The 56213-nt window shown below is 59.3% G+C and carries 56 protein-coding genes and 1 riboswitch (2 of these 57 cut by a window edge); of the genes, 12 read left to right on the top strand and 44 right to left on the bottom strand.

The features are described 5' to 3' along the window. The 9 genes from rsfS to rplU all read right to left on the bottom strand — a co-directional run. Positions 1-164, bottom strand: partial view of a ribosome silencing factor gene (gene rsfS, locus O8B93_RS03960; RefSeq protein WP_169539101.1) — the 5' portion only. It extends 283 nt beyond the left edge of the window; the window shows 164 of its 447 coding nt (coding positions 1-164); the start codon lies at positions 162-164; its stop codon lies beyond the left edge, outside the window. A gap of 112 nt (positions 165-276) precedes the next feature. Continuing rightward, positions 277-861, bottom strand: a complete 585-nt coding sequence (locus tag O8B93_RS03955) for a nicotinate-nucleotide adenylyltransferase (protein WP_077987177.1) — start codon at positions 859-861, stop codon at positions 277-279. A gap of 42 nt (positions 862-903) precedes the next feature. Beyond that, entirely contained in the window at positions 904-2190 is a 1287-nt protein-coding gene (locus O8B93_RS03950) for a glutamate-5-semialdehyde dehydrogenase (RefSeq protein ID WP_269708477.1), read from the bottom strand. Beyond that, positions 2183-3352, bottom strand: a complete 1170-nt coding sequence (gene proB, locus O8B93_RS03945; protein ID WP_269708476.1) for a glutamate 5-kinase — start codon at positions 3350-3352, stop codon at positions 2183-2185. The genes O8B93_RS03950 and proB overlap by 8 nt, the downstream gene beginning before the upstream one ends. Beyond that, positions 3349-4416, bottom strand: coding sequence for a GTPase ObgE (obgE, locus tag O8B93_RS03940; RefSeq protein WP_269708475.1), 1068 nt, complete (start codon positions 4414-4416; stop codon positions 3349-3351). Before obgE ends, proB begins: the two co-directional genes overlap by 4 nt. Before the next feature lie 214 nt (positions 4417-4630). Continuing rightward, the gene (locus O8B93_RS03935; RefSeq protein WP_269708474.1) at positions 4631-5221 is read right to left on the bottom strand and encodes a GNAT family N-acetyltransferase; all 591 of its coding nucleotides are present in this window, start codon (positions 5219-5221) and stop codon (positions 4631-4633) included. Next, a complete protein-coding gene (locus O8B93_RS03930; protein ID WP_003505256.1) occupies positions 5218-5850 on the bottom strand; it encodes a GNAT family N-acetyltransferase in 633 nt (210 codons plus the stop codon). The genes O8B93_RS03935 and O8B93_RS03930 overlap by 4 nt, the downstream gene beginning before the upstream one ends. 131 nt (positions 5851-5981) lie before the next feature. Beyond that, positions 5982-6251, bottom strand: coding sequence for a 50S ribosomal protein L27 (rpmA, locus tag O8B93_RS03925; RefSeq protein ID WP_003492686.1), 270 nt, complete (start codon positions 6249-6251; stop codon positions 5982-5984). Positions 6252-6291: 40 nt separating this feature from the next. Beyond that, positions 6292-6606 (bottom strand): 50S ribosomal protein L21, encoded by a 315-nt coding sequence (rplU, locus tag O8B93_RS03920; RefSeq protein WP_003492690.1) that lies wholly within the window; start codon positions 6604-6606, stop codon positions 6292-6294. A gap of 332 nt (positions 6607-6938) precedes the next feature. Here rplU and O8B93_RS03915 point away from each other — a divergent pair, with 332 nt between their 5' ends. Beyond that, positions 6939-7379: a metallopeptidase family protein gene (locus O8B93_RS03915; RefSeq protein ID WP_006310993.1), complete on the top strand. Its 441-nt coding sequence runs from the start codon at positions 6939-6941 to the stop codon at positions 7377-7379. Positions 7380-7397: 18 nt separating this feature from the next. Here O8B93_RS03915 and O8B93_RS03910 read toward each other — a convergent pair whose 3' ends face one another. Both O8B93_RS03910 and O8B93_RS03905 read right to left on the bottom strand, forming a co-directional pair. Continuing rightward, positions 7398-7604, bottom strand: coding sequence for a DUF1737 domain-containing protein (locus tag O8B93_RS03910; protein ID WP_003492695.1), 207 nt, complete (start codon positions 7602-7604; stop codon positions 7398-7400). Then, positions 7601-8512 (bottom strand): HpcH/HpaI aldolase/citrate lyase family protein, encoded by a 912-nt coding sequence (locus tag O8B93_RS03905; RefSeq protein ID WP_269708652.1) that lies wholly within the window; start codon positions 8510-8512, stop codon positions 7601-7603. The genes O8B93_RS03910 and O8B93_RS03905 overlap by 4 nt, the downstream gene beginning before the upstream one ends. Before the next feature lie 110 nt (positions 8513-8622). On the opposite strand from O8B93_RS03905, the gene O8B93_RS03900 reads away from it, so the two are divergent. The 3 genes from O8B93_RS03900 (at position 8623) to leuB (ending at position 10958) form a co-directional block, all read left to right on the top strand. Beyond that, positions 8623-8853 (top strand): hypothetical protein, encoded by a 231-nt coding sequence (locus O8B93_RS03900; RefSeq protein WP_020809819.1) that lies wholly within the window; start codon positions 8623-8625, stop codon positions 8851-8853. Positions 8854-9018: 165 nt separating this feature from the next. Beyond that, a complete protein-coding gene (leuD, locus tag O8B93_RS03895) occupies positions 9019-9624 on the top strand; it encodes a 3-isopropylmalate dehydratase small subunit (RefSeq protein WP_065114390.1) in 606 nt (201 codons plus the stop codon). Positions 9625-9845: 221 nt separating this feature from the next. Beyond that, the gene (gene leuB, locus O8B93_RS03890; protein ID WP_269708473.1) at positions 9846-10958 is read left to right on the top strand and encodes a 3-isopropylmalate dehydrogenase; all 1113 of its coding nucleotides are present in this window, start codon (positions 9846-9848) and stop codon (positions 10956-10958) included. Here leuB and O8B93_RS03885 read toward each other — a convergent pair. From O8B93_RS03885 to cobA, 3 genes are all read right to left on the bottom strand, one after another. Further along, positions 10939-12186: a cytochrome-c peroxidase gene (locus O8B93_RS03885; protein WP_269708472.1), complete on the bottom strand. Its 1248-nt coding sequence runs from the start codon at positions 12184-12186 to the stop codon at positions 10939-10941. The two genes, leuB and O8B93_RS03885, sit on opposite strands and share 20 nt — an antisense overlap. A gap of 223 nt (positions 12187-12409) precedes the next feature. After that, positions 12410-13726, bottom strand: coding sequence for a cobyrinic acid a,c-diamide synthase CobB (locus O8B93_RS03880; RefSeq protein ID WP_269708471.1), 1317 nt, complete (start codon positions 13724-13726; stop codon positions 12410-12412). Further along, a complete protein-coding gene (cobA, locus tag O8B93_RS03875; RefSeq protein WP_269708470.1) occupies positions 13723-14511 on the bottom strand; it encodes a uroporphyrinogen-III C-methyltransferase in 789 nt (262 codons plus the stop codon). The genes O8B93_RS03880 and cobA overlap by 4 nt, the downstream gene beginning before the upstream one ends. Before the next feature lie 58 nt (positions 14512-14569). On the opposite strand from cobA, the gene O8B93_RS03870 reads away from it, so the two are divergent. After that, positions 14570-15700, top strand: a complete 1131-nt coding sequence (locus O8B93_RS03870; protein ID WP_269708469.1) for a cobalt-precorrin-5B (C(1))-methyltransferase — start codon at positions 14570-14572, stop codon at positions 15698-15700. On the opposite strand, the gene cobM is transcribed toward O8B93_RS03870, so the two are convergent. The 3 genes from cobM to cbiE are packed head-to-tail and all read right to left on the bottom strand — an operon-like array spanning position 15655 to position 18097. Continuing rightward, positions 15655-16428 carry a precorrin-4 C(11)-methyltransferase gene (cobM, locus tag O8B93_RS03865; protein WP_269708468.1) on the bottom strand — a complete coding sequence of 258 codons (774 nt, stop codon included), beginning with the start codon at positions 16426-16428 and terminating at the stop codon, positions 15655-15657. The genes O8B93_RS03870 and cobM overlap by 46 nt on opposite strands. After that, positions 16425-16844, bottom strand: coding sequence for a cobalamin biosynthesis protein (locus O8B93_RS03860; RefSeq protein WP_269708651.1), 420 nt, complete (start codon positions 16842-16844; stop codon positions 16425-16427). Before O8B93_RS03860 ends, cobM begins: the two co-directional genes overlap by 4 nt. Next, the gene (gene cbiE, locus O8B93_RS03855) at positions 16838-18097 is read right to left on the bottom strand and encodes a precorrin-6y C5,15-methyltransferase (decarboxylating) subunit CbiE (RefSeq protein WP_269708467.1); all 1260 of its coding nucleotides are present in this window, start codon (positions 18095-18097) and stop codon (positions 16838-16840) included. The genes O8B93_RS03860 and cbiE overlap by 7 nt, the downstream gene beginning before the upstream one ends. On the opposite strand from cbiE, the gene O8B93_RS03850 reads away from it, so the two are divergent. Next, complete coding sequence (locus O8B93_RS03850; RefSeq protein WP_269708466.1) at positions 18096-18878, top strand: cobalt-precorrin-6A reductase; 783 nt, start codon at positions 18096-18098, stop codon at positions 18876-18878. The two genes, cbiE and O8B93_RS03850, sit on opposite strands and share 2 nt — an antisense overlap. On the opposite strand, the gene O8B93_RS03845 is transcribed toward O8B93_RS03850, so the two are convergent. The 7 genes from O8B93_RS03845 to O8B93_RS03815 all read right to left on the bottom strand — a co-directional run bounded on the left by O8B93_RS03845 (position 18845) and on the right by O8B93_RS03815 (position 27225). Beyond that, on the bottom strand, positions 18845-19606 hold the full coding sequence (locus O8B93_RS03845) for a precorrin-3B C(17)-methyltransferase (protein ID WP_269708465.1): 762 nt from the start codon (positions 19604-19606) through the stop codon (positions 18845-18847). The genes O8B93_RS03850 and O8B93_RS03845 overlap by 34 nt on opposite strands. Beyond that, positions 19603-20370, bottom strand: a complete 768-nt coding sequence (locus O8B93_RS03840; RefSeq protein ID WP_269708464.1) for a precorrin-2 C(20)-methyltransferase — start codon at positions 20368-20370, stop codon at positions 19603-19605. Before O8B93_RS03840 ends, O8B93_RS03845 begins: the two co-directional genes overlap by 4 nt. Continuing rightward, positions 20367-20999, bottom strand: coding sequence for a precorrin-8X methylmutase (locus O8B93_RS03835; protein WP_174009506.1), 633 nt, complete (start codon positions 20997-20999; stop codon positions 20367-20369). Before O8B93_RS03835 ends, O8B93_RS03840 begins: the two co-directional genes overlap by 4 nt. Beyond that, complete coding sequence (cobG, locus tag O8B93_RS03830; RefSeq protein WP_269708650.1) at positions 20996-22351, bottom strand: precorrin-3B synthase; 1356 nt, start codon at positions 22349-22351, stop codon at positions 20996-20998. The genes O8B93_RS03835 and cobG overlap by 4 nt, the downstream gene beginning before the upstream one ends. Beyond that, positions 22351-25701 carry a cobaltochelatase subunit CobN gene (gene cobN, locus O8B93_RS03825; protein WP_269708462.1) on the bottom strand — a complete coding sequence of 1117 codons (3351 nt, stop codon included), beginning with the start codon at positions 25699-25701 and terminating at the stop codon, positions 22351-22353. Before cobN ends, cobG begins: the two co-directional genes overlap by 1 nt. Before the next feature lie 64 nt (positions 25702-25765). Beyond that, complete coding sequence (gene cobW / locus O8B93_RS03820) at positions 25766-26803, bottom strand: cobalamin biosynthesis protein CobW (RefSeq protein ID WP_269708461.1); 1038 nt, start codon at positions 26801-26803, stop codon at positions 25766-25768. Then, entirely contained in the window at positions 26800-27225 is a 426-nt protein-coding gene (locus O8B93_RS03815; RefSeq protein ID WP_269708460.1) for a DUF1636 family protein, read from the bottom strand. The genes cobW and O8B93_RS03815 overlap by 4 nt, the downstream gene beginning before the upstream one ends. Positions 27226-27344: 119 nt before the next feature. Continuing rightward, positions 27345-27561, bottom strand: a riboswitch (cobalamin riboswitch). 135 nt (positions 27562-27696) lie between these two features. Between O8B93_RS03815 and cobO the strand changes: the two genes are divergently transcribed. Beyond that, positions 27697-28314 (top strand): cob(I)yrinic acid a,c-diamide adenosyltransferase, encoded by a 618-nt coding sequence (cobO, locus tag O8B93_RS03810; RefSeq protein ID WP_269708459.1) that lies wholly within the window; start codon positions 27697-27699, stop codon positions 28312-28314. Position 28315: 1 nt separating this feature from the next. Then, on the top strand, positions 28316-29773 hold the full coding sequence (locus tag O8B93_RS03805) for a cobyric acid synthase (RefSeq protein ID WP_269708458.1): 1458 nt from the start codon (positions 28316-28318) through the stop codon (positions 29771-29773). Here O8B93_RS03805 and cbiB read toward each other — a convergent pair. After that, the gene (gene cbiB / locus O8B93_RS03800) at positions 29760-30725 is read right to left on the bottom strand and encodes an adenosylcobinamide-phosphate synthase CbiB (protein ID WP_269708457.1); all 966 of its coding nucleotides are present in this window, start codon (positions 30723-30725) and stop codon (positions 29760-29762) included. The two genes, O8B93_RS03805 and cbiB, sit on opposite strands and share 14 nt — an antisense overlap. Between cbiB and cobD the strand changes: the two genes are divergently transcribed. Continuing rightward, a complete protein-coding gene (cobD, locus tag O8B93_RS03795) occupies positions 30724-31770 on the top strand; it encodes a threonine-phosphate decarboxylase CobD (protein WP_269708456.1) in 1047 nt (348 codons plus the stop codon). The two genes, cbiB and cobD, sit on opposite strands and share 2 nt — an antisense overlap. Here cobD and O8B93_RS03790 read toward each other — a convergent pair. The 9 genes from O8B93_RS03790 to O8B93_RS03750 form a co-directional block, all read right to left on the bottom strand. Then, entirely contained in the window at positions 31752-33029 is a 1278-nt protein-coding gene (locus O8B93_RS03790; RefSeq protein WP_269708455.1) for an L-fuconate dehydratase, read from the bottom strand. The two genes, cobD and O8B93_RS03790, sit on opposite strands and share 19 nt — an antisense overlap. A gap of 36 nt (positions 33030-33065) precedes the next feature. Continuing rightward, complete coding sequence (locus tag O8B93_RS03785) at positions 33066-33395, bottom strand: L-rhamnose mutarotase (RefSeq protein ID WP_010972585.1); 330 nt, start codon at positions 33393-33395, stop codon at positions 33066-33068. An 11-nt stretch (positions 33396-33406) separates the two neighbouring features. Continuing rightward, positions 33407-34540: a mannitol dehydrogenase family protein gene (locus O8B93_RS03780; protein WP_269708454.1), complete on the bottom strand. Its 1134-nt coding sequence runs from the start codon at positions 34538-34540 to the stop codon at positions 33407-33409. Further along, positions 34537-35547 (bottom strand): zinc-binding alcohol dehydrogenase family protein, encoded by a 1011-nt coding sequence (locus O8B93_RS03775; RefSeq protein WP_269708453.1) that lies wholly within the window; start codon positions 35545-35547, stop codon positions 34537-34539. The genes O8B93_RS03780 and O8B93_RS03775 overlap by 4 nt, the downstream gene beginning before the upstream one ends. A gap of 3 nt (positions 35548-35550) precedes the next feature. Next, positions 35551-36372, bottom strand: coding sequence for an amidohydrolase family protein (locus O8B93_RS03770; protein WP_269708452.1), 822 nt, complete (start codon positions 36370-36372; stop codon positions 35551-35553). 4 nt (positions 36373-36376) lie between these two features. Beyond that, on the bottom strand, positions 36377-37390 hold the full coding sequence (locus O8B93_RS03765) for an aldo/keto reductase (RefSeq protein WP_269708451.1): 1014 nt from the start codon (positions 37388-37390) through the stop codon (positions 36377-36379). Between the two features lie 97 nt (positions 37391-37487). Further along, complete coding sequence (locus O8B93_RS03760; RefSeq protein ID WP_269708450.1) at positions 37488-38429, bottom strand: ABC transporter substrate-binding protein; 942 nt, start codon at positions 38427-38429, stop codon at positions 37488-37490. A gap of 76 nt (positions 38430-38505) precedes the next feature. Then, positions 38506-39528, bottom strand: coding sequence for an ABC transporter permease (locus O8B93_RS03755; protein ID WP_006311044.1), 1023 nt, complete (start codon positions 39526-39528; stop codon positions 38506-38508). Positions 39529-39536: 8 nt separating this feature from the next. Beyond that, positions 39537-41102 (bottom strand): sugar ABC transporter ATP-binding protein, encoded by a 1566-nt coding sequence (locus O8B93_RS03750; protein ID WP_269708449.1) that lies wholly within the window; start codon positions 41100-41102, stop codon positions 39537-39539. 252 nt (positions 41103-41354) lie between these two features. Here O8B93_RS03750 and O8B93_RS03745 point away from each other — a divergent pair, with 252 nt between their 5' ends. Together O8B93_RS03745 and O8B93_RS03740 are read left to right on the top strand one after the other, a co-directional pair. Then, positions 41355-42047 (top strand): FadR/GntR family transcriptional regulator, encoded by a 693-nt coding sequence (locus O8B93_RS03745; protein ID WP_269708448.1) that lies wholly within the window; start codon positions 41355-41357, stop codon positions 42045-42047. Between the two features lie 42 nt (positions 42048-42089). Beyond that, the gene (locus O8B93_RS03740) at positions 42090-43622 is read left to right on the top strand and encodes a UxaA family hydrolase (RefSeq protein ID WP_269708447.1); all 1533 of its coding nucleotides are present in this window, start codon (positions 42090-42092) and stop codon (positions 43620-43622) included. 87 nt (positions 43623-43709) lie between these two features. Here the strand turns inward: O8B93_RS03740 and purH are convergent, their stop codons facing one another. The 4 genes from purH to htpX form a co-directional block, all read right to left on the bottom strand. Further along, complete coding sequence (gene purH / locus O8B93_RS03735; RefSeq protein WP_269708446.1) at positions 43710-45326, bottom strand: bifunctional phosphoribosylaminoimidazolecarboxamide formyltransferase/IMP cyclohydrolase; 1617 nt, start codon at positions 45324-45326, stop codon at positions 43710-43712. A 152-nt stretch (positions 45327-45478) separates the two neighbouring features. Then, positions 45479-47146: a heparinase II/III family protein gene (locus O8B93_RS03730; RefSeq protein WP_269708649.1), complete on the bottom strand. Its 1668-nt coding sequence runs from the start codon at positions 47144-47146 to the stop codon at positions 45479-45481. A 125-nt stretch (positions 47147-47271) separates the two neighbouring features. Next, complete coding sequence (locus O8B93_RS03725) at positions 47272-48657, bottom strand: RsmB/NOP family class I SAM-dependent RNA methyltransferase (RefSeq protein WP_269708445.1); 1386 nt, start codon at positions 48655-48657, stop codon at positions 47272-47274. Beyond that, the gene (htpX, locus tag O8B93_RS03720; RefSeq protein WP_269708444.1) at positions 48654-49619 is read right to left on the bottom strand and encodes a zinc metalloprotease HtpX; all 966 of its coding nucleotides are present in this window, start codon (positions 49617-49619) and stop codon (positions 48654-48656) included. Before htpX ends, O8B93_RS03725 begins: the two co-directional genes overlap by 4 nt. Before the next feature lie 116 nt (positions 49620-49735). Between htpX and O8B93_RS03715 the strand changes: the two genes are divergently transcribed. Further along, the gene (locus tag O8B93_RS03715; protein ID WP_269708443.1) at positions 49736-49948 is read left to right on the top strand and encodes a DUF1674 domain-containing protein; all 213 of its coding nucleotides are present in this window, start codon (positions 49736-49738) and stop codon (positions 49946-49948) included. A 61-nt stretch (positions 49949-50009) separates the two neighbouring features. Here the strand turns inward: O8B93_RS03715 and O8B93_RS03710 are convergent, their stop codons facing one another. From O8B93_RS03710 to rho, 6 genes are all read right to left on the bottom strand, one after another. Then, a complete protein-coding gene (locus O8B93_RS03710; RefSeq protein WP_269708442.1) occupies positions 50010-50891 on the bottom strand; it encodes a ParB/RepB/Spo0J family partition protein in 882 nt (293 codons plus the stop codon). Positions 50892-50920: 29 nt separating this feature from the next. After that, a complete protein-coding gene (locus O8B93_RS03705; protein ID WP_269708441.1) occupies positions 50921-51715 on the bottom strand; it encodes a ParA family protein in 795 nt (264 codons plus the stop codon). Between the two features lie 19 nt (positions 51716-51734). Then, positions 51735-52352 (bottom strand): 16S rRNA (guanine(527)-N(7))-methyltransferase RsmG, encoded by a 618-nt coding sequence (rsmG, locus tag O8B93_RS03700; protein WP_269708440.1) that lies wholly within the window; start codon positions 52350-52352, stop codon positions 51735-51737. A 14-nt stretch (positions 52353-52366) separates the two neighbouring features. Then, the gene (gene mnmG, locus O8B93_RS03695) at positions 52367-54247 is read right to left on the bottom strand and encodes a tRNA uridine-5-carboxymethylaminomethyl(34) synthesis enzyme MnmG (RefSeq protein WP_269708439.1); all 1881 of its coding nucleotides are present in this window, start codon (positions 54245-54247) and stop codon (positions 52367-52369) included. Positions 54248-54309: 62 nt separating this feature from the next. Beyond that, entirely contained in the window at positions 54310-55638 is a 1329-nt protein-coding gene (gene mnmE, locus O8B93_RS03690; protein WP_269708438.1) for a tRNA uridine-5-carboxymethylaminomethyl(34) synthesis GTPase MnmE, read from the bottom strand. Between the two features lie 89 nt (positions 55639-55727). Beyond that, on the bottom strand, positions 55728-56213 hold the 3' portion of the coding sequence (gene rho / locus O8B93_RS03685) for a transcription termination factor Rho (RefSeq protein ID WP_080826998.1). It continues 780 nt past the right edge of the window; the window shows 486 of its 1266 coding nt (coding positions 781-1266); its start codon lies off the right edge, out of view — the gene reads right to left on this strand; it ends in the stop codon at positions 55728-55730.

Raw genomic sequence — 56213 nt, 5'->3', positions numbered from 1 at the left:
ATATCTTCAGCCTTGGAGTCCTCGAGGCTCGCGAGGACGGTTTCGAGGGCATGATCGGCGGCATCGTCGCCACTGTCCTGACCCTTCGGGATAGCAACAAATGCTTTTCCCTTGGTGTGTACTGTTGTCAGAGGTTTTCCCTTTCCAAGAATGACAAAACAGATACTGAGCAACGCGATTCTCTGCGTTACCCTATGAAGGTGGCATCAAAGTATTAACTTTTCAAGATATGGAGCCTTCGACGGCTACCCCATACATCATTTGTGATCGACCGTGTTATTTCCGGCCGTTACGCAGCGCCGTGGAGCTGAGCGTCGAACGCGGTCCGTGGATGAAAACCCATGCGGGCGCTGGTTTTTTCCACAAGACACCGGCATCGTCCTCATCGATCCGCGCCTGGCTGAAGGCCTGCGCCATGGTGGAGGAAAGATAGGAGAGCGTCGAGCCCGGCCGGTCGATCACCGCAATCGGGAAAGTCTCCGCGATGGTGCGCCATTTCTGCCAGTGGTGAAAACTCTTCAGATTGTCCGCCCCCATGATCCAGATGAAGCGCACATGCGGATTTTTTGCCTTCACCTTGGCGAGCGTATTGGCCGTATAGCTTATGCCCAGCGATTTTTCGAAAGCCGTCACCTTGATGCGGGGATCATGGACAAGCTTTTCGCAAGCGGCAATGCGGTCCTCAAGGGACGCCAGTTCGGAGCGGCTTTTCAACGGGTTGCCCGGCGTGACCATCCACCAGAGCTGGTCGAGACCCAGCCTGCGCAGAGCGATTTCAGCGACGAGCGCATGACCTGCATGCGGTGGATTGAAGGAGCCGCCGAAAAGCCCGACGACCATGCCGCGCTCCACATGCGGCATGGTGAGATAACGTCTGTCGAGGCGCTTATCGGCCGGCAAATATCACGTCCGTGTCTGGCCGGTGCCATGCACACGGTATTTGAACGAAGTGAGCTGCTCGACGCCAACAGGGCCGCGCGCATGCATCTTGCCGGTGGCGATGCCGATTTCCGCACCCATGCCGAATTCGCCGCCGTCGGCAAATTGTGTCGAGGCATTGTGCAGCAGAATGGCTGAATCCAGTTCGTTGAAGAATCGCTCGACCACGGATGGGTCCTCGGCGATCACCGCCTCTGTGTGGTTGGACGAATAGGTGCCGATATGATCGATCGCACCGGAAATGCCATCCACCACGGCCACCGAAATGATCGCATCGAGATATTCGGTGCGCCAGTCCTCCTCCGTAGCGGCCTTCAGCCCCTCAACCACATTAAGAACCGCCTGCGAACCGCGTACTTCACAACCCGCGTCAAGCAGGGTTTTGACGACTGGCTCCAGATGCGTGGAAACGGCAGCGATATCCACTAGCAAGGTTTCGGCCGCCCCGCAAACGCCGGTGCGGCGCATCTTTGCATTCACGACGATGCGCTTTGCCATGTCGAGATCGGCGGATTTGTCGACATAGATATGGCAGATACCTTCCAGATGCGCAAAGACTGGCACACGGGCTTCCGACTGGACCCGCGCCACTAGGCTCTTGCCGCCCCGCGGCACGATCACGTCAACCGTGCCGTTCAAGCCGCTGAGAAGCGCACCGACAGCCGCGCGGTCGGTTACCGGCACGAGTTGAATGGCATGCTCCGGAAGACCGGCGATCTTCAGACCCTCCACGAGGCAGGCATGGATAGCACGCGATGAATGTTGTGAATCCGAACCGCCGCGCAGGATCACGGCATTGCCGGCCTTGAGGCACAGTGCGCCGGCATCCGCCGTCACATTCGGGCGGCTTTCGTAGATCACGCCGATAACACCGAGCGGCGTGCGGACACGCTCGATTTTCAGCCCATTGGGCCGATCCCACGCCGCGATGACTTCACCGACCGGATCGGGCAGCGCGGCAACCGAGCGGATGCCTTCGGCAATGCCGGCGATGCGCGCATCGTTAAGCGTCAGCCTGTCGACGAACGAAGCGGCAAGGCCCGCGCTTTCCGCAGCCGCCAGATCCTTGCGGTTGGCGGCAAGGATCACCTCCTTCGAAGCCTCGATGGCAGAGGCCATGGCAAGCAGCGCACGGTTCTTCTGGTCCGTGCCGGCGATGGACAACGGTCGCGAAGCAGCTTTCGCCTGAGCGCCGATGGTCATCATCAGCGCATCGATATCATGGCTCTGCTTCACGGCCTGTTCAGGCATGGACCTCATCCTTCTTTGCATTCTTAACTTTGACGGCAGCACCGGTCATGACAAGATCGTCGCGATGGATCATCGCCGCCCGTCCGACATAACCCAGGATCGCCTCGATCTCATTGGACTTGTGGCCGATGATGAGACGCGCCTCTTCGGCGTCGTAACCCGCAAGACCACGCGCGACCTCACGGCCTTCCGAACCGATAATGGCAACAGCATCGCCGCGTCCGAAATTACCCTTCACCTGCCGCACGCCGGCAGGAAGCAGGCTTTTACCGGCATAAAGCGCCTTTTCGGCCCCGGCATCCACATGGATTTCACCGGCCGGTTGCAATTGCCCGGCAATCCAGGTCTTGCGCGCCGTCACCGGCGTTCCCGATGGCGCGAACCATGAGGAGCGCGCGCCGTTTTCGATGGCCTTCAGCGGATTGAGCGTCTTGCCCGAAGCGATGATCATGCCGCATCCGGCAGCGGTCGCGATCTTACCCGCATCGATCTTGGTGCGCATGCCGCCGCGCGAAAGCTCGGAGGCTGCGCCACCCGCCATGGCTTCGATCTCTGGTGTGATATCGGCAATCGTCTCGAGAAATTTCGCATCCGGATCGAGGTGCGGCGGGGCGGTATAAAGCCCATCAATATCCGACAATAGTACCAGGAGATCGGCACCCGTCATGGTGGCCACGCGCGCTGCCAGACGGTCATTGTCGCCATAACGGATTTCGGTGGTCGCGACCGTGTCGTTTTCATTGATGATCGGAATGGCGCCGATCTTCAGAAGCTGATTGATGGTGGCGCGCGCATTGAGATAACGGCGGCGCTCTTCAGTATCGGAGAGCGTCAGCAGAATCTGACCGGCAACGATCTCATGCCGCGACAGGCTTTCCGACCAGGCCCGCGCCAGCGCGATCTGGCCGACAGCCGCCGCCGCCTGGCTTTCCTCCAGCTTCAAGGCGCCGGAAGGCAGGCCGAGCACGGTGCGGCCAAGCGCAATGGCGCCCGAAGACACGACCTGGACATCCGCGCCGTTTTTCTTGAGCGCCGCGATATCCTCGCAGATGGCATCTAGCCAGTCTTTCTTCAGGCCGCTTTTCCGGTCCACCAGAAGCGCCGAACCGATCTTGATGACGATCCGGTGGTGGCTCGCCAGCGGCTTGCGCGTCAGGCTCATAGGCGGTCGTCCTCTTCCTCGACCTCGCTCTCATGCGGCATCGACCGATCTGGAAGGGCGGTATCGCCGCCATTGCTTGCCGAAACGATGATGTCACGAAGGGCGCGCAGTGCTTCCGTCATGCCGATATGGGCGGCAGCGGATAGCAGGAGCGGAGGACGGCCGCAGGCCTTTTCCAGTTCCTTGGCTTTTTTCTTCAGTTCTTTCTCGTCCAGCACGTCGATCTGTGACAGCGCCACGATTTCCGGCTTGTCGGTCAACCCACCACCATAGGCATCCAGCTCGGCCTTGACGGTCTTATAGGCCTTGCCGACTTTTTCTTCCTGGGCGGAGACGAGGTGCAGCAGCACACGCGTGCGCTCCACGTGGCCGAGGAAGCGGTCGCCGATGCCGACACCCTCATGCGCGCCTTCGATAAGACCGGGAATGTCGGCCAGCACGAATTCACGGCCGTCGATGGTCGCAACGCCGAGGTTGGGATGAAGGGTGGTAAAGGGATAATTGGCGATCTTCGGCCGCGCGCGCGTCACCGTCGCAAGAAATGTTGATTTACCCGCATTCGGCAGACCGACGAGACCGGCATCGGCAATCAGCTTGAGCCGCAGCCAGATCGTCTTTTCTTCGCCAGCCAGACCCGGATTGGCGTGGGTGGGCGCCTGATTGGTAGACGACTTGAAGTAGGCATTGCCGAAACCGCCATTGCCGCCGGCGGCAAGACGAAAACGCTGACCTTCCTTGGTGAGGTCTATGATCAGCGTTTCGTTGTCTTCTTCGAAAATCTGGGTGCCGACAGGCACTTTCAGCACCACGTCCGAGCCCTTGGCACCGGTGCGGGTCTTGCCCATGCCGTGCTGTCCGATCGAGGCCTTGAAATGTTGCTGGAAACGGAAGTCGATTAGCGTGTTGAGACCATTGACCACTTCGACCCAGACATCGCCGCCGCGTCCGCCGTCGCCACCGTCAGGGCCGCCGAACTCGATGAATTTTTCACGCCGGAACGACACGGCGCCCGCGCCGCCATCACCGGACTTGATATAGACTTTTGCTTCATCGAGAAATTTCATCGGACTGCCGTTCTATCGGTTTGCGGGCGCACCAACCAATCGTGCCGCGCCAAACAAAAATATCGTCGTTTCGAATACAAGCGCTTCTCCGCAACGTCAAAGACTATCGTGCGGCAAGCCCCTGCGCGGAACAAGGCCGGTTTGCTTCAAACCGGCTTCGTTTAACGCTTCGGGCCGAAAACTCCCTCTGTTTTCGGCCCGATGCTCCTCAGTGTCAGCGGTGCGGCCAGATGAAATCCTGAGCCGCGATCACCGTATCGATATGCGCCACCATGGCGGCCCGCGCCGTGGCGTAGATCTGGTGGCAACCGGTCACCCGGAAGCCGAGTTTCTCCTGCACACGCAGCGAAGCGGGGTTATCCGCAAACACACCGGAATGAAGGGTCACCCCCGGCATGCGGCGGAAGAACCGCTCCACCACGCCGGCCACTGCCTCGGTCATGTAACCCTTGCCCCAATAGAAGCGGTTCAGCCAGTAGCCGAGATGCCACTCGCCATGCCGCAATTCCACCGAAACCACACCGATTAGGGTATCGTCACCGCTGGTGATGGCGAAATCCCAGTCGGGCAGGGTGCCGGATGTACGCAAGACCAGCCATTCCAGCGCATCCTGCTTGTGATAGGGGGCGGGAACGCGGGCCAGCATCTTCGTCACGGCGAAATCGCCAAGCGATTCCGCAATGCTGCCGGCATCGGAAAGTCGCTGCGGCCGCAACACCAGGCGCCGTGTCTCGATGACGGGGCAGGGGCCGGGCGGCGCTGTCGTAGCGCCAGTCCGGCGACGGGTCAGTTCGAGCGCACTCATCCCATGTCCCCCCAGCTCTTCAGCGAAACCCAGGTCTTGCGGTCCAGCCTGTACCATTCCACCGGCACCATACCGCCAAGCGCCAGCGAACCGACCATTCCGGAGCCCTGGAACTGGAAACCGCATTTCTGGATGACGCGGCGCGACGCGATGTTGGTAACCCGGCAACGGGCATCGATCTGGTCGATTTCACGCGTGCGGAAGGCCATATCGATCAGCGCATGCGCCGCTTCCGTCATGTAGCCGCGGTTCCAGTAGGGTTCCCCCAGCCAGTAACCGATCTCAAGCGTCTTTTCGTCTTCCTGGGGTTCGAGCGCGCAGCAGCCTAAAAACTCGCCATTGTCCATGCGGGTAATCGCATAGACGCACTTGCCAATCTCGCCAGCTTTAGAGCGTCGCACAAAATCCGCGGCGTCTTTCGCCGTGTACGGGTGCGGCATACGCGACACCATGGTCGCGATATTGGCATTGTTGGCAAGATGGGCAAGGGCGTCGATGTCTTCTTCGTGAGGCTTGCGTAAAACCAGCCTCTGCGACAGTAAAACGGGGCAATCGCTCCTCGACCGATCGGGCCTCGGCCGCTCTTCGGGTGACCGTGATTGGTCGACCCTTAACAATTCAGCTTGCATGGTTCAGTCCCTCCATGAGGTTAAAGAAAAAGGGGAGTTGGGTGGTGCCCCATCTCCCCTGTTTTCTTGACTGAACCTGATACGTCTCAGCCGGGTCGATGGGACACCGGCTGCATATGACGCTTACCGGCTTATTCTGCGGCTTCCGCTTTCGGAGCCACGGATACGAATACGCGGCCATTGGCCTTCGTACGGAAGTTCACGTTACCTGCGGTCAGTGCGAAAATCGTGTGGTCCTTGCCGATGCCAACATTGGCGCCCGGATGCCACTGCGTGCCGCGCTGACGCAGAATAATGTTGCCTGGAATGACAGCTTCGCCGCCGAACTTCTTTACGCCAAGGCGCTTGGATTCGGAATCGCGACCGTTACGCGAGGAACCGCCAGCTTTTTTGTGTGCCATTGGAGTTCTCCTTTAAACCTTGTTTCCGGTGTCGCGCCGATCAGGCAGCAACGATGTCCGTGATGCGGACGACAGTGTGATGCTGACGATGGCCGCGCGAACGCTTGGAGTTCTGACGACGACGCTTCTTGAAGGCGATGACCTTCTTGCCGCGATTGTGCTCGACAACTTCAGCCTTGACGATGGCGCCCTTGACGAAGGGTGCACCGAACTTGGCGTCAGCGCCTTCGCCAACAACGAGAACTTCGGTGAATTCTACAGTTGCGCCTGCCTCTGCTTCCAGCTTTTCGATGGTCAGCACGGCGTCGGCCGCTACGCGGTACTGCTTACCGCCGGTCTTGATGACTGCGAACATTGTTTATCCTTTCATGTTCGTTCCGGCTCTGCCCGCAAATGCAAGCTGGCCGTCTTTTTATCAGTCGGAATTTGGTAGAAACCCGTCGGGACCGAATGTCCCTTTGAATATCTGCCGGTGAAGCCGCCTTTTAAAGGGCGGAATAAACGGAAGGCGCACTACGCCATCAATTTGGGTGCCGATTACGCGAGACGCCTGTTTATGTCAAGATGACGACGGCTTGAAAAGTAACTGTAACGCCAAGAATTTCATGCTTTTTCGGCGGGTGAAGCAGACGGGTCTCGAAATTTGCCCCGCAAGTGTTTATATGGGCCTTCCAACAAGGAGCAGAAATGGCCCGCATAGACCAGACCGACGATTGGCGGGACCGCCACGCGCCGACACTTTCCGCCTTCGAGTCGCTTGCGATCGAGGCATATGGCCACCTGCCGGAAGAATTTCGCGCACTGACCAAGGATCTCATCATCGAGATCGCCGATTTTCCGACCGATGACGTCTTCGAAGACATGGCGCTCGAAACACCCTTCGATCTTCTCGGCCTCTTTGAAGGGCGCGGCATTTCCGAACGTTTCACCATGGAAACGGGCGAAATGATAAACCGCATCACGCTCTATCGCCGTCCCATTCTCGACTATTGGGCCGAGAACGAGGAAACGCTTGGCGACATCATCACCCACGTCCTCATCCACGAAATCGGCCACCATTTCGGCCTGTCGGATGACGACATGGAGCGAATCGAGGAAAGCGCCGACGAAGCCGCAGCGGAGCGATAGCCCCGCCGGCGGTGCGTCTTATTGCTCGCCGAGCTTCATGTCCGGATGGTATTCCTTGCCTTCGACCACTTTGGTCACGGCCTGACCACAATGCATGACGCCGCTTGCGGCGTTGAAGGCATAGCTCGGTGAACCCGCAAGTTCCCAGCCCTTGTTCAACGCTTCGGTGACCCGGTGACAGAATTTCGAGTCATCAGGACCGGTTATGAAACGATAGACCTTCACGTCTTTTTTGCCTTTCTTTGTGCGATGATATCGGCCATGGCGACCAGCCTTTCGGCCTGCCCTACATGCAGTCGTTCGATCATCCGACCGTTCATGTTGATGACGTTCAATTCCACAGATTCCGGTTTTGCGAAAGCCGCAATAATCTCGCGCGCTTCCGCAACTGCCGCCTCATCCGGGCCGAAGTGGCGGTTGGTCGCTTCGATCTGGGCCGGATGGATCAGCATCTTGCCATCGAAGCCCATCGCGCGCGCCTGTTCGCATTCGGCTTCGAAAGCCTCGATGTCGCGAAAATCATTCGAGACGCTGTCGATAACGTCGAGCCCGTAGGCCCGCGCGGCAAGAACCACCTGCATCATCCACGGCACGAGATAGGTGCGGCCGGGAAGGCGCGGAACACGGGTTTCCTTGCGCAGATCGTTGAGTCCGATGACGAAGGCGGCAAGCCGGGCATTCGGCGTATGGGCCGCGTCGGCAATCGAGGCGGCATTCAGGACGCCGAACGGCGTTTCGATCATCGCCCAGATTTTCAGGTGCTCGGGCGCATCAGTTTCAGCCAGAAGATCGGCCAACTCATGAATATCGGAAGGTTGTTCCACCTTCGGCAATAAAACCGCATCCGGCCGGCAGGAAAGCACAAGCTGGAGATCCGCTTTTCCATCCGGTGTCGAAAGCGGATTGATGCGGATAATAGTTTCCCGTCCATCGAAAGACGGGCCTGAGAACAGCTTTTCCAGATTGTCCCGCGCCTTGCCCTTCATATCGGGCGCAACCGAATCCTCGAGATCGAGGATCACGCCATCACAGTCGAGCTCCCGGATTTTTTCGAGTGCCCGGACATTGATGGCCGGAACTGACAGCAAGGAACGACGTGGTCTCACGGAAATATTTTCGGAAAAATTGACGATGCCGCACTTGTGTCAAGCTTTTGTGACATCTGCAAGCCGACAATCCACTGAATCCTCTTGCAAGCCGGAAGAAGAAGGCCCACATTCGTCTGGATAGAAAGGTTTGGATCATGCAAGGCATACGTTCGTTTTTCATCGCCGCATCTGGCATTGCAATTCTGGCGATCGTCGCTCTTTTTACCGCGTCGCTTACGGTGGCTTTCATCGGCGTGCTCGCGGTCCTAAGTGCTGCCCGCCTGCTTTCCGCGCGTCTGAAGCCGGCCCCGATTCCGGTCAAGCCCCGTAACCAGCGCGATATGCGCGTCTGGAACGACGGCAAGGGCACGATTATCGATCTCTGAGATCGCTTAATCCGGTCAGGATGCGAGAACGCCCGAGGAGGCGTACCGAAGAACGTGGGTTTGCGCTTCTAAAGCGCCGAGTTTTGCAGTATTTCCCGAGAGAGAACATCCGGCAGGCTTTTGTCAGTGCCGGATTTTGTTCAAGGGAAACACGGGAAGCGACAGATGGAAAAATTCACCAAGCTGACGGGCGTCGCCGCGCCCATGCCGGTCGTCAATATCGACACCGATATGATCATTCCGAAAGATTATCTGAAAACCATCAAGCGCACCGGTCTCGGCAAGGGTCTTTTCGCCGAATCCCGTTATCTCGAAGACGGTTCGCCCAATCCCGACTTCGTGCTGAACAAGCCAGCCTACCAGAATGCCCAGATTCTCGTCGCCGGCGACAATTTCGGCTGCGGCTCCTCGCGCGAACATGCACCATGGGCACTGCTCGATTTCGGCATCCGCTGCGTCATCTCCACCAGCTTCGCCGATATCTTCTACAATAACTGTTTCAAGAACGGCATCCTGCCGGTCGTCGTCAGCCCCGAGAATCTCGAAAAGCTGCTGGACGACGCCTCGCGCGGCTCGAACGCCGTTCTCTCCATCGATCTGGAGCGCCAGGAAATCAGCGGCCCCGATGGCGGCACGATCACTTTCGAGATCGACGAATTCAAGCGGCATTGCATGCTGAACGGTCTCGACGATATCGGCCTGACGCTGGAACATTCCGGTGCCATCGATACGTTTGAAAAGGCGAACGCCTCGGTCCGCCCCTGGGCCTGACCACATTTCTGCTCTTCAAAAAAGCCGATCCTGTACCAAACCGTACCGGATCGGCTTTTGCTTTGCTTGAAAAGCCCCTGAGGCGGAGATAAGAAGCCCTCGATCCCGTCCGGCTGCGATACGACTTGGCATGCGCAGGACGGAACGAGTTTGACGCCGCGCTCGCCGCCATCGAAAACCCTTCGTGATGTTTTCCGGCGCGCCGCCCAAGGAGGGTTCTCATGACAGTCCGTTCGCTTTTCCTGCTGCCCGGTGACGGTATCGGCCCCGAAGCCATGACTGAGGTCCGCAAGCTGATCGATTATATGAACAGCGCGCAAAATGCCGGCTTCACCGTTTCGGAAGGCCTCGTTGGCGGTTCCGCCTATGACGCCCACGGAGTCGCGATTTCCGATGCGGACATGGAAAAGGCGCTTGCCGCCGATGCTATCCTGTTCGGCGCCGTCGGCGGTCCGAAATGGGATGGCGTTCCCTACGAGCATCGCCCGGAAGCGGGTCTGCTGCGCCTGCGCAAGGACCTCGAACTTTTCGCCAATCTGCGCCCGGCCATCTGCTATCCAGCACTTGCCGCCGCCTCCTCGCTGAAGCCAGAACTGGTCGAAGGCTTGGATATCCTCATCGTTCGCGAACTGACCGGCGGCGTTTATTTCGGTGAACCGAAGCAGATCATCGATCTCGGCAACGGCCAGAAGCGTGGCATCGACACGCAGATCTACGACACTTTCGAGATCGAACGTATCGCCAGCGTCGCTTTCGAACTGGCCCGCACCCGCGATAACCGCGTCTGCTCGATGGAAAAGCGCAACGTCATGAAATCGGGCGTGTTGTGGAACCAGGTGGTCACCGAAACCCACGCTGCGAAATACAAGGATGTTCAGCTGGAACATATGCTGGCGGATGCCGGCGGCATGCAGCTTGTGCGCAAACCCAAGCAGTTCGACGTCATCGTGACCGACAATCTGTTCGGCGATATGCTGTCTGACGTCGCCGCCATGCTCACCGGCTCGCTCGGCATGTTGCCTTCCGCCTCGCTTGGCGCACCTGATGCCAAGACCGGCAAACGCAAGGCCATGTATGAGCCGGTGCACGGTTCGGCCCCTGATATCGCCGGCAAGGGCATTGCCAACCCGATCGCCATGATCGCGTCCTTCGCCATGTGCCTGCGCTACTCGTTCAACATGGTGGATGAAGCCACCAAGCTCGAGGCGGCAATCGCCAACGTATTGGACAAGGGCATCCGCACCGCCGACATCATGGCCGACGGTTGCCGTCAGGTCGGCACCTCTGAGATGGGGGATGCGGTTATCGCCGAATTTAAGGCGCTTTCGGCGTAACGCTTGAAACGGGCTGGGCAGGCGGCACCGCCGTCTGCCCGTCCTCTTTTGGCAGAAGATGCTCGTAACGCCGGTCGGTCAGCGTCTTCAGAAAAGCCACGATGGCATCCACCCGCTTGTCATCCAGCGCCGGCGCGGATGTCAGTTCCGTCATGGCGATATTTTCGGGCACCTCGGGCGCATCCCAAGTCTTGCCGGTTTCCGGATTGATCTGACGGCTGGGCTTCTTGCTCTTATATTTCACGTAGAACAGCACCACCGTTCGCAGGTCCTTGAATACGCCATTGTGCATATAAGGACCGGTCACGGCGACGTTGCGCAACGTCGGCACCTTGAACTTGCCGCGCTGGGCAGGATCACCGGCGACGGCCGGATTCTGCGCCAGACCCAGATCGATAGCATCCGGCTTCGAGCCATTCACCGCCCTGACCGCCGTATTGGCGGGAACGCCGATGTTGAAATATTTGTGGTTGGTAAAGAGGCCATCTTCCAGACCCTTGGCTCCACGGATTTCGTGGCAGGTATTGCAATTGGTGAATTGCGTCGAAGAAATCAGAACGCGGCCCAGCTCTTCCTGATCGGTCAGCTTTTCTTCACCGCGCAGGAAGCGGTCATATTTGGAATCGAAGGTGGAAAACTCGTCCGAACGCTCGAAACTCGCCAGCGCCTTGGTCATCGCGGCATAGGCGGTTTCGTCGCTCTGGAACACATCCTTGCCGAACTGCGTGCCGAACGCCGCAACGTATTCGGGGTTCTCTTTCAGCCTTTTAACGACAGCCGCCTTGTCCGGCATGCCCATTTCGACGGGGTTGAGCGGTGGTCCGCCCGCCTGATCTTCCAGCAGGGACGCGCGGCCATCCCAGAATTGCCCGCCGACATACTCTCCCGCGGCGTTCCTGCCGAAAGGCGGCGTGAACTTCGCATAAGCCGCGGTTGGCGCGTTGCGGTCGCCAAGAGAAATCCCGTCATCGCCAAGCGATACATCCCGCCCGACCTTTTCGTTCTCCCTTGCATCGGAAAACCCGGCCGCCTGCATATGGCAGGTGGAACAGGCCATGGTGCGGTTCATCGAGAGATTGGGATCATCGAAGAGGACCGCACCAAGCTTTTCCAGCGTCGCATAATCTTCACCGCCATGGGCGGCGATGCTGTCGAGCCCGGTGCCTAAAGGAACCAGCAGAATGGCTGCAGCGAGAGCGGCAGAGAGAAAAAATCCGGGTTTCATCATCGGTAGGCACGCTCGACATAAAATGCGCGATAACAGCTTCGGACCGGGAAATATGAAGCAGCTTGAGGTCCCGTCTCGCTTCACCGCATATGGACAATCGGAGCTAACCCCGCTTTTCCAAATCCCATAAAGGGAGCTATAGCACTTTCCCGTGATCGGAGCCTAGAAACTTTCGCAGCTTGCTCCACTTTGCCGCAGGTTCCCCGGCCAAAATCGCAAACGATCAACCGCCTCTGGCGATGGCGTGGAAGAACGTGCCCGAGACAAAACCTCTCCTGCCGCCGGATGGCCCGAGCGGGCGACCCTGCCCGTCAGCCATATGAGCGAAGGGCTCATCACGGCCGGGATCGGTGACCCGGGCATAATGAAATTCATGGCCGCGCAGAACGTCCCCCACCATGCCGAGCGGGCTGTCTGCCGCAATCGTGGCCTGCCGATAACCGAGATTCATCTTGCGTGTCGCAAAGCTCGTGGCGTGCGACAGGAGACCAGTCATGGCATGGGTCACGCCCTCCGCATCCTCCAGCCCCTCACCGAGCACCATGTAACCGCCGCACTCGCCATGCACCGGCTTTGTCTCTGCAAAACGGGCAATACCCGCCTTGAAGCCGACGGCAGCGGCAAGTTTTCCGGCAAAAAGCTCGGGATAGCCACCCGGCAGCCAGCAGATATCACAGCTCTCATCGGGTGCCTCATCGGCGAGCGGCGAAAACGGCACGATCTCTGCCCCGGCCGCACGCCAATGCTTCCTGAGATGCGGATAAAGGAAGGTGAAGGCCGCATCTTCCGCCAGCGAGATGCGCTGACCTGGCGGCGCAATCGCCGCCTCCACCGAACCGCAGGGCATTTCCACCGGCGCGGCGAGCGAAAACAAGGCGTCGAGATCGATGGATTTTTCCATCGCATCCGCAAGCCGGTCTATATGGGCGTCAATTTCCGGATGTTCGCTCGCCTGCACCAGCCCCAGGTGCCGTTCCGGCAGGATAAGGGAAGGATCACGCAGAACGCAGCCGACGACGGGCAGGCCGATTTTTTCGATGGCTTCCGTGCACAGCGTCCGGTGCCTTTCGCTGCCAGCACGATTCAGCACCACCGCCCCCATGGTGACATCAGGATCGTAGTGGGCAAAACCATGCGCTACCGCAGCCGCCGTCTGGGACTGACCGGAGACATCCAGCACCAGCAGAACCGGAATGCCGAACAGCCGCGCCAGATCCGCCGCCGAGCCGGTGCGGTTTTCCACGACGGGAATACCATCGAACAGGCCCATTGCACTTTCGATGAGTATGAGTTCCGCACCTTCGGTCTGCTGCGAAAACAGATGTCGCAGCAGGTTCGGCTGCATGGCCCAGCTGTCCAGATTGAGACCTGATGTGCCCGTGGCGAAGGCATGGAAACCGGGATCGATGTAATCCGGCCCCGTCTTGATGCCGCGCACCTTCACCCCGCGGCGCGCAAAGGCCCGGAGCAGGCCGATGGTCACACTGGTCTTGCCGGAGCCCGAGCGCGGCGCGCCGACGATGATTGCCCGCGCCGTCATAACCCGGACACTCCGAGACGATCCCGCATCGAAACAATCTCGCCGATAACGATCAAAGCCGGCGCTTCGAAATTTTCCCGCATTGCATCGTCAGCTATGCTTTCCAATGTACCGATGAAAATTCGCTCCTGCGCGGTGGTTGCCGACATGATGACAGCGACGGGCGTTTTTCCCGAACGCCCACCCTGCATCAGAAGACTGGCAATCGTGCCGATATTCTTCAACCCCATATAAACGACGATGGGTTCTCGCGTTTTCGCCAATGCCAGCCAATCGAGATCCTCTTCGGTGCCCGCCGCATGGCCCGTAGCGAGTGTCACTGCGCGGCTGATTCCACGCATGGTGGCGGGTATGCGCGCTGAAGCAAGCGCGGTAAACGACGAGGTCATGCCCGGCAATATCCGAAACGGAATGCCGGCATCGACAAGCGCCTCCGCCTCTTCGCCGCCACGCCCGAAAATAAAGGGATCGCCGCCCTTCAGCCGCAGCACCTTTTTGCCTTGACCGGCGAAATCGATCAGCGAAGCGGTAATGTCATCCTGCGTCGCGGAGGGCTTGCCGCCACGCTTGCCGGCAAAGACGACTTCCGCCTGCGGACCGAGCGCCACGACATCATCGCTTACCAGCGCATCGCGCACGATGATATCGGCGTGCGACAGCGCGAGCGCCACTTCGAGCGTCAGATAACGCACATCACCCGGCCCCGCGCCCGCGAGCCAGACGTGGCCGGCTTCGAAGACCGGACCCTTTGCGGCGATGCTGTTCAAAATCTGCGGTATCGACATTGTTCTTGGCTGCTTTTTAACGATGACGGAAAAAGCCGTCCCGGCTATAGGAATGCATATGGAAACGGATGGAAAGACCCTTCGCCGCGGCTGGACCACGGGCACCTGCGCGGCAGCCGCCACGAAGGCGGCTTGCGCGGCCCTTCTGACCGGCGAGTTTCCTTACCCTGTCGAAGTGGAACTTCCAAGCGGCGCGAGGCCGGCATTTTCCCTCGCCACCGAGGAAAAAGGTGAAAACTTCGCCCGCGCCGGCGTCGTCAAGGATGCCGGCGACGATCCTGACGTCACCCACGGCGCGCTGATCGAAAGCACGGTCAGACGGGGCGAACCGGGAAGCGGCATCACTTTCAGGGCGGGTAAGGGCGTCGGCACGATCACGAGGCCGGGCCTGCCCCTGCCACCGGGAGAAGCCGCAATAAACCCCGTTCCGCGCAGGATGATCGAGACCGCCATTCGCGAAGTGGCGGGGGAGAATGCCGATTTCGAGGTCGAGATTTCCGTCCGCGACGGCGAGAAGCTGGCAGAAAAAACCCTGAATGGCAGGCTCGGCATCCTTGGCGGCATTTCCATTCTCGGCACCACGGGCGTCGTCATTCCCTTTTCCTGCTCTGCCTGGATTCACTCCATCTGGCGCGGCATCGATGTGGCTCGCGCGACCGGCTGCACCCATGTTCTGGGCGCCACCGGCAATACATCCGAAAAGGCCGGCCAAGCGCTTTACGACCTGCCGGAAACCGCGCTGATCGACATGGGTGACTTCATCGGCGGCATGCTGAAATATCTGCGCAGCCACCCGGTCGAGCGGGTAACGATCGCTGGCGGCGTTGCCAAGATGACCAAGCTCGCCCAGGGCATGCTCGACGTGCATTCCAAGAAAGGCCTTGCCGACCTTGAAGCACTGGCGGCATTGGCCACGGAGGCGGGAGGCGATGACAATCTCGCCATTGCCATCCGCGAGGCCAACATGGTCGCGCACGCCTTTCAGCTGGCCGAAAGCGCAGGCGTAGACCTTGGCGCGATCGTTGCGGAAAAAGCCTGGGTGACCGCCGCCGCGGCGCTGAAGTCGCCGGCGATCGCGCTCGATATTCTGGTGTTTGACCGTCAGGGTGCACTCAAGGGGCGCACCGCCTCCACGCCGTCGCATCAGCCTGCCGCATCCTCCTTCGGGGACCGGAACCGGCGTACATAGTCGGCGCTATAAAGCGCACTTTCGCGGAAATCCGTTGAGGCCAGACCACGCCCAATAAAGATCAGCGCCGTTCGCTCCACCGGCTCGGCTGCAAGCTTGCCCTCAATATCGAAAAGCGTGCCTCTAATAACCCGCTCATCCGGCCACGAGGCCCGAACGACAATGGCAACCGGGCAATCGGAGCCATAAAGCGGCGTCAGCTCCTCCACCACCTTGCCGATCGCATGGATGGCGAGATGAATGGCGAGTGTCGCACCCGTCGCGCCGAAAGCCTTCAGCGTCTCACCATCAGGCATCTTCGAGGCGCGGCCGGAGATACGGGTCAGCACCAGGCTCTGCGCCACTTCCGGCACCGTCAGCTCTCGCTGCAGGGTGGCAGCGGCGGCGGCGAAGGAGGGGACGCCGGGGGTGACGGTATAATCGAGACCCAGGCGCTCCAGCCGGCGAATCTGCTCGCCCATGGCGCTCCAGACCGAAAGATCGCCGGAATGCAGGCGCGCCACATCCTTGCCGTCCTTGGCGGCCGCCACGAACTCCGCCTCGATCTCGTCAAGCGAAAGTGCTGCGGTATCGACAATGCGTGCACCCGGCGGGCAATAATCGATGAGGGCCTTCGGAACCAGCGAACCGGCGTAAAGGCAGACCGGGCAGGCGGCGATAAGATCGCGCCCGCGCACCGTGATGAGATCGGCGGCGCCCGGACCGGCGCCGATGAAATGAACCGTCATTCTTGTTCTCCGTATTCAATGGCGCTGCGGCTACCATGCGGCGCGTCACTCGTCATTGCGATAGCCACAGTGACGTGACCGACCACGAGGCGTGGTGCGACCAGCCTTGCACCCGCACCTGCCGCCGCAAGTGCTGCTGCTTCACTCACGCTTGGCGAACCAGCGTGATCGAGGCTGGCCTGTGAAAATGTCATCGTCTCGACGGCAACCGCTTCAAGACGTTCCTGCGCCACTATTTCAAGCGACAGAGACAGACACTTCACCGCCTCGGCGAGGCCGGCCTCCTCCGCCTTGAGCGGCGCAGTCGCCAGATAGTCAACTGTCACGCCAAAAGCACGCTCGGCCGCCCGCACAGCCGCAATGATCGCGTCCGACTTGGCACCTTTGCGACAGCCTATGCCAGCCACGGTCACCATGGCTTGACCCAGCTCCATTGTGTCACCGGCATGGCCGAACGCCAACCGGACATGGAACCGACAGCAGCAGCCCGCGAGACTTCCAGACGGATCATCGAACCGCCGAATTTCGCTTGGGCAGCCAGTAATACCGCTTCCATTTCCAGCGTCACCGCATTGGCCACCAGCCGCCCGCCCTGTTTCAGGGCGTCCATGGCGGCCTCCAGTACGCCTGTCTCACTGCCGCCACCGCCGATAAAAATCGCATCCGGCAAAGACAAGCCTTCAAAAGCCGCCGGAGCCGTGCCGATCATGACCTCGAGCCCCGGAACGCCAAAAGCATCGGCATTGCGGGCAATCCGCTCTGCCCTTTCCGGATGCTGCTCGATGGCGATGGCGCGCAGCGAGGGATGCGACAACATCCATTCGATGCCAATAGAACCGGACCCCGCACCGATATCCCAAAGCAGTTCTCCCCGGCGGGGGGCGAGTGAGGAAAGCGTCACCGCGCGGATTTCGCGCTTGGTAATCTGCCCGTCATGTTCGAAAAGGCCGTCATCAAGACCATTTGCAAACGGCAGGACACGTGCACCCTCATCCGCCACGACTTCGATCGCCACGACGTTCAGCGGGTCAATATCTTCGAAGTCAAAATCAGCCGCCGGGATTTGCCGGCGCTTTTCACGGTCTCCGCCCAATGCTTCAAGCAGTATGAATTCCGAACGGCCGAATCCGGCATCGGACAGCAGCCGCGCAACCAAGGCCGGGTCGCGCTCATCGGACGTCAGCGCGATGATCCGCGCGCCATGATGCAGATGTGGCCGCACCAGATCGATGGAACGCCCATGCAGCGAAACGCATTCGGCCGATTGCAGGGCCCAGCCAAGCCGCGAGGCGGCCAGCGAAAAGGCGGAAGGCGAGGGATAACAGGCCGTTTCCTCCGCCGGAATCCGCCGCAGAAGCGTGACGCCGACACCATAGAAGAACGGATCGCCGGAGGCCAGCACACACACCCGGCGGCCGCGCAATGCGAGAACATCGCTCATTTCTACGTCGAACGGCACCGGCCAGGCATGCGCTTCGCCGCGAATGGCCGTTGCAGCCAGTTCCAGATGGCGTTTGCCGCCGAAAACCACCTCGGCTGCCTCTATCGCCTGACGCGCATTTTCACCCAGCCCCTGAAGCCCGTCCTCGCCGATACCGACGATGGAAAGCCACGGCTTCTCGTTCTTTTCAGTGGAAGCCCTCGCCGTTCCGGAATATTCAGATGTCATGACACGCTCCATACTCATCCTTGGCGGCACGGCGGATGCCCGCATTCTGGCCGGCCGGCTGGCGGAAGACTCCGGCTACCGAATTTTGCTGTCGATGGCCGGGCGCACGCTCTCGCCGGTGGAACAGCCCGTGCCGATGCGCAGTGGTGGGTTTGGCGGCGCGGCAGGGCTGACGGATTTCATTCGCACAGAGGGTTTCGATATTCTCGTAGACGCCACCCATCCCTATGCGGCCATGATTTCCGCCAATGCCGTCGAGGCGGCAAGGCTTGCCGATGTTCCACTGGTCGTGCTCTCGCGCCCCGTCTGGCCGCGTCAGCCGGGTGATACATGGCGGAGCGTCCATACCGTCGGACAGGCCGTCACAGCGCTTGGTACCGTGGGTAGACGAGTGTTTCTGGCGCTCGGCCGTCAGGAGCTTCTTCCTTTCGAAGCCGCACCTCAGCACAGCTACCTCATCCGCAGCGTCGACCCGGTGGAACCGCCGCTGAAGGCGCCGAATGCGCGTTATATCACAGCACGCGGTCCTTTCGTGACGGAAGATGAAATCCGTATGCTGGAGGTAAACCGCATCGAGGTGGTGATATCTAAAAACTCGGGCGGCAGCGCCAGTTACGGCAAGATCGAAGCGGCGAGACGACTTGGCCTGCCGGTCATCATGATCGAAAGGCCGCAACAATTGAACGATACGCACGGGAATAATGTGACCGTGCCGGATATCGCCATTGCGCTCACCGCTATACGCCATCAGCTTTCCCTTTTCGAAAACCGTGGCGAATAAACGATCGGTTCCTTTCCGGAACGCACGATCAGACGGGTTTCCACCGAACCGACGATGATGCAGGTGGCCATGTCAGCCATGTCGCTCGACGCCTCCGAAAGCGGCACCACCCGAATGCGCTCATCCGCCCGGCCTGCGGCGCGACCGAAGATCACCGGCACCGAGCCGGGCAAATGTTTGCGCAACAGGTCGAAGGCGGTGGAAAGCTGGTGCGGCCGCGCCTTGCTGACGGGATTGTAGAAGGCCATCACAAATCCGGCTTCGGCCGCCGCAATCAGCCGTTTTTCGATGATGCTCCAGGGCTTGAGGTTATCTGAAAGCGAAATGGCGCAGAAATCATGGCCGAGCGGCGCACCGGCTTTAGCGGCGACGGCCAGCATGGCGGTCACACCCGGAACGACGGAAAAATCGATCTCACGCCATTCGGAGGGTCCGTTTTCAATCGCCTCGCAAATCGCCGCCGCCATGGCGAAAACACCGGGATCACCGCCTGACACCACGCAGACCTTGCCACCTTGGGCCGCAAGCGTGAGCGCCCGTTCGGCGCGGGAGATTTCCTCACGATTGTCGGAAGCATGGCGTCGCTGGTGAGGGCCAAGCGACAGGCGGTCGAGATAGGGGATGTACCCGAAAAAATCTTCCGAAGCCTCGACAGCGGTTAGCGCCTCGGGCGTTACCTGATCCACATTGCCGGGACCGAGGCCGACAACAACGAGTTTGCCGGTCATGACCCTTCGCTCCCGGCTGGCCTGGTTTTCCAGCCCGGCACCAGGACAAGCGAGAAGTAGGGCGCTGGCGAGGCATCCCGTTCGATGAGCCGCACCGCGTGGCTGTTTACCATGGTGCCGCGCTCTACATACAGCGCCTCTTCGAGCTTGCCGGCCGCTTCCAGCGCGCGGCGGATTTTCGGCAGATTGCGGCCGACCTTCATGATCACGGCGCCATCCGTGCCGGAAAGTCGCTCCGCGAGCACCTCTTCTGCCAGCGTGCCGGGAAGCACGCTCAGAATATCGTCGCCCTGCACCAGCGGCAAACCGGCCATGGACCAGCAACCGGACATGGCGGTGATGCCGGCAACGACTTCAGCCTCATAGGACGGCGCAAGCCGCAAATGCAGATGCATATAGGAGCCGTAAAACAGCGGATCGCCTTCAGAGAGCACGGCCACATTGCGCCCGGCATCGAGATGCACGGCAATGTCCTTTGCCGACTGATCAAAGAAAGCAGCAATCGCGCCGCGATAATCCTCACCGTTCTTGTCGCTTTCGACGGTGACGGGATAGACCAGCGGCATTTCCAGCGTGCCGGGACGAATAAAGGCTTCGACGATACCTCGGCCATTGCCGGCGCTGCCCTTCTTGCAGAAGAAGGCGAGAACGTCGGCATTTTCAATGGCGCGCACGGCTTTCAGCGTCAGCAGCTCAGGATCACCCGGACCAGTGCCGACGCCGACGAGTTTACCCTTGGCATGTTCAAAAAGAGCAGCACTCACAGGCCCGCCCTCGCAACCGCGTTGATGGCGGCGGCCGTCATGGCCGAGCCGCCCAAACGTCCCTTGACGATAGCATAGGGTATGCCAAGCGCACTTGCCTCCAGCGCATCTTTCGATTCCGCCGCACCAACAAAACCGACCGGCATGCCGATGATGGCAGCCGGACGCGGCCCGCCTTTTTCCAGCATTTCCAGAAGATAAAACAGCGCTGTCGGCGCGTTGCCGATAGCGACCAGAGCACCTTCAAGGTGGTCCGCCCAGAGATCGAGTGCGGCAGCGGATCGGGTGTTGCCGATGTTTTTCGCAAGTTCCGGCGTGCGTGGATCGCGAAGCGTGCAGATGACGGCGTTGTCAGCCGGAAGCCTTGCGTGCGTCACGCCATGGGCAACCATTTGCGCATCACACAGAACGGGTTTGCCGGCGAGCAACGCGCCGCGCGCGGCCGAAACGAAATCCGGCGAGAAGCGGAAATGGCCTGCCGCCTCCACCTGCCCGCAGGCATGGATCATGCGAATGGCGATATCCGCCTGCTCTGCGGTAAAGGCGGATAAATCCGCTTCTTCGCGAATGATGGCGAAAGAGCGCTCATAAATCGCATTGCCGTCGCGAATATAATCATAGTCGGTCATTGGTTATCCTGTCGAAGCGCCGCACCGATTTCCTCCCGGCCCAGACGGGCAAGAAGGTCGGCGGCGTTTTCACCGGGCTTATGTTCTTTTTCGTAAAGACGGGCAAGCCGCGAAAGCGCCGTCTTCTGATGGCCTAAGGGCAAAATCCCGTCTGGCGGGTCACCGGCGCGGCCGGAAATCGAGAATGCCAGGCCATCCGAAGTGCCCGAGAGGGTCAAGAGCGAGGGCGTGGGACGTGCACAGCCCTTGCCGCAGCCGGAAACATGCAGCGTGAACGAACCGTCCAGCAACCCGGCACATTCTTTGGCAGCAAAAGCCGCCAGGTCGTGCGTGGCAAGAAAAGCCGAGGCACAGCCCGGCGCGCCGGGACAGACGGCGATGGAGCACCGCGCATCGCCTGAAGTCGTGACGAAGCCGGATGCCGCCGCAGCCTCAAGCAACGTATCACAGGCAGACGACGACCCAAAAAATAGCAGGCTATGGTTTGGCGCTGGCTGCAGGGCCTTGATACCGAGCGTCTCGGCCCGCTCGCACAGATGCGCCAAGTCGGCACCTCGAACCTGTCCGAAAGCGGCTGCTATACCAACGGCGAAACGGCTATCTCCAGCCCTCATCAAACCCAGCGGCAACGAAGGTGTCCGGGCTTCGCCCCCGCTTTCCCGATCCAGCAAACGCTCACCGCAAACCGCCTTCACGGTCTGCCGATCCAGATCGCGACCGCGGGCAAACGGTCCCTTTTCAGCCAGAAAAACAAGAAGTGACAGAACCACACCGGCCGCCTTAACCGGCTCAACAAGTCCCGCATTCAACGCCGTGCGTTCCGGCCCGCCGACAAGCAGTTGCCAGAAGGTCCGACCTTCCAGCCGGATTGCTTTCAAACGAATATCGGCCAGCAAATCGCCCATGGAGAGGCGTCCGCCGCCATCAATGACAACAGAGGTTTTGGCCGCGAGTTTGTCAGAAATCGCAAGGGCCTCACCCCCTTTTCGAATCTCCTCGGCGAGAAAACGGCCATCCGCGATTTCCGCATCATCCCGGCCGGCAAGAGGTGAAGTCTCGACCGCCAAACCTTCGCGTAGTGGCAGATCGAGCGCCAGAACATCTTTTTCCAGGGCGCAGGCGCTTTGCGGTGTCAAGCCACGAAACTGCAGGCTTCCGCGCGCGGTAATGTCGATTAACCCGTTACCGTAGCGCTCGGCGAGACCGCAAAGCGTCACCATCACATGCGGCGAAATATCCGCCTCGAACGCGACCCGCGACAAAAAACCGTCGCCGGTTTGCATGGGGGCGGACAAGGCCGGGCACAGACCACGGCGGCCAAATGGCTGAACGGGATCGGCAGCGGCGGCCATCATGCACCCACCTTTTCAGATCGGGGCAGGATCAGCATTTCCAGCTCCGCATCCACCGCATTGCGGCGGCTGTGCCAGAGGCCACGGCGGCGGGCGGATAAAAAGCGCGCGGCCATCACCTCGGCCGCCTTCGGATTTTCCCGCAGGATGAAATCGCGCACATCCTCATTGCCAAAATAGGCATCGTAAAGCGCCTCGATCAGCGAGGAGGATACCGTATGGGTGGTTTCGGCAAAGCCGACCAGCCGGTCCACCGTTTCTGCAAATTCCGCTGCCCCGCGTGGGCCGTGCCGCATCTGGCCTGCAATGAAACGCGGATTGACGGCACGTGCGCGCACCACCCGCGTCAGCGCCTGTGTCATCGATCTCGCACGCGGGCGCGCCGGATCGGTCGTATCCAGTGCGACGATATCCGCGATACCGCCAAGTACTGCCTTCGCGGCGGAAAAACCGCCGATAAAGGCGACATCCGAAGAGCCGTCGAGAAGATCGCGACCGGGATCGTCGCCGGTATGAACCAGAAGATCGGCCCGGCGCACCAGTTCCGTAAAGCCGGCATCCTCGAAGATCTCGAGCCCATCCGCACCACCAAAGGCATGGTTCGCCGCATCGAGATAGGCCTGCCCCAGCTCCTCGCGCTCATCCCATGTACCGCTGGCAAGCTTTTCCTCGATACCCGCGCCATAGGTACCCGGCGCAGAACCGAAGATGCGGGCAGGGATATGCCCAAGCGCTGCCGCCTCTTCCGCCAGCGGATTGTCGCCCGGCGCTTCGTCCCGCCGCGCAACCGCCCCGGCGGCGGCATCGAGAAGCGCGATGAGCGCCGGAAACATGTCGCGGAACAGGCCTGAAATGCGAAAGGTCACATCGATCCGCGGCCGTCCGAGGCTCGCCGGCGGCAGAACCTCGATGCCGGTGACCCGGCCGGTGGCAGGATCATGGATCGGCCTTGCCCCCATCAGATGCAGCGCCTGCGCCACATCCTCGCCGCCATTGCGAAGGCTGGCGCTGCCCCAAAGATCGAACACCAGATGTTTCGGCCAATCACCATGGGACTGCAGATGATGGCGCAGCACCTCTTCGCCCGCCATGCGGCCGAGCTCGAAAGCTGTCGGCGTCGGCATGGTGCGGGGATCGGCGGCATAAAGGTTGCGGCCGGTGGGCAGCACATCGAGACGCCCTCGCGCTGGCGCGCCGGAAGGGCCGGGGGCGATGTGTCGGCCATCGAGCGCTGCAAGCAGCGCGGCTTTCTCAGCCTTCCCGCTCTGAAGCCGGAGAGGATCGGCCTCACCTTCGGGGGAACGGCCGAAAACATGCTGGCCGTCCTTGATGGCAAAATCCTTGAGGTCGCAGAGAAAGGCATCGATACGTGACAGGGCCGTATCGGCATCATCCTTCGCGCCAACGCCGGCCTCGGCCGCCAGCCCGGTTTCCAGCGCCTTTTCGACGATCAACTTCGCCAGCCGGTCGCGGCGGCGGCGATCAAGGCCGTCCGCCTGCGCATATTCATCGACCAGTTGTTCCAGCGCCAACTGTTCCGGCGAAAGCCCGGCATTGACAAGCACCGGTGGCACATGGCCGATGGTAACCGCCGCGATGCGCCGCTTGGCAACCGCCGCCTCACCGGGATTGGAGACAATGAACGGATAGACCACCGGCAGCGGGCCGGTGACGATTTCCGGGAAACAATCGCGGGAAAGCGCAACCGTCTTGCCGGGCAACCATTCCAGCGTGCCATGCGCGCCCACATGGACGATGGCATGCGCCGCTGCCACACGCTGCATCCATGCGCCGAAGGCGACGAGCGCGTGGCGCGGCGGCAGGGCAGGGTCGTGATAATCCACCCGCCGATCCTCGTTCCGCCCCCGATCCGGGGCAAGCGCTACGAAGACCTGGCCGAAGCGGGCAACGCGAAAATGGAAAGTGCCGTCGGCGAAAGCGTCGTCCTGTTCCGCAGCTCCCCACGTCGCATTCACCGAGCTGGAGGCGGTCTCAGTCAAACCCGCAAAAAAATCCCGATAGGTGGAAAGATCGACCGTCGCTTCCTGGCTCTCGATGCGATCGAGCAACGCCCGCGCTGTCTCAGGAATCTCCTCCACCGCATAACCCGCATCGGCGAGATCACGCAGCATTTCGAGCACGCTTTGCGGCACATCAAGACCAACGGCATAACCGGTGCGCCCCGGCGCGGCACCGGGATAATCCGGCATCAGGATGACGATACGGCGATCCCGAGGTGCCGCAGATTTCATTCGCAGAAAAGCCGCGATGCGGTTCGCAACCTGCTCGCCGCGATCCGCCTCCGGCACATTCAGAAGGCTGACACCACCATCCGTCCTCGCCTGTTTGAACGAAATCGCTCCTGCGAGAATCCGCCCGTCCAACTCGGGCAAAACAACATGCATGGCAAGATCGGACGGATTGAGACCGCGCGCGTTTTCCGCCCAGCCGTCGCGCCGGGTGGTTGCCATCACCACCTGAAAAACGGGAACGCCGAGACGGTCGAACAGTGTTTCGCCTCTATCATCCGTCTGGCTGGCAAAGGCCGTGGCGGCAATGATGGCGGCAGGCTGAACAGCGGGCAGCACCGTTTCGAGAAAACGGATCGCTTCCCCATCCTTCAACCCGCTGACGAAAATCGGCAGGGGTGCAAACCCGCGCGCAGAGAGCGCCTGAAACAGCGCATCGACGGGTGCAGCATCTTCCGCCAGAAGCATGGAGCGGTAAAAGAGGATTGGCAGAACGGACGCACCGGCAGGAAACCCGGCACAAGCCTCCTCCTGCCCCAAGACACCCAGATCCGGCCGATAGAAGCCGGCCTTTGGCAGGGGGTCAGCCTTTATATCCGGCCATTCTCCTCCGCCCGCTAGAACAGCAAGACCAGCGGCAAGGCGGCCCATATTCTCCCCTCCACCTTCGCGGAAGAAAGAGAGAACGGAGGCAAGCATCGGCTTATCGACGGTAGAGGCCGCCTCGAGCTTTTCATCCCTTTCACTGCACTCCCCCGGCAAAAGCAGAAGCTTGATGCCCCGCCTGCGCGCCAGAATAGCCAGCTGATCAACCCCATAGCGCCAGCGCTCCGCGCCTCCGAGAATCCGGATAAGAATAACGCGTGCATGTTCCGCCGTTTTTTCGATCCAGAGATCGACCGACATCGGGTGCCGAAGCTCGGAGAGGTTCGCGGCAGAGAGGGAGAGGAGGGTCTCTCCCGCCTTTCCCCACGCCCGCTCAAGCCCGGCAAGATCGCTTGCTGAAAAAGACAGCACCACCACATCCGAGCGCGGCTGGTTGAGATCAACCGGCTCGATCAGGTCGTCCAGAGACGAGGATGTGGTGGCGAGAATATGCATCTAAAGCATTTCCAGTAAAAATGCGCAGCGGTTGTGCGTCCGGACAATGCGCAAATGGCTTATGTCAGGCGGCCAGCATCTGTTCGATCTTTTCGCGGTTGATGCCCTTTTCGCCGATGACGACGAGGCGGCTGCGGCGCTCCTCACCCGCCGCCCAGGGGCGATCGTAATAGTGGTTGACGCGGCTGCCGACAGCCTGCACCTGCAGACGCATAGGCTTGGCGGCAACTTCGATAAAACCCTTGATGCGCAGCACATTTTCGGCAGCGGCCGTCTCGGCGATACGGGCCGCCAGCGCTTCCGGATCGGTAATGGCCGGCAGGTCGATGACAAAGCTGTCGAAATCATCATGTTCATGGTCGAGTTCGCCATCATGATGGGTGCGGCGGTTTTCAATATCCTCCTCCACCGCAAGGCCGAGGCCGATCAGCACCGCCGGATCGATGGCGCCATTCGAAGCGACAACGATCTTCGCCGCCTTCGGCAGATGTTCGAGGATATGCGCCTTCGCCCTATCGAGGCCGGCATCGTCGAGAAGATCGGCCTTGGTTAGCACGATGAGATCGGCGCAGGCGACCTGATCCTCGAAGACCTCTTCGACCGGATCGTCATGATCAAGTGCCTCATCATTGGCGCGCTGGGCAGCAAGCGCCTCCATGTCGTGGGCGACCTGACCCTCAGCCAGAGCCGCACCATCCACCACGGCGACCACGGCATCGACAGTCACGCGGCTCTTGATGGCCGGCCACTGGAAGGCCTGCACCAGGGGCTTCGGCAGGGCAAGGCCGGAGGTCTCGATGAGGATATGCTCCACCTTCGGCTGGCGGCTGAGAATTTGTTCGATGGCGGGCTGGAAATCATCCGCCACCGTGCAGCAGATACAGCCATTGGCCAGCTCGACGATGTTTTCCTCAGGGCAGCTTTCAATGCCGCAGCCTTTCAGAATTTCACCGTCTATGCCGATATCGCCGAATTCATTGACGATGATAGCGAGCCGCTTACCATCAAGCTTTTCGAGAAGGCCGCGCAGCAGCGTGGTTTTTCCGGCGCCCAGAAAGCCGGTGACGATGGTGCAGGGAACGCGGTCCAGAAGGGTGCTCATGATCTCTCCTCAGTAAAATCGAATGGGGGAATGCGCGCCACCATGCCGCGCTTTAGGGGTTCGGGCCGCCCGCGCCATGGCATCAGGCCATCGGGGGCGACGGAAAGCAGCCGCGCGCCGGTCAGCAGGTCTTCCGCATCACCGGGCGTCAGCCCGCCAAACACATAAGACCAGCCATCGGCGCTGCGCAGAACGGCGCTGAGACCACGCTTGCAATTGGCAAGGCAATTGACGGAGCGAACGACAATGCCGCTCTCCTGCGCCTTTTCAATAACGGCATCGGCAAGACGCGAACCGGGACGCGGTTCGGCATTGGGATCGACATCGTCGCGACAACTGCGGCATACAAAGACGGTAACGCCCGGCGCGGTTTCGTCCTGCGGGTTCCCGTTTGCACATGAAGATGTCGCTGAAATATCCAAACCGTCCCGTTCCCGCGCCACGTTAAAATTCATCGGGGTGCGGCTATCGAAAACGGTGTGCGACAGGTGCAAACCGGCTGTTCGATCTGACCGACTGACCGGAGCACCCCGCCCGGCAGACGTTTTTTCCTGAAACGGCAGGTCTCCTGGCTTGCGGCTATCAACACCCTGTCACCGCCTTCCCGAACCGATCATAAAGGTTCAGTGGCTTTACGGTGCGGGCTTACCGCTTACAGTTGCGGGGGCAGCCACGGAATGGCCCTTTCTCAGGGCGGAACCGTGTTCCCTCTTAGCTTTTCCCGTTGCCGGGAAAAGACCGTCAGTCCCTTACCCTTAGGCTGAACGGGTGTGAGGGTCAATGCCGTGCGCCCGTGACCGACGCATTGCCGGGTGCGGCAAATTGAGTATAGTCGCCGCTCCGAATGGCGGGGCGCATAAGGTCCCGCGCCGCTGGAAAAGAAGGAACAAGCGATGACCCGCGACATCAGCGACAGCGAAGCCGAACGCCACCGGCAGAAAATGGTCAACCGCAAGACGGTGCAGGATGCCGAAGTTGCGGAAAAGACCATCGAAAAAGGCCTGCTGATGATCAATACCGGCCCCGGCAAGGGCAAGTCCACGGCCGCTTTCGGCCTCGCCTTGCGCATGCTCGGCACCGGGCGGCGGGTGGGCGTCGTGCAATTCATCAAGGGTGCATGGTCGACGGGCGAGCAGCAGGCCCTGACACTGTTTGGCGATAAGGTCGTGTGGCGCACCATGGGTGAAGGTTTCACATGGGACACGCAGGACCTCAAACGCGATGTCGCGGCAGCGGCAAAGGCCTGGCAAGAGGCCAAGACCCTGATGGCAGACCCAACGATCGGCTTGCTGATCCTCGACGAGCTGAACATCGCGCTGCGTTACGATTACCTGCCGCTGGAAGAGGTTGTCGAAACGCTTTCCAACCGCAGGCCCGATCTGCATGTTATCGTGACCGGTCGCAACGCCAAGCAGCCACTGATCGACGCCGCCGACATGGTGACGGAAATGACGCTGGTGAAACATCATTTCAAGGCAGGCGTGAAGGCTCAGGCCGGGATAGAGTTCTGACATGGCGGCACGAGTGCTGATGTTTCAGGGAACCGGCTCCGATGTCGGCAAATCGCTGATGGTGACCGGCCTTGCCCGCGCATTCACCCGGCGCGGCCTCTCCGTCATGCCGTTCAAGCCGCAGAACATGTCGAACAATGCCGCTGTCACCGCCGATGGTGGCGAGATCGGCCGCGCGCAGGCGCTGCAGGCGCGGGCAGCGGGCGTGCCGCTTTCCGTGCACATGAACCCGGTGCTCCTGAAGCCGCAGAGTGAAACCGGCGCACAGGTGGTGGTGCAGGGCAAGATCGTCGGCAATGCCAAGGCGGCTGACTATCAGCACATGAAGGCCGGGCTGATGCCGCACGTGCTTGAGAGTTTCGAACACCTGAAACAGCGGGCCGATCTGGTGCTGGTGGAAGGGGCGGGCAGCGCATCGGAAATCAACCTGCGCGCCAACGACATCGCCAATATGGGTTTTGCCCGGGCAGCCGATGCGCCGGTGATCCTGATCGGCGATATCGACCGCGGCGGCGTCATCGCCAGCCTTGTCGGCACCAGGGCAGTGCTCGACGCCTATGACGCAGCGATGATCGAAGGTTTTATCGTCAACCGATTTCGCGGCGATCCGGCGCTGTTTTCCGATGGTATGCGGATGATCGCCGAAAAGACAGGCTGGTCGTCCATAGGGCTTCTGCCGCATTTTTCCGATGCCGCGAAACTGCCGGCGGAAGATGCGCTGGGTCTTTCCGGCCCGGCCCAACGGAAGCCCGGCGCAAAAATCCGTATCGCCGTGCCGATCCTGCCGCATATTTCCAATTTCGACGATCTAGATCCCCTCGACATGGAGCCGGATGTGGAACTGATCCGCGTTCGGCCGGGTGAGACGATCCCCGCCGATTGCCGTCTGGTTTTGTTGTGCGGCTCGAAATCCACCATTGCCGATCTCGCCGTGCTGAAAGATGCGGGCCTGGACATCGATATAAAGGCGCATGTGAGACGCGGCGGCTACGTTCTCGGCCTTTGCGGCGGCTACCAGATGCTTGGAAAGACCGTTGCCGATCCTGAGGGCATCGAGGGACTGCCCGCGACTGTCGAGGGGCTTGGCCTGCTGGATGTCGAAACGGTTTTGACGGGCGACAAGCGGCTCGTTTCCGTTCAAGGCGCAAGTTTTGATGGTGTTAGTTTATCCGGCTACGAAATGCATGTCGGTGAAACCACGGGAATAGCGGGTAGTCTGGTGTTTTCGACTATCGACGGACATGCCGATGGGACCATCTCGCCCGACGGCCGCGTCTTCGGCACCTATATTCACGGTCTTTTTGCGGATGACCGCCAGCGCAGCGCATGGCTGGAGCGTCTCGGCGGGCAAGGCACGGATCTGAACTATGATGCGCAGGTGGATGCGGTTCTCGACCGTCTGGCTGCGCATATGGAACAGCACCTCGATCTCGACAGGCTGCTTGCTATAGCGCGATAGGGATCGCCAGAAGTCCGAACAGGCCGATCAGCAACAGATCCGCGATCCGCGCCAGCCGCAATGCTTTGCGAATATCACCGGCAACCAGCGCCGACCTTCCGCCTTCGCCCATGAAACGCGCCTCGATCATCTGTCCGCCATAGGAACGTGGCCCGGCAAGCGCAAAACCCAGCGCACCGGCCAACGCCGCCTCCGGCCAGCCGGCATTGGGGGAGCGGTGGTGGCGCGCATCACGGTGGATTGCGGCAATGGCCGCTTTGGGCGACGCGCCCTCGACAAAAAATGCGGCGACCACAAACAGACTGCCGCTCAGCCTTGAAGCCGGCAGATTGACGAGATCATCCAGCCGGGCCGAGGCCCAGCCGAAGGCCTCATAGCGCGGCGAACGATGGCCGATCATGCTGTCGGCCGTATTGATCGCCTTATAAGCCGCACCGCCCGGCAGGCCCAGAAGCCCCAGCCAGAAGGCAGGAGCGACGATGCCATCGGAAAAATTCTCGGCAAGACTTTCGATCGCTGCCCGGCAGATCGCCGCCTCATCAAGCTTTTGCGGGTCACGTCCGACGATCATTGACACCGCCTTGCGACCGCCTTCCACCCCCTCGCGCTCCAGAGCAGTGGCGACTGCCTCCACATGCTGTTCCAGACTTTTTTGCGCCGGAAGCGAAGCGCCGAGTATCGCCACGGCCAGCAGACCGAAGGGCAGGAGAAGCAGAACCGATTGCATAAACCACGCAAGGATCACCGTCAGCCCGACAAAAACAACCAGCGCCGCAACACCTGCGGCCTTACGCTGAAAAAATGACGCGCTCTCCCGGTTCCATTTTTTGTCCATGAGCGCGATAAGCGAACCGATCCAGGTGACGGGGTGGCCGATGCATTTGAACAGCCAGTCCGGATAGCCGGTCAGGCGGTCGATCACGAGCGACAGGAAAGCGAGAGCAAAAAACATGGGCGAGACAGTACCAGAAAAGGCTCAAGGAGCGATCCGTCACGGCGGCAATCTCGGCAAGGCACGCCTGATGTTTCCGGAAGCACCTGAACCGTGGATCGACCTTTCGACCGGGATCAACCCGCACTCCTATCCGCATTCGCCCATTCCTGCCAGCGCATTCGCCCGCCTGCCGGAACCCGGCGCTGCCGAGGAACTGAAACAGCTGGCGGCAGCCCATTTCGGCGCACCTTCCGCGCAGCATGTCACGCTCTCTCCCGGCACCCAGATGCTGATGCCTCTGCTGGCGCAGATCGCCATCAATCGTGGCGCCCAAAGCGGTGCCGTGCTTTCGCCCGCTTATGCGGAACATGCCCGCACCGCCCGCATGGCGGGACTTACCGTCACGGAAGTGGAAAACACCAGCGACCTGTCGGCCTACGGCTATGTGGTGGTGGTCAATCCCAACAACCCCGACGGTCGCATCACCGATAGCGAAACGTTACTCACCCTGGCCCGGGCGACAGACCGAAAAGGCGGTCTGGTCGTTGTGGACGAAGCCTTCATCGAAACGGGCGGTAGCGAAAGCCTTGCGGATGCAACCAATGGCGACGGGCTGGTGGTCCTGCGATCTTTCGGTAAGTTTTACGGCATGGCGGGCGTGCGCCTGGGCTTTGCAATTGCGCATCCCGACATCGCTGCCGAACTGGAAGCAAGGCTTGGCCCCTGGGCGGTTTCCGGCCCGGCACTGCACATCGCAACCGAAGCCCTGGCGGACAGGGAATGGCAATCATCCATGCGCCTGCAGCTCGCGGAGGAAGCACGGCACCTCAACGAGCTGCTGAAAAAGGCAGAACTGAAAATCGCCGGAGGCACGTCCCTGTTCACGCTGGTGCGGGACGTGCGTGCCAAGGCACTGTTTGACCATCTCGGCCAACACGGCATTCTGGTCCGCATTTTCGATGAGAGGCCGAACGACATGCGTTTCGGCCTTCCCGGGAGCGAAACGGAATGGCAGCGCCTCAAGGGAGCGCTGTCATCCTTTGATCATGCCTCGAAAGTGTAAGTCTCGATCGATTCCGGCTTCATTTCGATGGAGAAGCCAGGCAGCTTCGGCGGCATATAGGCGGCGTTGCGGATATCGCAGGGCTCAATGAAGTGCTCATGCAGATGGTCGACATATTCGATCACGCGGCCTTCCTTGGTGCCTGACACCACGAGATAGTCGATCATCGACAGGTGCTGCACATATTCGCAAAGGCCGACGCCGCCGGCATGCGGCCAGACCGGCAGATTGTATTTGGCAGCAATCAGCAGAACCGCCAGCACCTCGTTCAGGCCGCCCATACGGCAGCTGTCGATCTGTACGACATCAATTGCGCCTTCGGCGATGAACTGCTTGAACATGATGCGGTTCTGGCACATTTCACCAGTCGCCACCTTCACCGAGCCGATAGCGGCACGGATCTTGCGATGGCCGGCGACATCATCCGGGCTCGTCGGCTCTTCGATGAAGAAAGGCTTGGAAAAGGCGAGCTTATTCACCCACTCGATTGCCTGATCCACTTCCCATACCTGGTTGGCGTCGATCATCAGATAACGGTCGGGGCCAATCACTTCACGGGCAATGGTGAGACGGCGGATATCGTCCTCCAGATCGCGACCGACCTTCATCTTCACATGGTTGAAACCTGCATCGATCGCCTCCTGGCAAAGACGGCGAAGCTTGGCATCGTCGTAACCCAGCCAGCCGGCCGACGTCGTATAGCAGGCATAACCTTCGTTCTTCAGCGTCTCGATGCGCTCCTTCTTGCCGGCTTCTGCCTTTCTGAGGATCGCCAGCGCATCATCGCGTGTCAGCACGTCGGTGAGGTAACGATAATCGACGATATCCGCGATTTCTTCCGGGCTCATATCGGCGACAAGCTGCCACACCGGCTTGCCTGCCTTCTTGGCCAGCAAATCCCACACCGCGTTGACCACGGCACCGGTAGCGAGATGCATTGCGCCCTTATCAGGGCCGATCCAGCGCAGCTGGCTGTCACTCGTCAGATGCCGCCAATATTTGCCGGGATTTTCGGTGACGGTGGCAAGATCGGTGCCGACGACCAGATGGCGCATCGCTTCGATGGCCATGCAGCAAATGTCATTGCCACGGCCGATGGTGAAGGTCAGACCATGGCCCTTCAGGCCCGGCTCGTCGGTATCGAGAATGACGTAAGCCGCCGAATAATCGGGGTCGGGGTTCATCGCATCCGAACCGTCGAGGCTTTGAGAGGTCGGGAAACGCAGGTCGAAAACACGCAGATCTGTAATTTTGGTCATGGCCGGTTACTCGCGGTCAGTGTCAAAGAAAATCGTTCAATCGAGGTGGAAGGTCTCTTCCATCATCGCCCACCACTCGCCTTCCTTGCGGCTTTCGAGTGGTTGCTGGCAGGGAATGGTGAAAGACCACCACTCCTGGTTCTTCGGGCTCGCAGCTATCTTCGCCATATCGGCGCTGAAATCGCTGCCGTGATATTCCCAATAGCCGAACAGCAGATTTTCCGGCTCGCGCAGGAAGATCGTATAGTTGCGAATGTTGCTTTCGCTGATCAATGCCAGAACCTCCGGCCAGACAGCGGCGTGCAGCCTTTTATATTCCGCGATCATCTCAGGCTTGACGCCGATGACCATACCCATGCGCTGCATGAAAAACTCCGTTATTGCTCGATGGTGGCAAGCGCCGCCCGCAGCTTCGATTGCGGCAACTTCAATTCCAGCCTTTCGGCCGCAGCAATGACCGGCGCAAAGCGGCGGCGCTTCTTTTCGTCATGGTTGCCGGCGATATCGGCAAGGCGATGCGCGAGAAAAGGATTGCGCAAACGCTCCCGCAACACACCAATATAGGTTTGCGCCTCTTCTCCCATGCCTTCAGCCGCAAAGACCGGCAGAACCTCGTCGCGCCAGAGCACTTCCAGATCCGCGACCAGAGCGTCGTCGGCCATGGCCTGCCGCACCGTCTCGTCCTTCGCGCGCGCATCCTGCATCCAGCGCTCCGCCAGATAGGAATGGCCGAGATTGAGCAGGAACAGCTTGAGCTTTTCATAGTGGTCGAGATCGTCGGCCAGCACCACGGCCGGGTGGGTGCAGGGGAGGACGAGACCTTCCTGCTTCTCGATTGCCCAGAGTGCGTAGGGTTCCGCCACGGCGCCGACCGGATCGATCGGCTCGGAGACGATGCGATCCACCAGACTATTGGCGAAACGGCACTTCTCATTCAGATAGAAGGCAAAACCCGCCGGCAATTGCCATTCATCCGCAAGCCGGCGAATGACTTGGCTCAGCTTCTCGCCGTTGCGCGGCACGAGCTCGCAGGGGAAGATCGAGACGGGCACTTCCGGATTGCGCTGAAAACGCTCCAGCAGCAGCATGCAGAGTTTCGCCGGAAAGCTTTTCGGCACGATCGTGAAATCGGCGGCAAGCCCGGGTCCGTCGCCAGAATCCAGCTCATAACCGCGATCGCCCGTGTTGGACAGAATGACTTCGGCGACACAGGCGAGACGGCGTATCTCGGCCCAGTCGGTCGCAGCCGTCAGCGCCCGCGCGACGGCCTTGCCCTGAATTTCCTCGTCCACTTCCTGCCCGTCTCGAATGCCGCGAATGCGCACGGGGTAGAGTGCGCCGCTGTTCAGCGCCGCAACGCGCTTCAGGCTCTCCGCGTTGCCGGTTGTCTGAACGATTGCAATGCGCCCGAGCGCCTCGCCACGATCCAGCGCCTGCGAAACGAACAGATCCGCATGGGCGAGAAGAAAGCGGCTGGTGCCAAATTGCAGGATGGGCGTATCGGGCGTCATGCGACCTCCACCATGCCCTTGATGACTCCGGCTTTCGGATCGGTCAGGCCGGCGAACTTCGAGGGAACATCGGCAAGTATCATGCGATGGGTGATCAGCGCCTCCGGCACTTTCCCTTCGCGCAAAGCGCGAAGCACGCGCTCGAAATCCTCCGGCGTTGCGTTGCGGCTGCCGAGCAGCGTCGTCTCACGCTTGTGAAATTCCGGGTCGTTGAAGCTGATATCGCTGGCGACGATGGACACCAGAACATAGGAGCCGCCGTGACCGACGAAGGAGAAACCCCGCTCCATGGCTTTCGGATTGCCGGTCGCATCAAAGACCGCATCGAAGAAATCGCCAGCGGTGATCTCGGACAGACGGTCCTTGTCGCCTTCCCCGAGGACGACGGTATGAGCGACACCGAGGTGGTCCTTGCAGAAATCCAGCCGGTCGGTGCGACCGTCGATCATCGTCACTTCACCGCCATCGAGAACGGCGAAGACAGCAACCGCCATGCCGATCGGGCCGGCACCGACGATCAGGACCTTCTGCCCTTTTTCGACGGCACCGCGACGCACCGCATGGGCACCGATCGCCAGAAATTCCGTCATGGCTGCCTGGTCGAGGCTCAGCCCCTCCGCCTTCAGCACGAATTGCTGCGGCACGCTCAGATATTCCACCATGCCGCCATCGCGATGGACGCCGAGCACACCGATATTGCGGCAGCAATTGCTTTTGCCCTTCAGGCAGGCATTGCATTTCCCGCAGGACATATAGGGAATGATGGTCACAACATCGCCGGCGGAAAGGTGGCTGCCTTCGGGTGCCTCATCAACCGTGCCGGAAAGTTCGTGGCCCATGATACGCGGATAGGAGAGATATGGCTGGTTGCCGGTGAAGATATGCAGATCCGTGCCGCAAACGCCAATCCGGCGAATACGCACGAGGACTTCACCTTCGCCGCGCATGGGTTTCGGCAAATCCTTGGCGGTTAATTGACCGGGAGTGTCACAGAAAATCGCCAGCATGCATCACCTGTCAGTAAGGGAGTAAAAACGAATGGCGTTGCCGCCGAAGACTGCCGCATGGTCCTTCGCCGGCACGATATCGCGGCAGAAATCCAGCCAGCCCTGATAGTCGCCCGCAAGGCGCAGCACCGGCCAGTCACTGCCGAAAATCACGCGATCACCACCGAACAGTTCCAGAATGGTCTCGGCATAGGGCCGCACCGCTTCCATGCGCTGCTCGCCGCGCTCGGTCAGCAGGCCGGATAGCTTGCAATGCACATTAGGAAGGGCTGCCAGAGCCGCCATATCACGCCGCCAGTCACCATAGTGACCGGTGGCAATCAGAGGCTTCGCACCATGATCGATAACAACAGGCAACTCCGGATGCTTAATGGCAAAGGAGAGAAGATGCGGCAGATTGGGTGGCAGGACCAGCGCATCAAACACCAGATCGTGCTTCACCAGCGCCTCCACGGCAGCATCCAGCGCGGGATCGTCTATCCAGGCGACATCTTCCATGCCCTGCAACATGGGGCGCACACCCTTGAAGGCAGGATGTTGCGCCCGGCGGGCGATTTCCGCCACCGCTTCAGCAGACTTCATGTCCACCCAGCCGACCACACCCCTGATGAAATCAGTCTTTTCCGCCAGTTCCAGCATGAAATCCGTATCGGCCGCAGTCTCCATCGTCTGAACCAGCACCGTGCCGGAAACCCCGGCAGCATCAAGCAAGGACGACAGATCGGACGGAAGAAAATCCCGGTAAATGGCGGCCAGCGATGGCGGCGGCCATTGCCCGGCGCGATCCTTCATCAGCCAGAAATGCTGGTGGGCGTCGATCAGCATTGCCTCAGGCCTTTCCGCCCGGCACGGGCGCACCTTCGGCAATCAGGCCGCGCTTGTGCAGCTCAGACCAGAATTCATCCGGGATAGACTGCTCGAACCATTCGATATTGGAAGTGAGCTGCTGTGCATTGCGCGCACCTGAAACAACCGTGACCGCCGCCGGATGGGCGAGCGGAAACTGAAGTGCGGCGGCCTGCAACGAAACACCCAGCTCCTCACAGACGCTGTGCAACGCGTCCACGCGCTTGAGGATATCGGCAGGCGCATCGGCATAATTGAATTTGCGGTTGCCAGCCAGAATGCCCGAATTGAAAGCGCCAGCGGCGACGATCGCGACGCCGCTTTCAGCGCAGCGGTTCATGAAAGCAAGGCTTTGCTGTTCGAGCAGGGTATAACGGCCGGCCAGCATGGCGACGTCGATGTCGAAGACATCCATGGCGTCGTTGATGATTTCCCACTCGTTGACACCGAGGCCAACAGCCCCGGTCGATCCCTCTTCGCGCAGCTTGCCGAGCGCGCGGAACCCGCCGCCGGTGGTCAGCTGCTCCCAATAGTGTTGGTGCTTTTCGCCATGGGTATGGGAACCGATATCGTGCACATAAAGAATATCCGGCTTCAGGATGCCCAACCGCTGCTGGCTTGCCTCGAAGGACCTCAGAATACCGTCATAGGAATAATCATAGACCGGGCGGAACGGCAGGGGCGCAATATAGGCATCCTCCTCCGGACCCACGGTCTCATCCGGCACCATCACACGGCCGACCTTGGTGCTGAGCGTATAGTCGCTGCGGCCGTGCTCAGTTACCATGGTACCCAGACGACGCTCCGACCGCGTATAACCATAAAACGGCGCAGTATCGAAATAACGCATCCCGCTTTCCCATGCCTTGTCGAACGCACCTTTGGACTCTTCATAAGGCGTGACGCGGTAGAGATTGCCCATCTGGGCGCAACCGAGGCCCATGACGGTGACGTCGACAGTGCGACGCGGCAGTTTACGTGTATCGGAGACTTTCATCGCAGGGACTTCCTGAATTCTTAAGCATGGAGCGGGATGGTGAAAACCGCTTCTCAAAGGGTGAGGCGCGCCGCCACCTGGCGGCGCGCCGTCGGCATCAGTAAAGCACGTTCTTGGCTTCAGGCTTCTCGATATTGTCCTTGGTGACAACAACGACGCCGGTATCGACGAACTTCTCAACCTTTTCCTTGTTGATGAGCTTGGTCACGGTTTCCACGCCCTTTTCGCCCATCTGGTAGGAGCCCTGAACGACGATACCGGCAAGCGTGCCGTCCTTGACGAAGCTCTGCAGGTCCTGGTTACCGTCGAAGCCGATGGCAACGACCTTACCGGCCTTGCCGGACTGGGCAAGCGCACGGCCAACACCGATGGCGGTCGGCTCATTGGCGCCGAAAATGCCCTTCAGGTCGGAATTGGCGGCCAGAACGTCGGTGGTCTGGTTCAGCGCCGTCGCCATCTGCGATTGCGAATAGAACGGACCAACGATCTTCAGGTTGGAATTCATCTGGATGTAGTCGGTAAAACCGCCGACACGACCGATTTCGGAACCGGCACCCGCGACATAGGACATGACGGCAATCTTGCCTTCCTTGCCCACCTTGTCGATCAGCGCCTTTGCTGCCAGTTCGCCGGCTTTCTTATTATCGGTCGCCAGGAACGACTGGTAATATTGCTCCGAGCCCTTGGCGAGCTGAGAGTCGATCAGAACCACCGGGATACGGGCTTCCCAGGCCTTCTTGACGGCCGGCACCAGTGCGTCCGGATCGGAAGGTGCGAGAACAATGCCGGCAACCTTACGGTTGATGGCGTTTTCGACCATGTTGACCTGGTCGGCAATCGCAGATTCGGCAGCCGGGCCCTGGAAGGTCATGGTGTTGCCGGCAGAGTTCTTCATCGCCGCGTCAGCGCCCTTCTGGACGTTTTGCCAGAAAGTGGAGTTGACGGTCTTGACGATGACGGCGATTTCACCGGCCTGCACGGTGGAAACGCTCCACAGCGCAATTGCGGATGTCAGAAGGGCAGTCGCAATTTTCTTCATTTCTTCCTCCGTGATGTCGGCATACCGGGCCTCCCCTGCCGATCTTGTTTGCGGAAAGGGTCCGCAGCCCGTTTGATCAGCGGCGGTTGCGCAGCTGGTCGATCCAGACGGTGACCAGAATGACGAGGCCGATGATGATCTGTTGCGTGAAGGCGGAAACGCCGTTCATATTGAGGCCGTTACGCAAAATGCCGATGACAAAGGCGCCGATCGCCGTGCCGGAAATCGTGCCCACGCCGCCGATCAGCGACGTGCCGCCGATGACCGCGCTGGCAATGGCATCCAGCTCATACATCACACCTTCGTTCGGCTGGGCGGTGACGAGGCGCGACATCAGCACGCAGCCCGTCAGCCCAGCAAGCGTGCCGGACAGGATGTAGGTGAAATTGGTAACGCGGGCGACGTTGACGCCGGAGAGGCGGGCAGCATCCGCATTGGAACCCACGGCATAGATGTGGCGGCCGAGGATGGAGCGGTTGAGCATGAAGGAAACCGCAAGCGCAATCACCACCATCAGGATGACCGGATAGGGAATGCCGGGAAACACGACATTCGGAAAACCGTCATCACCGATAGTGACGATGCGGAAGAGTGCGCCATTGCCGAGTTCGCCGAAGGACTCGCCCAGGCCGGATACGGCGCGCGCACCGGTGATCTGCAGGGCCACACCGCGGGCAATCAACATCATGCCGAGCGTGGCGATGAAGGGCGGCAGCTTGAAGCGCGTTACCAGAAGACCGTTGATGAGACCACAAAGCGACCCCGTTAGAATGCCGAGCAACATGCCGATGGGCACCGGCATGCCGAGTTCCTTCACCGCAAGGGCGGCAACGACGCCGGCAAGCGCGAGCACCGAACCGACGGAAAGATCGATGCCGCCGGTGATGATGACACAGGTGGCACCAATGCCGAGCAGCGCAATGGAAGTCACCTGCAACGCGATCGTCATGCCATTATTGACGGTGAAGAAGGCGTTGCTGGTCGCGGAGAAGACCGCGACCAGCGCAAAGAGGCTGCCGAGCGCCGCAAATTTCTGGATGATGTCCTTCTGGCGATCGCTGACGGCGAAGCCCTTCTTGGGTTCTGCAATATTGGCCATGTCGTTCCTCACTGCGCGGCCCGGCCGTAACCGGACGCATACCGCATGATTTCTTCTTGATTGGTCTTGGCGGTTTCGAGCACGCCCGTGATACGGCCCTGATGAAACACCGCGATGCGATCCGTCAGTCCGAGAATTTCCGGCAGTTCCGAGCTGATGAGAATGACGCCGATGCCCTGTGCGGCCAGTTCATCCATGATCTTGTAGATCGCGAACTTCGCGCCGACATCGATGCCGCGCGTCGGCTCGTCGAAGAACAGCACGCGTGACTGCCGGAACAGCCATTTGCCGATGATGATTTTCTGCTGGTTGCCACCCGAAAGCAGCCGCACCGTCTGATCGATCGAGGGGGTGCGGATGTTCAAGAGATCGACGTAGCGCTTCGCCACATCGTCATGCTTCTTGAAATCGATCAGCCCGAAACGGTTGGAAACCTCGCCGAGATTGGCGAGCGTCGTATTGGCCGCCACCGACATCTTGATGGCGAGGCCATCGCTTTTGCGATCTTCCGAGAGATAGGCAATGCCTTCCTCGATGGCGTCCTGCGGCGAGCCGATCGAAAGTTCGCGCCCGTTGAAAACGATCTTGCCCGCATCGATCGGATCAGCCCCGAAGATTGCCCGCGCGACTTCCGTTCGTCCCGCGCCCATAAGTCCGGCAAAACCGAGGATTTCGCCGCGCCGCAGGGAGAAACTGACGTCGCTGAACACGCCATTGCGCGTTAGTCCTTCGACGGAGAAGAGAATGTCGTCCGCCGGGCGCGAGGTGCGCTCGGGGAATTTGTCTTCCAGCGAACGCCCAACCATGCGTGTGACAATGTCATCAACGGTGATCGAGGCAAAATCGTCTGTCGAAATATAACGTCCGTCGCGCAGCACCGTCACGCGGTCGACGATCTCGGCCATCTCATCGAGACGGTGGGAAATATAGACGATGCCCACGCCGGAAGCCTTGAGATCGCGGATGACCTTGAACAGAAGCCGGGTTTCCTGCTCAGTTAGCGAGGAGGTCGGCTCATCCATGATGAGAACTTCGGCGTCAAGAGAGAGCGCCTTGGCGATCTCCACCATCTGACATTGCGCGACGGAAAGACCGCGGACCATCTGGTCTGGGTTGATATCGACGCCCAGCCGGTCGAGACAGCGTTTGGCGTCCAGCCGCAGCTTCTTGCGGTCCACGAGAAAACCCCGGCGCGGCTCACGCGCCAGATAGATGTTCTCGGCTACGGAAAGATGCGGAACGAGATTGAGTTCCTGATGAATGATGGCGATGCCGGCGGCTTCGGATTGCAGCGGCGATGCATATTGCACCTTCACGCCCTTATGCAGGATCGTCCCTTCGCTTGGCTGGTACACACCGCTGATGATTTTCATCAGTGTCGATTTTCCCGCGCCATTCTCGCCGCAGACGGCATGTACTTCGCCGCTGCGCAGATCGAAATGAACGTTGGACAGCGCCTTTACGCCTGGAAATTCCTTGCTGATGTTCTCGAGACGCAGAAGGACCGAACGCTCCGCACGCGCCATCTCCTCAGGCGAAAAATCGCCCCGAATTGTCGATGCGCCCTGCGACATCTGGAAACCTCCACCCGTTCCCCGCTCCACCGGGGTCATGAACAGGGCAAATGGTTAGGCCGGTTTTTTATAATGGTCAAGCCAATTAGGTCAAAAATTGAAAGGACGCTTTGGAAGAGATGGAAAGCCATCATAAGAAAATTCAAAATATCATCGTATTTTCAATAATTTAAGTAACTTCTTGCGTATTGATACGCTTGGCGCTACGGTAAGGCCAAATATAGGCAGCACGAAGGCTTCAGCGAAAAACACATGAGTGGTCAGGCCAAAATAGCGGAACCGCGCAGGCTTTATCAGCAGATTGCGGATCAGATACGCGAACTCATCGACGTGGGTGAATTCCTGCCCGGAACGCGGCTTCCCGCCGAACGGGAACTGGCACAGAAACTCGGCGTGTCGAGACCCTCGTTGCGAGAGGCGCTGATTGCGCTTGAAATCGACAACACCGTCGAAATTCGCATGGGTTCCGGCGTCTATGTATCTACCGAAGCGCTTCAGACCACCCATCACACCAAGTCGCTGGGAGACAGCCCTTCCGAACTGATGCAGGCGCGGGCAGCGCTGGAGGGGGCGACCATCGTGCTGGCAGCAAGCCGAATGACCGATGAGACGATCGCGGCCCTCCGCCAGATTCTCAACACCATGCAAAAGGAGATCGAGGCTGGCCGCAAACCCCTCGATCAGGATCGGCTGTTTCACGTCACCATTGCCGAACAATCTGGCAACAGCGTTCTGGCGAGACTGGTGGCCAACCTCTTCGATGAGCGCCACAGCCCCATTTCGGCCCAGCTTCGGGTCAAATTCGAAGATCGAGACACCTGGACCCGCGCCCTGCAAGAGCACGAAGCCATTCTGGCGGCACTGGAACTCAAGGATCCGCTGCTGGCGCAGGCCGCCATGCATACCCATCTGGAAGGCTCGAAACGCCGCTGGGTAGATAGCTGAATGACAAACATAGCAGGCAATATATCGGGAGGAGGAAAACCCGTGAGTGAGAATTCCGAGGCAACCATTTTGCTGAACGCCAACGACAATGTCGCAGTGGCACGTCGGTCCATTCCGGCCGGCGGTGCGACGGGCAGGGGCGATCTGGCAGCGCTCGAGCTTATCGGGCGCGGGCATAAGGTAGCCCTCAACTTCATCAAATCCGGAGACGAGGTGCTGAAATACGGGCAGGTTATCGGCATCGCGACCCAGGACATCGAAGCCGGCCGGCATGTGCACCTGCACAATCTCGCCATGGTGCCTTCCGAACACGCGCATCAGTTCAGCGTTGACATCGAGGAAAAGGGCATGGTGCCGGAAGCCGAGCGCCGGACCTTCATGGGCTACGACCGTGGTATCGGCGGCGTTGGTACACGCAACTATATCGGCGTCATCGCCTCGGTAAACTGTTCCGCCACCGTGTCGCGCTACATCGCCGACTACTTCAACAAACAGGGCGGTTTGGACGGCTTCGACAATGTCGATGGAGTCGTGGCGCTGACCCATGGCGGCGGCTGTGCGCTGAATACCAAGTCGGAAGGTTACCGCCTTTTGATCCGCACCATCCAGGGTTATGCCCGCCATCCGAATTTCGGCGGCATTCTGCTGATCGGCCTCGGATGCGAAACCAACCAGATCGCCCCCATCCTCGAACATTACAAGATGGAAGAAGGCGAACGGCTGCGCACCATGACCATCCAGCAGCATGGCGGCACCCGTAAGACCATCGATGCGGCAATCACCGAGATCAAGGCGATGCTGCCGATGGTGAACGCCGCCCGCCGCACGGAACAACCGCTTTCCAAGCTGAAGGTCGCACTGGAATGTGGCGGCTCGGATGGATATTCCGGCATCTCCGCCAATCCGGCTCTGGGTTATGCGTCCGACCTTATTGTCCGCAATGGCGGCACGACCGTGCTTTCCGAAACGCCGGAAATCTACGGCGCCGAGCACCTGCTGACCAAACGCGCCGTCACGCCTGCGGTCGCCGAAAAACTGCTGCAGCGCATCGACTGGTGGCGGGACTATACTGCCCGCAATGGCGACGAACTCAACAACAATCCTTCCCACGGCAACAAGCTCGGCGGCTTGACCACCATTCTGGAGAAATCGCTGGGTGCCGTCGCCAAGGGTGGCTCCATGCCGTTGAAGGCGGTGTATGAATTTGCCGAGACGGTGACGGAGCAGGGTTTCGTCTTCATGGATACGCCCGGCTACGATCCGGTTGCCGTTACCGGCCAGGTCGCCGGCGGCTGCAACGTCATTTGTTTCACCACCGGCCGTGGTTCGGTTTCAGGTTTCAAGCCCTCGCCCTGCATCAAGATCGCCACCAATTCCGAAATGTATGAACACATGAAGGAAGACATGGATATCAATTGCGGCGAGATCGTCACGGGAACGGAGACCATCGAAGAATCCGGCAAACGAATTTTCGAGCATATTCTTGCGGTCGCTTCCGGCGACAAGACGGTGAGCGAAATTTATGACTACGGCGACAATGAATTTGTGCCGTGGCAGGTCGGCGCGGTGACCTGAAACCGCAGCACCAACGACTGTCCCACGTGAAACAAAAGGCCCGGAAATCACTTTCCGGGCCTTCGTTATTTCCGTCTATATCAGCGCTTAGTGGCGGAAGTGGCGCATGCCGGTGAAGACCATTGCCACATTATGCTCGTTTGCAGCGTCGATCACGTCCTGATCGCGCATGGAGCCGCCCGGCTGGATGACAGCGGTGGCGCCCGCAGCGATTGCAGCAAGCAAACCATCGGCAAAGGGATAAAATGCTTCCGACGCAACGGCAGAACCGCGTGTCAAAGGTTCAGTGAGACCGAGAGCCTTGGCTGCATCTACCGCCTTCTGGGCAGCAATGCGGGCAGAGTCCACGCGGCTCATCTGGCCAGCGCCAATGCCCGCCGTCTGGCCATCCTTGGCATAGATTACGGCATTGGATTTCACATGCTTGGCGATCTTGAAGGCGAACTTCATGTCCTCAAGCTCCTGCGCCGTCGGCACACGCTTGGTGACGACCTTGAGTTCGAGATCTTCGACCATGCCATTGTCACGGCTCTGCACCAGTAGGCCGCCGGAAACGGTCTTCGCCGTGAGGCCAGCGGCGCGCGGGTCTGGCAGGCCTCCAGCCGTCAGGAGGCGCAGGTTCGGCTTGCGGGCGATGATGGACTTGGCTTCTTCGGTAACATCAGGCGCGATGATAACTTCGGTGAAGAGTTTGACGATCTCTTCCGCCGTTTCAGCATCGAGCGTGCGGTTGAGCGCAATGACACCACCAAAGGCGGAAACGGAATCGCACGCAAGTGCGCGTCGATAGGCTTCAGCAAGGGTTGGGCCGGTCGCAACGCCACAGGGATTGGCATGTTTGATGATGGCAACGGCCGGCGCATTTTCCGGCAGGAACTCCGCCACCAGCTCGTAAGCCGCATCCGTATCATTAATATTGTTGTAGGAGAGCTGTTTGCCCTGAAGAAGCGTCGCGGTCGCGACGCCTGGACGCTTTTCACCGGTCAGGTAAAAGCCGGCGCTCTGATGCGGGTTTTCACCATAACGCATCTTTTCCTTCAGCACGCCGCCGATGGCGCGGTAATCAGGCGTCTCGATTGCCAATGCTTCGGCAAACCAGTTGGAAATCACGGCGTCGTAGGCAGCCGTGCGGGCATAGGCCTTGGCGGCAAAACGCTGGCGCAGCGCATAGGAAGTCTGTCCGTCGTCGGCCTGCAGGGCTTCGACCAGTGCAGGGTAATCGGAAGGATCGGTGACAACAGTGACATAGGCATGGTTCTTGGCGGAAGCGCGGATCATCGCCGGGCCGCCAATATCGATGTTTTCGACCGTCGTCGGATAATCGCCGCCCTTGGCGCGGACTTCCTCGAAAGGATAAAGATTGATCACGGAAAGATCGATCGCCTCGATGCCGTGCGCCTTCATCGCCTCCACATGGTCCGCATCATCCCTGATAGCCAGAAGCCCGCCATGCACGTTGGGATGCAGGGTCTTGACGCGGCCGTCCATGATTTCAGGAAAATTGGTGACATCGGAGACATCCGTTACCGCAAGACCCGCTTCGGCAATCGCCTTTGCCGTACCGCCGGTCGACAGGAGCTTGACGCCGAGCTTGGAGAGCACCGTTGCCAGCTCGATAATATCGGCCTTGTCGGACACGGAAAGAAGCGCCGTGCGAATCTTGACCTTATCGGGGGCGGGAATTTTCTTGGACACCACGGCCATCGGGCATACTCCGTTTAACAGGGAGGACAGGCTGGAAGGGGAATGATCCAGCGATTGCCGCCGCGTTAACACAGCTTACCGCATTAATAAACAGCGAGGATGCCGAACGGCAAAAACTAAGGCCGTTTTTGCCCTGCCTGGCCTGAAAGCCCTCAGCCCATGCGTTCGATGAGCCAGCGGATTTCCCGTGTAGTGGCGAGATTGAAGGGCAATTCGATCTGCTGTGACGGACGCATGCCGGATGCATCCGCCATGAAAACATCATCGGTCACGAAAAGCTCCAGTCCGGGCGCCGAAAACAGCCAGGTGGTGCCATCCGCGGCCTCCAGATAAACCGACTCCTCATCCCGCTGATGAAGCTGGATATGGGGATGGATGTGGAAACGGGAAACCGCCGATATCGATTGCAATTGCACCTTCACCACCGCGTCGTCGGTGCGAAGCAGGTCGCGGCCCTTTATCTTGGTGCCCGCCGCATTCAATTCTATTTCCCGCTCGTGGTAACAGCCGAAATTCTGTAAATAACCATCATGGGACGCCCAAAGGACATCATTGCCATTTGCATCCGTTCCACGTCGGCTATCAACCTCGCTGACGCCCGAGACCATGATCGGGCCAAGCAGCCTCGAGCGCGACAATCTGCACGACGAGGTATCGGCAAGTGTCACCGTGGAATGCGCCGCAGTGGAACGGCTGGCGCGCTGGTATTCCGGTGCGGCATTACGCGGAAACCCGGAATTAACGATGAACCGGTTCTTGCCGCAGGACATTTCGAAAGAGAGGCACCCGGAATGGGCGCTGCGCGACAGTTCCGCCGAGCCGGGATAACCGGTATCCACGATGATAACGGTCTCATCGGTCGCTAGCCGATGGTAATTCACATCCGGCAGGACTTTGGAAGGCCGGCCGGCGGTTTCATCATAACGCAGCACGGAAACAAGCTCGTTGGCGAGCGTCGCCGTGGCGCCGTTGAACAGCGCAAGATCGCCGCCCTGATGCCTGAAGAACCGGATCGCCGGAAACATGCGGTCTATCGCCGGCACCAGTCCGGAGGGCAGGTCGTGGCCAAGATTGATATAGCTTTGCCGCAGCGGCAGGAGATCGAGCAGTAAATCCAGCATGACCCGGGGATTACGGGAAACATGCCCGCCATCGGGGAGAATCTGGCGTTCCATTTCCTGGGCCAGCTTCGTTCCGTTCCGGTTGATCCGTGATAGCCGCATGGGCATGGCGATGGAGGCCATGGCAAGCGCTATCCTGATCCTCAGCCGCGCTTCACCATCCGGCGCATGTTTGACGATACGCTCGAGGTAACGCACATGAAAGGCGAGGCTTTTCAGGAAACGGCGATAAAAACCGGCATCTGCCTCGTAGAGAACCACGGGAGAGTGCGAGAGCCAGGCGATCAGCCTCTGCGCCGCAATTTCAGGCGACCAGGCCGTGCCCGTAATGCGCTTGCCATGCAACACCATCCACTCGGCGACGATGCGGCGCGCGCGTTTGCAGGCCTCGCTCGATTTATCGGAACGAATGTGCCGCAGCCAGCTGAATGCATGCAGCCGTTCTTCAAAAACCGCTGAAGGGTAATCTACCTGAAACGGCGAGGCACCGCCGGTTTCAACGACGCGTCCGGCAAGCGCTATGCGACCGCGCAACAACTCCTCGGCAAAATAGGGATCGATCGCTCTCAGATCGGTGGGTGCAGCCACCAGACCAGCGGGCACGCGGTTGGCGAATCGCGATAGATGCAGGCGTAACGGGGTAAGGCCGACACACAGATGACGATAAGCCATCCGCGAAAGAAGACCGGCGGCATTCATGCTGCCTGCGAAGGACCCTAACAAGCTGTGTTTCCCGTTTCACATGTTTTGTTTTTATCAGTGAACCGCGATGATCGGAACGTTTTCGATAAATATCTAATGATTCGCGAAAGCTTGGCTTTTTTCTACTTCTTACGCAAGACGCTGCTAAAGAACCCATCGACGCCACCGAACATATCGGGCGTCGTGCGCAGATCCCCCACTGCACTGATGGCCGCTTCCATTCCTGGCCAGTCTTCCCTGTGAACGGCAACGCGCTCCACATCAGGATTTTCCGCCAGAACCTCGGCAATCATCTCTTCCCCTTCGGAGGGATCGAGCGAGCAATTGGAAAAGACCACGAGGCCGCCCGGCCCGACAAGAGTCAGCGCATGTCGCAGCATCTGGCCCTGAAGTGCTGCAAGTTTGGCAATATCGTTCTCGTCTTTCGTCCAGCAGACATCGGGATGCTTGCGCAAAGTCCCGGTAGACGAACAGGGTGCATCAAGCAACACGGCGTCAAAAAGCTGTTCCGGCTGATATTTCAACATGTTGGTCTCCACCGTTTCGGCATGGAGGCCAAGCCGGTCGAGATTCTTCCGCAGGCGGCGAAGACGGTTGCCGGACTGATCCAGCGCCGTCACCTTGGCGCCCGCCAGCGCAAGCTGGGCTGTTTTGCCACCGGGGGCAGCGCAAAGATCGGCGACGCGCTTGCCGGAGATATCGCCGAGAAGCTTCACCGGCATGCTGGCTGCGAGATCCTGCACCCACCACGCGCCCTCCGCGAAACCATCGAGCGAGGGGATCTGGCCTTCGAATTCACCCAGACGCACGCTGCCATTCGGCAGAAGCGTGCCGCCCAGTTTCTCCGCCCAGAGAGCCGGATCGGCCTTCACCGTCAGGTCGATGGAGGACGGCGTCAGCTGCGCCTCCGAAATCCTTTGAGCCACCTCATCGCCATAAGCCGAAACAAGCCGCGCATAGAACCAGTCCGGCAGGACCGGAACATCGGCGATGGCCTTTTCGATCTCCGCTTTTTCCCTGCCGAGCCTTCGGAGCACGGCATTGACCAGCTTGACGAAACGCCGGTTGCGCGGATCGCGATGCGCCTGCTCCACGGCGAGATCGACAGCGGAATGATCCGGTACATCGAGGTAAAGCATCTGCGCACCACCGACGACCAGGACGTGATGCAGCGATCGTGCGCCTTGCGGCAATGGCCCATCCAACAACATCGACAATGCCGTCTCGATGCGGGGAAGGTGACGAAGCGCACTATTGACGATGGCCCTCACCAGTGCCCGATCGGCAAGCGACAAAGCTCGATAGACGGGATTGCCGTTTTCGCTGTCGAGCATCCCATCCATGGAGGTCTTCTTTTCCAGAACGGCCGCGAGAATGCGGGTGGCGGCAATGCGCGCTGCAAGACCCGGCTTGTCCTCGAAAGACGAGGGGCCGTCTTCGCGGCCCCTTCCATGCGCTGGCTTCGGTTTTCTGGACCGTGCCGGCTTATTCTGATTATCGGATGTCAAGACCACGGCCCCTTGCGCTCGTTTTCATTGCCTCGTCCCCAGCCCGTTTTGGGAACGGAACCTGATTTGCGCAACGGTCTATCACCCGATGGCGGCGGCGTCGATCCTCGCGGGGAAAACTCCTGCACCATCGCATGCAGCGCCGCCACGCGGTTCTCCGTGTTTGGATGGGTGGAAAAGAGATTGTCCATACGCTCGCCGGAGAGCGGATTGATGATGAACATATGCGCCGTCGCCGGATTGCGCTCGGCATCATCATTGTGAATTTGCTGCGCCATGCCTGAGATTTTCTGCAGGGCAGAGGCAAGCCAGAGCGGGTTGCCACAGATTTCCGCGCCGCGCCGGTCGGCGGAATATTCCCTGGTCCGGCTGATCGCCATCTGCACCAGCATTGCCGCCAGCGGCGCCACGATCATCGCCACCAGCACGCCGATGAAGCCCAGGGGATTGTTATTATTTTCCCTGTTACCGCCGAAGAAGAAGGCAAAATTACCGAGCATGGAGATCGCGCCCGCGAGCGTGGCGGTGATTGTCATGGTCAGGGTATCGCGGTTTTGCACATGCGCGAGTTCATGCGCCATGACGCCGGCAACTTCCTCGGGCGTCAGGCGCTCCAGAAGTCCAGTCGAAGCGGCGACAGCCGCATTCTCTGGATTTCGACCCGTCGCGAATGCGTTTGGCTGCGGACTGTCGTAAATGTAGACCTTCGGCATGGGCAAACCGGCATTCTGTGACAGATCCCGGATCATGTGGAAGAACTCGGGCGCATTCGCCTCGTCGATCTCCCGGGCGCGATAGGCTGACAGCACCATCTTGTCCGAGTTCCAGTAGGAAAACAGGTTCATACCGGCAGCGATGAGCAGCGCAATCATCATGCCGCCCTTGCCACCAATCAGAAAACCGACACCCATGAACAATGCGGTCATGAAGGCCAGAAGCATTGCCGTGCGCATCATGTTCATCCGTTGAACTCTCCTTCTCACTCGCCGGAAATATTGTGGGGTTTATAAAGCCCGTTCGATTATATAATCTGGGAAGCAGCAAACATATTTCAATATCCCGTCATTGGGAGGATTTCATGCAGAATGCGGATAATGACAATGGTGCGGAAGAGGGCACCGAACGGGTGAAGCGACTTTCACCCGCAGCGCAGCGGGCACTGAATGAAGCGGAAGAACGGCGCCGGCAGCAGGCGGAACTACAATTGCCGCCGGAGACAGGCGGTCGCGGCGGCGCGGAACCCGTTCGTTTCGGTGACTACGAAATAAAAGGCCGCGCTATCGATTTTTGAGAGTCACAAAACGAGAATACCCGCCAACGGCGGGTATTCATTAATTAAAACAGATATTTAATTATTTCTGCTCTAGCAACCGGCAGACGGCCTCAAGCTGTTCAAGCGTGCGGTAACCGATACGAATTTGCCCCGATCCACCCTTATGGCTGATTTTCACATCTAGGCCGAGAGCATCGGAAAGGCTGCGTTCGAGCGCGACCGTATCCGAATCCTTTTCCCCAACCGGACGCTTTTCAGCAATCTCGCCCTGGGATTTGATATCGTTTTGCGCCAGACGCTCGGCATCGCGCACCGAAAGCCCCTTGGACACAATCGTACGCGCCAAGGTCGCCGGATCGGAAGTGGAGACCAGCGCGCGTGCGTGGCCGGCGGAAAGCGAACCATCCGCCAGCATATCCCGCACCGGATCGGGCAGCTTGAGAAGGCGCAGACTATTGGCAACATGGCTTCGGCTTTTTCCGATGATTTCGCCGAGGTCGTTCTGCGTATAGCCGTGTTCGGCGATCAGCTGTTCATACCCCATCGCCTCTTCAAGCGGATTGAGATCGGAACGCTGCACGTTTTCAACGATGGCGAGTTCCAGCGCTGTGCGGTCATCCACATCGCGAACGATAACGGGCACATCGGTAAAGCCGGCCAGCTGCGCCGCGCGCCAGCGGCGCTCACCGGCGATAATCTCGTAGCGGTTGACTCCTACCGTTCTCACCACCACTGGCTGAACAATTCCATGCTGACGGATGGAGGCAGCAAGGTCCTGCAGCTCGTTTTCATCAAAATGGCGCCGCGGGTTTCTCTGGCTGCGAGCGATGAATTCAATCGGAATGGTGCGATCGGCGTTAACCGCGCGCTGAGGCTCGCCGACCGGTACGGGCTGATCCATTTCACCGATCAATGCGGCAAGACCGCGCCCCAATCGACGCTTGGAAAGATCATCACTCATAAGATATTACTCCATACAGTCCGCAAATGTCAGGCAGCTTTGCGCAGGCGCTCTCTCTGGATCACTTCGGATGCCAGCTGCAAATAGGCCTGACTGCCAGCGCATTTCAAATCGTAAAGGATTGCCGGTTTACCATAGGACGGCGCTTCCGAAACACGAACATTGCGCGGGATGAGGGTATGGTAAACCTTCTCACCAAGATGGCTACGCACGTCCGACACAACCTGTTGCGCAAGATTGTTACGCGCATCAAACATCGTCAAAACGATGCCCTGTATATCAAGCTGCGGGTTAACCGACCCACGAATCTGGCTGACCGTATCCAGCAACTGGCTGAGCCCTTCCAGGGCGAAGAATTCGCATTGCAGCGGCACCAACACCGAATGAGCCGCCGTCATCGCATTCATCGTCAAAAGATTGAAGGAGGGCGGGCAATCAACGAGAATGTAGGAGTAGCCCTTGGCTTCCTGCGTTTCCATTGCCGCACGCAACAGGAAAACGCGGTTTGCAACATTCGCGACCTGCATCTCAAAACCCAACAAATCCATTGTTGAAGGGACGATATCGAGATTGGGGACCGCGGTGGGAACAGCAACTTCCGCAACCCCATGTTCTCCTACCAGAAGATCATAAGACGAAAGCTTGCGCTCTTTGCGGTCAATACCAAGCCCAGTACTCGCGTTACCCTGCGGGTCCAGGTCCACGATCAGCACACGCTCACCAATAGCCGCCAGCGCGGTCGCCAGATTGATGGCGGTTGTTGTCTTGCCAACGCCGCCTTTCTGGTTCGCAACTGCGATAATTCGGTTTTTTTCAAAGGTCATGCCGCACCTGGCCAGCTTATCAGCGCCTCAAAACGAGGTTGCTGATTTCAAGAACAACGGAATCTGCCTCAATGGCACTCCGATGTTTTACCAGATCAAACTGCCAGCGACCATGTGCTTTCTGCACTTCGGAATCATAATCCCGGCCTTTATTAAAATAGGCCTTGAGATCGGGATTATTCTGCGCCCAGGGATGAATGTATTCAAAAAGCAAATCCAACTCGGCAAGGGCACGAGCGGAAACAGCATCACAAGTTTTTACGATTTCAGAGGCTGTCTCGATCCTGACCGGGTGAACTGCACCTCTGGCGCCGGTTTCCTTCAGCGCGATTCGCAGAAAGGCGGCCTTTTTATTATTGCTTTCGACCAAATCCACCCAGCCGTCGCCAAGTTCCGCCAGAAAAATCGCCGTGACGACACCGGGGAAACCACCACCGCTGCCAAGATCGATCCATTTTTTTGGCTGAGGAAAAAGCTGGAAGATTTGGGCACTATCGGCAACGTGCCGGCTCCAAAGCTCCGTGAGCGTGGAAGGCGCTACCAGATTCGTGGTCTTGTTCCACTTCTTGAAAAGCTCGACAAAATGCTCGAGCCTCTCCTGTGTTTCACGTGAAACACTCTGGCCGTTTATCTTCATAATCCGACTCGCTATTAGTGCATGAGCAATTGTTCACTTCGCGTGGCGGTACTTTTCCGCAGAAGTGCGAGCAGCAGCGATATCGCAGCCGGCGTCATGCCGTCAACACGAGCGGCCTGTGCAATATTCTCCGGACGGGCTTTTTCCAGTTTTTGTTTAAGTTCGTTGGAGAGACCTGACAAACTCTGAAAATCGAAATCGTCAGGGATTTTCCTGTCCTCATCCCGTTTAATATCGACGATATCAGCGCTCTGCCGTTGCATATAGACGGCGTAACTCGCTTCAATCTGCAGGACCTCAGCGACCTTAGAATTAAGCATGTTGAGTTCGGGCCAGTGTTCTGCCAGCGTTTGTAACGTCATGTCAGGATAAGCAAGCAGCTCATAGACGGATCGACGCTGACCATCCTGATTGAGTTTGAGGCCTTGCTTGGCCGCCTGCGAAGGGCTGATGGAGAGCTCCTTCATCAGCGCACGGCCGCGATCAATATCCGAAATAAAATTTGTAAAGCGCTGTTGACGCTCTCGACCGAGAATACCCGTCGCCTGGGCCACGGGTGTAAGCCGGAGATCCGCATTATCCACACGCAGTGAAAGACGATACTCCGCCCTCGACGTAAACATGCGATAGGGTTCGCTGACACCCTTGGATGTCAGGTCGTCGATCATCACGCCAATATAAGATTCCGTCCGGCTAAAATGAAGCGGATGGGCGTTGCGGGCGTAAAGCGAGGCATTCAGACCAGCAACAAGACCCTGAGCGCCAGCTTCTTCATAACCCGTCGTGCCGTTGATCTGGCCAGCCAGAAACAGCCCCGGTATTTTGCGGCACTCGAGAGAGGGTTTCAGTTCCCGGGGATCGACATAATCATATTCGATCGCATAACCCGGCTGAAGAATCGTAACCCGTTCAAGGCCTGGTATCGTCCGGATAAATTGCTCCTGTACGGAGGCGGGCAGGGAGGTAGAAATACCATTGGGATAAATGGTATGATCATCGAGACCCTCCGGCTCCAGAAATATCTGGTGGCCGTCTCGTTCGCCGAAACGAGTAATCTTGTCCTCGATAGATGGGCAATAACGCGGGCCAACCCCTTCGATCTGCCCGGAATACATGGCAGAGAGGTGAATATTGTCCTGGATGATTTTGTGGCCTGCTGGGGTCGTGCGGGTCACACCACATTCGATTTGCGGATTGAGGATGTGGTCAGTCATAAATGAGAACGGGACAGGATCCTCATCAGCAGCCTGCCGATCCACCGCATTCCAGTCGATGGTACGGCCATCCAAACGGGCGGGCGTGCCGGTTTTGAGCCGGCCCATGGCGAGACCAAGCCGCAACAGCGTGTCGGAAAGGCCGAGAGAGGGCATTTCGCCAACGCGACCCGCCGGAATCTTTTCGGAGCCGATATGGATAAGGCCACGCAGAAAAGTCCCGCTGGTGAGCACCACGGCGCCACAGGGAATCCGGCTACCGTTTTTCATGGTAACGGCGGTAACCCGATCATTGTCCATTTCAATATCGAAAGCATCGTCTTCGATAATTGTCAGATTGTCGATTGCATTGATTTCCCGCTGCATCGCCTCACGATAAAGCCGGCGATCAGCTTGCGTGCGCGGACCACGAACCGCCGGACCCTTCTTACGGTTGAGCATGCGGAACTGAATGCCCGCGGCGTCCGCAACCCTGCCCATCAATCCGTCCAGCGCATCGATCTCACGGACGAGATGACCCTTTCCCAGGCCACCGATAGCAGGGTTACAGGACATGACCCCGATCGTTTCGCGCTTATGGGTAACAAGAGCGGTTTTTGCACCATGCCTTGCGGCAGCTGCAGCAGCTTCACTGCCGGCATGACCACCACCTATAATAATGACATCGAATGACTGGTGCATATCCCTGCGCCCTGTTCTAATTCATCGACCTCACCATGGAGGGTGCCGATGTTTCACGTGAATCATTTTCCTATGCAGAATTCCGAGAAGATCACGCCCAGCAAATCTTCCACATCAACACGGCCGGTGATCCGTCCGAGCGATGTTGCGGCGAGCCTTAGATATTCTGACCTTATAGCAAGGTCCAGGGTCTCGGAATCGAGCGCATCACTAACATAGTTCAGCGTCTCTTCAAGCCGTTTTTTATGACGGGCACGAGCGGGAACCAGGGTCTGGCCCGAACCGACCCGCTTTTCTATCTCTCGCTTGAGCGCTGAGCGCAATTCATCAAGGCCCAACCCTTCTTTTGCAGAGACCGACAAATCAAACTCATCATCAGGCACGCGCACGCGAAGCGCGGTTTTTGTTCTTACACGCAAGAAGCTCTGGTTATCGAATGAATCGATAGATTGTTTCGGGGTCGAATCATTGTCCTGCAGCAGTAGAATGAGATCTGCGGTTTTCGCGGTCAGAACTGCGCGCCGCACACCTTCCTGTTCCACCACATCCTGTGTTTCCCGAATTCCTGCCGTATCGAATACCCGCACCAGATATCCGTCCAGATTGATGTCGACGCTTAAAACGTCTCTGGTCGTACCTGCAATGTCAGTGACAATCGCCACATCACGACCGCTCAACGCGTTAAGTAGTGTTGATTTACCCGCATTCGGTTCGCCCACAAGCGCTACTTTAAAACCATCACGAATGATTTCGCCGCTTCCGCCCGCCCGAAGGTGATTGCTGATTTCACCCTTCAGCTCCACCATCGCTTCCCAAACTCGAGCAGCAACAGAGTCAGGCACATCCTCTTCATCGGCAAAATCCAGTTCCGCCTCGATCAGGGCGCGGGCGCGGGTCAGGCGATTGGCCCAGCCATCATAGAGAGCCGATAATTGCCCACTGCTTTGCTCGACCGCCAGACGCCGTTGCATCTCCGTTTCCGCCTGTAAGAGATCGGCGAGACCTTCGACCTCGAGCAGGTCCATCTTGCCGTTCTCAAAAGCTCTGCGAGAAAACTCACCGGCCTCTGCGGGCCGCAGTCCTTCAAGGCTTTCGAGCTCGGTAAAAATGGAAGCCATGACCGCACGGCTGCCGTGGCTGTGAATTTCAACACAATTTTCACCCGTAAAGGAATTCGGGGCCGGAAAGACAATCACCAGGGCCTGGTCGATGATCTCATTGTTTCGATTCCGAATCGAACAAAGGCTTGTTCTTCGCGGTGAAGGAAGGTCCCGGCCTGTGAGCATCTTCAAGGCATCAAAAGCCCTCACACCGCTGATTCTGAGAACAGCGACGCCTGCCGGCAGGGCACCGCTGGACAGCGCATAAATCGTATCGGCGGAAGCTGACATCGTTCACCTCGGTCTAAAACAGTCAAGCCGCACCCGAATGAACGGATACGGCTTTAAAGCTCTTATGATGAATCCGGCTAAAGTTCGGATCAGGTATTCATTGATTCGAAGAAATCCGAATTGGTCTTGGTCTGCTTCAGCTTGTCGATCAAGAATTCGATGGCGTCCATCGTTCCCATCGGTGCGAGAATACGGCGCAGAACGAAGATCTTCTGCAGGTCCTGACGTGGCACCAGCAAGTCTTCCTTGCGCGTACCGGATTTAAGAATATCCAGTGCAGGGAAGATACGCTTGTCGGCAACCTTGCGATCAAGCACGATTTCCGAGTTGCCAGTACCCTTGAACTCTTCGAAGATGACTTCATCCATGCGGCTGCCCGTATCGATAAGCGCAGTCGCAATGATCGTCAGCGAACCGCCCTCTTCGATGTTACGCGCAGCTCCAAAGAAACGCTTCGGCCGCTGCAGCGCGTTGGCATCCACACCACCGGTCAGAACCTTGCCGGAGGAGGGAACAACGGTGTTGTAGGCGCGGCCAAGACGCGTGATGGAGTCAAGCAGGATGACGACGTCACG

It is taken from the genome of Martinezella rhizogenes, from assembly GCF_027460065.1.
GTDB classification, from domain to species: Bacteria; Pseudomonadota; Alphaproteobacteria; order Rhizobiales; family Rhizobiaceae; genus Agrobacterium; species Agrobacterium rhizogenes_C.
The sequence above is the reverse complement of the archived record's forward strand: the minus strand, read 5'-3'. Positions and strand labels throughout refer to the sequence as shown.

What these genes read in the sequence shown, in the direction of transcription:
- O8B93_RS03955 (WP_077987177.1), bottom strand. Translation starts at nt 861, where the DNA reads ATGCCGCATGTGGAGCGCGGCATGGTCGTCGGGCTTTTCGGCGGCTCC.
- O8B93_RS03950 (WP_269708477.1), bottom strand. Translation starts at nt 2,190, where the DNA reads ATGCCTGAACAGGCCGTGAAGCAGAGCCATGATATCGATGCGCTGATG.
- proB (WP_269708476.1), bottom strand. Translation starts at nt 3,352, where the DNA reads ATGAGCCTGACGCGCAAGCCGCTGGCGAGCCACCACCGGATCGTCATC.
- obgE (WP_269708475.1), bottom strand. Translation starts at nt 4,416, where the DNA reads ATGAAATTTCTCGATGAAGCAAAAGTCTATATCAAGTCCGGTGATGGC.
- O8B93_RS03935 (WP_269708474.1), bottom strand. Translation starts at nt 5,221, where the DNA reads ATGAGTGCGCTCGAACTGACCCGTCGCCGGACTGGCGCTACGACAGCG.
- O8B93_RS03930 (WP_003505256.1), bottom strand. Translation starts at nt 5,850, where the DNA reads ATGCAAGCTGAATTGTTAAGGGTCGACCAATCACGGTCACCCGAAGAG.
- rpmA (WP_003492686.1), bottom strand. Translation starts at nt 6,251, where the DNA reads ATGGCACACAAAAAAGCTGGCGGTTCCTCGCGTAACGGTCGCGATTCC.
- rplU (WP_003492690.1), bottom strand. Translation starts at nt 6,606, where the DNA reads ATGTTCGCAGTCATCAAGACCGGCGGTAAGCAGTACCGCGTAGCGGCC.
- O8B93_RS03915 (WP_006310993.1), top strand. Translation starts at nt 6,939, where the DNA reads ATGGCCCGCATAGACCAGACCGACGATTGGCGGGACCGCCACGCGCCG.
- O8B93_RS03900 (WP_020809819.1), top strand. Translation starts at nt 8,623, where the DNA reads ATGCAAGGCATACGTTCGTTTTTCATCGCCGCATCTGGCATTGCAATT.
- leuD (WP_065114390.1), top strand. Translation starts at nt 9,019, where the DNA reads ATGGAAAAATTCACCAAGCTGACGGGCGTCGCCGCGCCCATGCCGGTC.
- leuB (WP_269708473.1), top strand. Translation starts at nt 9,846, where the DNA reads ATGACAGTCCGTTCGCTTTTCCTGCTGCCCGGTGACGGTATCGGCCCC.
- O8B93_RS03885 (WP_269708472.1), bottom strand. Translation starts at nt 12,186, where the DNA reads ATGATGAAACCCGGATTTTTTCTCTCTGCCGCTCTCGCTGCAGCCATT.
- O8B93_RS03880 (WP_269708471.1), bottom strand. Translation starts at nt 13,726, where the DNA reads ATGACGGCGCGGGCAATCATCGTCGGCGCGCCGCGCTCGGGCTCCGGC.
- cobA (WP_269708470.1), bottom strand. Translation starts at nt 14,511, where the DNA reads ATGTCGATACCGCAGATTTTGAACAGCATCGCCGCAAAGGGTCCGGTC.
- O8B93_RS03870 (WP_269708469.1), top strand. Translation starts at nt 14,570, where the DNA reads ATGGAAACGGATGGAAAGACCCTTCGCCGCGGCTGGACCACGGGCACC.
- cobM (WP_269708468.1), bottom strand. Translation starts at nt 16,428, where the DNA reads ATGACGGTTCATTTCATCGGCGCCGGTCCGGGCGCCGCCGATCTCATC.
- O8B93_RS03860 (WP_269708651.1), bottom strand. Translation starts at nt 16,844, where the DNA reads ATGGTGACCGTGGCTGGCATAGGCTGTCGCAAAGGTGCCAAGTCGGAC.
- O8B93_RS03850 (WP_269708466.1), top strand. Translation starts at nt 18,096, where the DNA reads ATGACACGCTCCATACTCATCCTTGGCGGCACGGCGGATGCCCGCATT.
- cbiE (WP_269708467.1), bottom strand. Translation starts at nt 18,097, where the DNA reads ATGACATCTGAATATTCCGGAACGGCGAGGGCTTCCACTGAAAAGAAC.
- O8B93_RS03845 (WP_269708465.1), bottom strand. Translation starts at nt 19,606, where the DNA reads ATGACCGGCAAACTCGTTGTTGTCGGCCTCGGTCCCGGCAATGTGGAT.
- O8B93_RS03835 (WP_174009506.1), bottom strand. Translation starts at nt 20,999, where the DNA reads ATGACCGACTATGATTATATTCGCGACGGCAATGCGATTTATGAGCGC.
- cobG (WP_269708650.1), bottom strand. Translation starts at nt 22,351, where the DNA reads ATGGCCGCCGCTGCCGATCCCGTTCAGCCATTTGGCCGCCGTGGTCTG.
- cobN (WP_269708462.1), bottom strand. Translation starts at nt 25,701, where the DNA reads ATGCATATTCTCGCCACCACATCCTCGTCTCTGGACGACCTGATCGAG.
- cobW (WP_269708461.1), bottom strand. Translation starts at nt 26,803, where the DNA reads ATGAGCACCCTTCTGGACCGCGTTCCCTGCACCATCGTCACCGGCTTT.
- cobO (WP_269708459.1), top strand. Translation starts at nt 27,697, where the DNA reads ATGACCCGCGACATCAGCGACAGCGAAGCCGAACGCCACCGGCAGAAA.
- O8B93_RS03805 (WP_269708458.1), top strand. Translation starts at nt 28,316, where the DNA reads ATGGCGGCACGAGTGCTGATGTTTCAGGGAACCGGCTCCGATGTCGGC.
- cobD (WP_269708456.1), top strand. Translation starts at nt 30,724, where the DNA reads ATGGGCGAGACAGTACCAGAAAAGGCTCAAGGAGCGATCCGTCACGGC.
- cbiB (WP_269708457.1), bottom strand. Translation starts at nt 30,725, where the DNA reads ATGTTTTTTGCTCTCGCTTTCCTGTCGCTCGTGATCGACCGCCTGACC.
- O8B93_RS03790 (WP_269708455.1), bottom strand. Translation starts at nt 33,029, where the DNA reads ATGACCAAAATTACAGATCTGCGTGTTTTCGACCTGCGTTTCCCGACC.
- O8B93_RS03785 (WP_010972585.1), bottom strand. Translation starts at nt 33,395, where the DNA reads ATGCAGCGCATGGGTATGGTCATCGGCGTCAAGCCTGAGATGATCGCG.
- O8B93_RS03780 (WP_269708454.1), bottom strand. Translation starts at nt 34,540, where the DNA reads ATGACGCCCGATACGCCCATCCTGCAATTTGGCACCAGCCGCTTTCTT.
- O8B93_RS03775 (WP_269708453.1), bottom strand. Translation starts at nt 35,547, where the DNA reads ATGCTGGCGATTTTCTGTGACACTCCCGGTCAATTAACCGCCAAGGAT.
- O8B93_RS03770 (WP_269708452.1), bottom strand. Translation starts at nt 36,372, where the DNA reads ATGCTGATCGACGCCCACCAGCATTTCTGGCTGATGAAGGATCGCGCC.
- O8B93_RS03765 (WP_269708451.1), bottom strand. Translation starts at nt 37,390, where the DNA reads ATGAAAGTCTCCGATACACGTAAACTGCCGCGTCGCACTGTCGACGTC.
- O8B93_RS03760 (WP_269708450.1), bottom strand. Translation starts at nt 38,429, where the DNA reads ATGAAGAAAATTGCGACTGCCCTTCTGACATCCGCAATTGCGCTGTGG.
- O8B93_RS03755 (WP_006311044.1), bottom strand. Translation starts at nt 39,528, where the DNA reads ATGGCCAATATTGCAGAACCCAAGAAGGGCTTCGCCGTCAGCGATCGC.
- O8B93_RS03750 (WP_269708449.1), bottom strand. Translation starts at nt 41,102, where the DNA reads ATGTCGCAGGGCGCATCGACAATTCGGGGCGATTTTTCGCCTGAGGAG.
- O8B93_RS03745 (WP_269708448.1), top strand. Translation starts at nt 41,355, where the DNA reads ATGAGTGGTCAGGCCAAAATAGCGGAACCGCGCAGGCTTTATCAGCAG.
- purH (WP_269708446.1), bottom strand. Translation starts at nt 45,326, where the DNA reads ATGGCCGTGGTGTCCAAGAAAATTCCCGCCCCCGATAAGGTCAAGATT.
- O8B93_RS03730 (WP_269708649.1), bottom strand. Translation starts at nt 47,146, where the DNA reads ATGAATGCCGCCGGTCTTCTTTCGCGGATGGCTTATCGTCATCTGTGT.
- htpX (WP_269708444.1), bottom strand. Translation starts at nt 49,619, where the DNA reads ATGAACATGATGCGCACGGCAATGCTTCTGGCCTTCATGACCGCATTG.
- O8B93_RS03715 (WP_269708443.1), top strand. Translation starts at nt 49,736, where the DNA reads ATGCAGAATGCGGATAATGACAATGGTGCGGAAGAGGGCACCGAACGG.
- O8B93_RS03710 (WP_269708442.1), bottom strand. Translation starts at nt 50,891, where the DNA reads ATGAGTGATGATCTTTCCAAGCGTCGATTGGGGCGCGGTCTTGCCGCA.
- O8B93_RS03705 (WP_269708441.1), bottom strand. Translation starts at nt 51,715, where the DNA reads ATGACCTTTGAAAAAAACCGAATTATCGCAGTTGCGAACCAGAAAGGC.
- rsmG (WP_269708440.1), bottom strand. Translation starts at nt 52,352, where the DNA reads ATGAAGATAAACGGCCAGAGTGTTTCACGTGAAACACAGGAGAGGCTC.
- mnmG (WP_269708439.1), bottom strand. Translation starts at nt 54,247, where the DNA reads ATGCACCAGTCATTCGATGTCATTATTATAGGTGGTGGTCATGCCGGC.
- mnmE (WP_269708438.1), bottom strand. Translation starts at nt 55,638, where the DNA reads ATGTCAGCTTCCGCCGATACGATTTATGCGCTGTCCAGCGGTGCCCTG.